Genomic DNA, 57,671 nt, shown 5'->3' on the forward strand with positions numbered 1-57,671 from the left:
TGATGATGCCCCAAGCACTGTCTAGCGCATGTATGGCGCCGATATCAGGCTTCAATAAAAGCCAGGTCAATAAAAAAGCGACGGGATAACCTGCGACAATGGTCTGACGAATATCCATTTTCTTTTGGCGTAGTATTTTTAAAAGCACTGAAACAGCGACGCTACACAGCACCGCAATGGTTAGATACATCATTAAGGCCTACCTTTTGAACCTTAGTACTGGGTATTTATTGTCCGTACACTGGTGGCGCAGCATCAAGTAAGCCGCTTTGTATTCAACTGATTTCATTAAAAAATATGATTACAACGCTCATCATTCGATCAACTAAGCCAGTTGCGGTCTAGAAGGTAGCAAAATATATTTTTGACAGCAATCTATTTATCCGTATTTCCACGCGCGTTATTGGCAATAACGTATCAACCAAAAGCACTATGCATGGGTAAATTACAATTTACTGCACGCCTGATTGCCAAGTTTTGATAAAATACCCTGCTATTTTATTAACATAAGTAACGACTCAAAACCGCTCTGTTTTGACGTATTATTGCCGCCTATGAACGCTCTCTTTCGTTTTTTTGAATCCCGTCTTCCTGCCTTCCCAGAAACGCCCATGCCATTGCCTCGTAAGGGGTTGTTGAAGTTTTTGTGGGCCTGTACTCATGGTTTGCGTGGCTGGCTGTTCTTATTTATGATCCTCTCCGCAGGTGTTGGGGTCTATGAGGCCATGTTGTTTGCATGGATTGGTAACTTGGTGGATTGGCTGGGTGCTTATACCCCGCAGACACTGTGGGCAGAAAAAAGCGACATGCTACTGCTGATGTTTGCTGTCTTAATCCTCAGCCCATTTTGGATTGCATTATCGTCATTGGTACATTTTCAAGTGATCCAAGGCGTGTTTCCGATGCAGATGCGCTGGCGTTTTCACCGCCGAATGCTTGGGCAGTCGATGCAGTTTTATCAAGATGAGTTTTCAGGACGTGTCTCAGCAAAGGTGATGCAAACAGCATTGGCCGTGCGTGATACAGTGATGACCATCACCGATATGATGATGTATGTGGTGGTGTATTTTGTCACCACGGGTGTGATTTTATTTAATCTGGACAGCTTGCTGCTCATTCCATTTGCGGTTTGGTTTGTACTGTTTGGGCTTGCCATGTGGTACTTTATCCCGCGCCTCAAACGTACGGCCATTGTACAAGCGGATGCCCGTGCGTTGATGACCGGGCGCATCACCGATGCTTATGCCAATATCATGACCGTCAAGCTGTTTAGCCACTCGCAGCGCGAGCTTGGCTATGCCAAATACGCGATGAATCAGTTTTTGGGTACGGTACACGCACAGATGCGCTGGGTCAGCTATCTTGAGGTCGTCAACCATGCCATCAGTGTGACTCTGATTGGCTCGACTGCAGCTATCGGTGTGTATTTGTGGCAACAGGGCGATGTGGGTGTTGGTGCGATTGCCGCAGCGACTGCTATGGCACTGCGCTTAAACGGTTTGACCCACTGGATTATGTGGCAGACCACCAGTTTGTTTGAGAGTATTGGTACGGTACAAGATGGTATGCGTACTCTATCAGCCCCGCAAAAAATCGTCGATAAGCCTAATGCGCAAACACTAACGGTCACTGATGGTCGTATTGTCTTCGATCATATTGATTTTGGTTACGAAGAGGATATGATCGCTGCCGATGATGAAGGCGCGCGCGTCGATGAGGCGCACACTGCAGGTACCGCACTGGCGAGCAACCGTGTGAAGCTGCTAGATGACTTTTATTTGGACATCAAACCAGGTGAAAAAATCGGTCTGGTCGGACGCTCTGGGGCAGGCAAATCAACCTTGGTGAATTTACTACTACGCTTCTTTGATGTCGATAGTGGCAAAATCTTTATTGATGGACAGGCAATTGATGAGGTCACTCAAGAGTCACTGCGCCAGCAAATTGGTATGGTGACCCAAGACACCTCATTATTGCATCGTACCATCCGTGAAAACATTGCTTATGGTCGTCCAGATGCCACCGATGCTGAAATTATTGAAGCCACTAAGCAAGCCCAAGCATGGGACTTTATCAAAGACTTAAGCGATGACAAAGGCAATACCGACCTTGATACCCAGGTCGGTGAGCGCGGCGTCAAACTCTCAGGTGGTCAGCGCCAGCGTATCGCCATCTCCCGCGTAATGCTGAAAAACGCACCAATTTTGCTGCTTGATGAAGCCACGAGTGCCCTTGACTCTGAAATCGAATTTGCCATTACTGAAAGCTTAAACGACATGATGACTGGCAAAACCGTGATTGCCATTGCCCACCGTTTATCAACCATTGCCGCCCTCGATCGACTAGTAGTGATGGACAAAGGGCGCATCATTGAACAAGGCAGTCACGAGGCGCTGCTCGCACGCGATGGCGTCTATGCTAAATTATGGCAACGTCAAAGCGGTGGTTTCTTAGGTGAAGACAACTAAGACCCATCAAAATAAATCACAAGGAAGTGTTTATTTTATGGAAGCATTTACAAAGAGCATCAATCTTGATGGTAAAAAAGCACGTTACTATCATCTTAGCCAGCTCAATCAGTCAGTTCAAACAGATAACCATCGCCGCACACCCGCGCATTTTTATGGTGGTAATAGTTTCACCGTTGGTACCTATACGCCATTGCTAAATGAGCTGGCAACTGAGTTTGATATCAGCTCCCTTGCCCTGCGTGGCTATTGGTATGACAAACCGCACAGCCGTCGTCTGACGCGTGAGCAAGATGCTGACCTGCTTATTGAGTTTTTAGAAAAAACACAAGATAAGCCTGTCGTCGGTATTGGACATTCACAAGGCGCAACCGCCACAGCCATGGCAGCAGCCAAACGTCCAGAGCTGTTTTCGCAGCTATATCTGATAGAGCCTGTCACATTCACCAAAAACCAAGCCACCTTGTATAATCTGTTACCGCGTTCTATCCTGCTGAGTCGTGAGCCTTTCAAAAGCACAGTAAATAGGCAATCTACGTGGCCGAGTGTTGATGCTTATTATGACAACTTGCGTGCGCAGCGTGCCTATAGACGAATCAGTGACGAGCATTTGCAGATATTTGCCGAACAGAGCTTGAGCAAAAATCCAAATGGAAGCTACAGCTTGATGTTTGCTCCAGAGCAAGAGCTTGCCAATTATTTTGGCGCCCCTCATATCGATGCCGCACTCAAAAAACTGCGCTGTCCTTATACGCTGATTACCGGTAAGCCTACTTTATTCATCAATGATAAAGTACGACAACAATGGCAAAAATTTGTGCCTGATAGCAGCATCATCTCCTTAATAGACTATGGTCACCTGCTGCCAATGGAAGCGCCCAAACTGTGTGCTCAGATCATTCAAGAGCACTATCAACGCAGCAAATAATGAGAGATAACTATTGATCTATGAATGACCTTTTTGCGCCCGCACCCACAGATAATATATTGCCCTATGATGGTAATGTAAACGATCTAGGCATAGTCATAAACGATGCCAATGTCCTCTATAATACATTGCTAAATGGGTTGCCTTGGCAATCTGATATAGTGACGTTATTTGGTAAAACTCATGTGACGACTCGCCAAATTGTCTGGATGGGAGACACGGATGCAGATTACCAGTATTCAGGGCACACGCGACAGACAATACCATGGTCAGATATAGTGCTCCATGTGAAACAACATGTAGAAAAAGCGTTGGCAGACATCGGTATTGCAGCACATTTCAACACCTGCTTGCTCAACTATTATCCAACTGGCACTGATGGCATGGGCTATCATGCCGATGATGAAAAAGAGCTCGGTCATCGACCAATCATTGCGTCTCTCTCCCTTGGTGCCACCCGCAAATTTGTTTTTAAGCACAAAAAAACTCAAGAAAAAGTCGCGCTTTATCTTGAGTCTGGACAATTAATTGTCATGCATGGGGACACACAGCACTTTTGGAAGCATACAATCACGAAAACAAAAAAAGTCGATACTGGACGGATTAGCCTGACATTTCGTCAAATGCTTGCAAACTAAAACTGCCATGGTCAGGTTGAGTAAACGATTACCTATGCAATGCGATCTAAAAAACGTTCACGGTAGCATTGATACGCCGCTTCACAGACATTGGCCGTATAGTTAGCATTGACGCCACCTGCCACTACTGCACCCACCGCAGGAATGATTTGCGCGGCTTTCGTTTTAACCATATTGGTGGCCACTTTGGTTGCTGTCTGACGCAGTACCCGCGACATGACCTCTTCATTAATCTGATTAAATGTCTGCGTTTCTGGATCTTTAATCATCGCACGGGTATCATCCAGTGCTGCTTTGCGCGCTTCAGTAGAGGCAGAAGTAGCCACCGCCAACAAAGACATGGCAAACAACTGCTCGCCTTTATCATTCATGTCTAGGCCACATGATCCGTTACTTTTTCGTCTGTTTTTTTATTCTCTTTAACTTTATTTTCAATGTCTTTATTCATAGTCATAGAACATTCTTTGTTATTACTTCATTTATCAGCGTGTCTCTCACTATCCTACAGCAGACAACATTAGAGAGTAGGCCTGTTGTGTTGTCAGAGACACCATTCTTGTAGAGTTTTATGAAGTACGTAAAGGATCCTATGATTTTTAAAAAACTGGTTAGCGCCCCTTATTCAGAAGCAGCAAGGACAATTTTTCCAAAGGCATCACCCTTTTGTAATTCATGATGAGCTGCAACCACTTCTGATAAAGGATAGATTTTTTGGATTTTTAAGGTTAATTGACCATCAGCGACTTGCTGTAAAACACGCGCCATATCGTCACCACTACGCTGCGCTTTATACCCTGATACTGCTAAGCTTTTTTGCTCGCCAGCTTCTTTGAGTTTATCGACCCAAATGGTTGGCAACACATTCACGCGCGCGCCCGATTTGAGCACACTCAGGGCGCGAACACCGGCTTCATCGCCAACTAAGTCAAGTAGTACGTCGGCTTGCAAGTCAGGGAACGCTTCGTCTTTGGTATAATCAATCCAGCCTGCAAGCTTGTCAGTATCGATAAGCTCACCGAGCTTGGCATATTTTTCTGGTGAGCAAATAACTGTGACCTTAATATCATCACGGCTTACTTTGTTCATTAATAGCTGTATTAATAAGTGACCGACGCCGCCTGCTGGTGCATTGATCACGACATGCTCACCCTCTTTGATATCTGCAAATTCCACAAACTGTAGCGCTGTTTGCCCAATGCACGGCAATGCCCCTGCTTGCTCTAATGTGACATTCTCTGGCACTTTGGCCAGCATTTTGGTGTCTACCGCCACGTACTGCGCATAGCAACCACCAGTAAAGGTCAAGGCGGCAACGCGATCTCCAATAGCGAACTCATCGCTGTTGCTATCAACCACTGTACCTGATACGTCAAACCCTAAAATAGCAGGCTGGTTATTGTCGAATTTTTGTTTTTGTATATTTTCTGCGCCCCAGCCTTTGCCTTGGCGGGTTTTATAATCGACAGGGTTAATACCGGCGTAGGCGACTTTGACCAATACCTGATCGTCCTGTAATTCAGGGATATCGACACCATCCTGATATATCATTACTTCTGGTTCACCGAATTCACGTATTAGTGCAGCGTGCTGGGTATTGGGGAGTTGAGGTTGCTGAGAGTTGTCATTAGTAGCTGGCGTTGCCATTGCAGAATATCCTTATATTTTGTTTATTAGTTAGTGCTTACTATTTATTTCAAGTTAGATGACTATTTCATAAGGGGCGATTTTAGTCGATAGTATTTTTGCTAAAAAGATGTTTTAGTCTCGATACATTATCAAGGCAGTGCATCCGAGCACATCACCACCAAGTATTAAGAAAGTATTAAGGCAGCATCAGTTCTGCACTAATCGGCAAATGATCCGACAATGATGACCACGGCTTTCCACTATGTACCCATGCGTCTTTGACAACCAAATTACGCAGATAGATACGATCTAAACTGAGCACTGGCAGTTTTGCTGGGAATGTCGGTAGCAATTTGCCATGACAATGTCTAAATGCTTCTATCATACCAAGCTCGGTAGCCAGTTTGTCACAAGACATTTTTTTCCAATCGTTAAAATCGCCTGCCAAGATGAGCGGTTGATCAGGTGCAATCTCATTTTTTACATAATCGCTGATGGCCTGATATTGCTTGATACGATCGCGCTCAAACAGATTTAGATGCGCGCACAGTACAACAACTGGTCTGTCCCAACCGATAGGCTGCACTTCACAATGCAGGACGCCGCGCTGCTCTAGCCTATTGACGGTAATATTGACATTGTGTTTTGGGTCTAATGGGAACCGGCTTAATACGGCATTGCCGTGATGACCATTCTCGTATTCTGAATTTTTGCCATAGCTATTTTCTAGATCTAAAAACTCGCCAAACCATTCATGCTGAGATTGATTGGGGTACTCATTATATTGCATGTTACGTTTGAGGTTTTGTCCCTGCACTTCTTGTAGACACAATATATCAGCACCTACAGTTTCTAGCGCTTGAGCAATACCTTGCATTTTCACCTGACGGTTTAGTGGTGACATGCCTTTATGAATGTTGTAGCTAGTTAAAACAAAAGAGGTGGTAGTCATAATTTGGTTAATTGTACGCTCAATATTTATGGAGTAAAAATCAATAGCTCAGCTACGATAACACCCAGAGTGATAGTAATGAAAGAAATAAAAAGAGCACTGGCTCATATCGAACCAATGCTCTCATATTACACCTATGCATTATTAATGGCTAATTCATAAATGAATATCGCACGTAGGTGTCATTGTTAGATCATCGTTAAATTAGTAACGAGTAACCAACGCGATTGGTTGATCTTCACCCATGATATCTTGTGGCATAAATACAGCTTTACCACCATTATGGATGACATGCTCGATGATTTCACCGATCGCATCATCAGTCACGCCTTCTGCGCTAGCGTCGCTTACAAGGCTTAGAGTTTGCGCTTTTTCATCAATTTTGGCAGATTGGATATAGCCACGACGTACATAAAGGGTCTCGCCAGCGCCTTGGAATGCACTACGGTATACTTCCTGCAGATCAGTCTGCAGCATATTCGCACCGCGGGCTTTATCGATTTCGCCCAAAGCAGCATGATGTAATGATTTACGGTATTCTTCTACCGCTTCTTGTACACTATCAACGATATGCTGAGCGCTGCCATCTTCTAAATTAGTAACATTTGACACGGTAGCAATGATGTTGTCTGGACGATCACAGACTTCTTTATAGTAACCGATGTTTTTGGCGTCACCAACGATCACGAGTGGCATTTTGTGCTCACCCCATAGCTCTTGTACGCTTTTATCGACTTGATTAAAGTATTCTTTTAAGTGGCTGCTTTCATTGTTTGACGAGCGATCTGACCCACCGTCACCTGTGGTATACAGCCCGTTATTTTCAACAGGAAACTGGATATTTTCCATGTTGTTTTGTATGTCGTCATCTTTATCAAACTCTCTAATGACGCGATCATTTGATGCTTCAATCAGACGAGAATTATCGCGGGTTAGGACAACCGTGTAGTAATGTACCGCACTGGCCATATCACGCACCAAATCACGAGTGGCAAAACTGTCTGAGATGACAACACGTTCGGTCGTGTCGATTGGCATACGGACAATCTGCACGTCCTCTGTACTAGCAAATATGGCCAACGTATCAAGATTATAATTATGATTTAGATCATTAGTCTTTGCATGAATATTGTCTAATATCGTGGTCGCCGTACTCTTGTCATACTCTTTGTTTAAGCGATCTTCTACAACTTTCAACTGATTTTTTAGAGCGATAGGATCTTGCTCGTTAGCTGGATGTGCTCGGTGAGTCTTAACAAAGATACTTACCGCTGGATTGGCTTTGGTTTCACGTAAGCTTTTAAGAGTCGCTTTCATATATTGCTCCTTGTTTTATTATCATTTACTTTCGAATTTATACATTCTTTTATGAGTACAATGTCAGGGCATCTTGCCTTATTTATTATTAATAGCAGCTCTAATCATTGTCGGTAAACAACGAATTCTGCTGTCAATTCATCAATATTTTTTGTCCATTGTCTATCTGTACGCCTGATCGGCGTACAATTTTTAAATTCCTTTATCTTGATGCTAACAGCTACCCCTCATTCGCTATAGGGTTAATTTGCAAGCAAATGATAGCCCTTTGTAAGTAGAGCAATCTGTATTGTTAAAGATTTCTACTATCTCAGCTTACTATATTATTTGTCGTTTCCTTTGAGCATTCACTTTTAGTTTAAGCATTCACTCTTAGTTTATAAGTACTCAGGTTGTATTTTGACTAAATGAACCCATCTTTTATATAACTAAATATAAATTTCAAATGGCGCGAATCGTAGTACATCGCAAAGTTAGCTCGTATCAAGCGCGATTTAAAAGCTATGTTTGCCCAATGTTTCTTTAATAATAATCATTAATATCGGATACCTTTATGTCTCTTCCTTCTTCAGATTTGCGCCTTGTTGATTTTACCAATGCTGCGCCAAGTACATTACAAACCCAAGTCATCAATGCTATCGACGATGCCAATAGTTTCTTAGATAACTTGACGGCGGTGGCTGACAATAGTACTGGCATTGCAAAATTAAGCGCTGAGCAAGCACTGGCAGATGTGATGCAGTTTGATCATATCAATCTAGCGCTAGATCGTAGCTGGGGAATCTTATCTCATCTCAATGGCGTAATGAGTAACGATGAGATTCGTCATGTTCACCATGAGCTGCTACCAAAACTATCTGCTTACGGTACGCGAGTGGGGCAGCATCAGCCTTTGTTTAATCGCTATCAAGCTATTGTCAATGACACAGATTTCTTTGCTACATTAGAGCCTGCTCGTGCACGTGCAATCAAACTGGCATTGCGTAGCTTTGAGTTATCAGGGGTGGCATTACCTAAGACTGAGCAAGATAAATTTGCTGCTATTCAAAGTGAGCTATCTACCTTATCTGCGACATTCTCAGATCATATCTTGGATGCAACCCAAGCCTTTGCATTGCCTCTACAACCAAATCAGCTAAAAGGTTTAACAGAGAGCGGTTTGGCGCTATTGGCAGATGCAGGTGAACAGTACAAGGCTCGTGAGCTTGCTAATGGCACCCTGAGTCAAACTGATATAGATGCGCTTCCGATGCCTTATTATGTCGCAAGCTTGAACATTCCTGTATATCTGGCAATTATGACCCACGCTGATGACCGCAGCTTACGGGAAACGCTGTATCACGCTTATGTCACGCGCGCCTCTGAATTTGATACGCATACCAATGCTAAAGGTGAGTCACTAAACAATGCCGATATCATGAGCCAAATTCTCACCTTACGTGAGCAAAAGGCCAAGTTATTAGGCTTTGATAATTATGCTGAAGTATCCCTATCGACTAAGATGGCAGACAGTGTCTTGGAAGTAGAGACATTCTTACGTGACTTGGCGGCCCAAGCGACCCCAGCCGCGCAGAAAGATTTAGCACAGTTACAGAGGTGTGCGCAGGATTATGGCATTGATGAATTGCAACCTTGGGATAGCGCCTATATCGCAGAAAAGGTAAAACAAAGTGAGTTCAGCTTATCGCAAGAGGAGATTCGTCCATATTTCCCATTACCCAAAGTGATTAATGGCTTGTTCACTATTGTTGAGCGTCTATACGGTATTAAAGTACAAGAGCAAAGCCATAAAAATGCAGAAAGTGACTCAGTGTCTCGCTGGCATGACGATGTAAGCTTTTATCAATTATTCGACGCTGATGATCGCTTGCTTGGTGGCTTCTACTTTGACTTATTTGCGCGTAGCGGTAAGCGTGGCGGTGCATGGATGAGTGGTTTCCAATCTCGCTATAGCTATGAAGAACAAAACCATCAGCAACTGCCTGTCTGCTTTATGGTTGGTAATTTCACGCCAGCACTTGATGGCAAACCTAGTCTATTGACCCATGATGAAGTATTAACCTTATTCCACGAGTTTGGTCATGGCTTACATCATCTATTGACTCAAGTAACGGTCAGCGATGTCGCTGGTGTCAATGGCGTTGAATGGGATGCGGTCGAGCTTCCTAGTCAGTTTATGGAAAACTGGGCTTGGGACGCTGAAGGTATCGCCCTTATCAGCAGCCACGTTGAGACTGGTGAGCCATTACCTAAAGACAAACTTGATGCACTACTGGCAGTCAAAAATTTCCAAAGCGGCATGCAAACGCTGCGTCAGATTGAGTTTGCTCTATTTGATTTACTCATTCATGCTCATACGCCAGCACTGAGTTACGATGGCATTTTAGAAACGCTCGATACTGTTCGTCATGATATCTCCGTTATGCAAACGCCTGACTATAACCGTTTTGCTAATGGTTTCAGTCATATTTTCGCGGGTGGTTATGCTGCAGGTTATTACTCGTATAAATGGGCGGAACTGCTATCAGCTGATGCGTTTAGCAAGTTTGAAGAAGACGGTATTTTCAACCCAGCGACAGGCAAAGCGTTCCGTGAATCTATCTTATCTGTTGGCGGCAGTTTCCCAGCGAAAACCAATTTTGAAAACTTCCGTGGTCGTAGCGCCAGTATCGACGCCTTGCTACGTCATAATGGTTTCACTGATGCTAAAAAAATTGATGCGGCAAACACTCAAACGACTCGCGAGGTCATTTAAATGCGTTACCAGTCATCTAGTCCCAAGCGCCGATTTTTAGCAGGGGTACGTTGCCCGAAATGTCAGGAAATGGATGCTGTGGTGCAAGTCAATATCGTCACCCCTGCCCCAGATGAGTATATTAAATGTACTCAATGTGGACATACAGAGCACCGTCCCGATCCTGATGCCATCAGTGCAAAGAACCATTTAGAAGATCAAATGGCTCGTGATGCGATGATAACTGGCACTAGCGGCACTGTAAAATTCAAGCCTTAGTTATCTAGTTTTCATACTGAAAAACAGATTGAATCTTTTATTATTTAATGGTCTATTAAGCCTATCTATCAATAGATAGGCTTTTTATTTTGAGTTTGCTATAGTATGGCTACTTATATTCTTGACTTGAATCGATCACAATATGAAACCAGACGACATCCGGCCTTCATCAATCCACGCTTCTAAGAAAAAACAGACTAAATCACGTCAGAAAATTTTGGCAATACTTATCTCAGTATTGCTACTTATCGTCATTGTCTACCTTATTGTAGGAAGGTCTGGCACTCAGCCCATACTCCCTATAGATAACGCTACTTCAGCACCAGTAACTGAGCAAACGCAGACAGAATCAGTCACAGACAGCACTTCAGAAGTATCAGATAACTCTGTGATTAACGGCGGTGTGCTCATGGATGAAAACTCTGGTGCAGCCAATAATGACAGTACTGCGATACCAAATCCTACTGCTATATTAGATGCGCCGCTACCAGAAAATGACAGCTTGGCGAAAGAAGAGATTGATCGTTTAGAAGATGAGCGTCAGCGACTAGCCGAACAAGAAAAGTTAGCAGCTGAACAAGTGGCTATGAATAAGCAATTGACTGATATGAAGGCAGAACAAATTGCGCTACTCGAACAGCAAATTGCTCAGTTAGAAGCAAACGACTCTAATAAAGCGATGGTTCAATAACTGTATACTTGATTTGGTTATAGAGAGGCTTACGATGGCGATTTTACAACTCACACATGCCTCTATTTTAAATAGCAATGCACAGTTGCTTGTTTTACCTGTCAACAATGCTGGTGTCGTTTTAGATCCTGTACTCACGCGAGCCAAAACATTGTTTCCTGATAACCATCATCGTTATCATAGCGCGTGCCGTGATGGCAGTCTGAGTGTTGGCAGCTGCTTACTGTATAAGCGCACACGTGAGCAATCTGGTCTTGGCATCAGTAGTAACGGCAATCAACCAAGTTATATCGCCAACCTTGCTGTATCAAACCACCCATACCATCCTGCGCGGTCGCGTTGGCTCATCGCGGCTTTGATCGACCTACAGCAGAAATTAATTCCGCTCATACGCTACCAAGGGATACGCAGAGTTGCGCTACTCGCTCGTCCGCTTATCTCCGATAATCCACGCGATCCTATATCTAATAAAAATGGGAGTATAAATTCGCTGCCTTTAGATTGGCAGACTGATACGTTGCCATTATTGACCACGTATTTACAAGACCTACCAAAACTGCGTATCGATATACATATGCCCAAAAGCATTGATTTATAAATGGCTCTCTAGTCAGTCATCATTTTTTTGCGCCCATAAAAAACCGCCTTGGGCACTCATAAGAGCATCCCAAGGCGGTTTTTATGAATCAAACTACATCAAATACTGAGCCTTAGTTCTGCTCAACACCTTTCATAGTTAGTTTGATACGGCCGCGGTTATCAACGTCTTGCACAAGCACTTTAACGACCTGACCTTCTTTCAGATAATCAGATACATTTTCTACGCGCTCTTCTGCGATTTGTGAAATATGTACTAAACCATCAGTGTTTGGTAAAACATTCACAAATGCACCAAAGTCGACGATACGAGCAACCGTACCTTCATAAGTTTTGCCAACTTCAACTTCAGCAGTTATTGCTTCGATTTTACCGATAGCGGCTTTAGTCGCTGCTTTGTTTTCACCAAAGATACGAATCGTACCAGCGTCATCGATATCGATAACCGCACCAGTCTCTTCGGTTAGCTGACGGATAGTTGCGCCGCCTTTACCGATAACGTCACGAATTTTGTCTGGGTTGATTTCGATAACGGCATAGTTTGGTGCATGAGCGTTGATTTCAGTACGGCTCTCAGGCAATACTTGGTTCATTGCGTCCAAGATATGGATACGACCAGCATGGGCTTGCTTAAGCGCTTGCTCCATGATGTCAGGGGTAATACCTTCAATCTTGATATCCATCTGTAGTGCAGTGATACCGTTTTTAGAACCGGCTACTTTAAAGTCCATATCGCCTAGATGATCTTCGTCACCTAAGATATCTGACAAGACAGCAAAACGCTCGCCTTCTTTAACCAGACCCATCGCGATACCAGCAACTGGTGCTTTTAATGGTACGCCTGCATCCATCAACGCCAAGCTTGCACCGCAAACAGACGCCATAGAAGATGAACCGTTTGATTCAGTGATTTCTGATACCACACGGATGACATATGGGAAGCGTTCGCTATCTGGCAGCATCGCTTGTACACCGCGGCGTGCAAGGCGACCATGGCCGATTTCACGACGCTTTGGAATACCTTCGCGGCCTGTCTCGCCCACTGAGAAATGCGGGAAGTTGTAATGCAGCATGAAATGGTCACGAATCGTGCCACCTAATGAGTCAATCATGTTGACGTCACGGCTGTTACCAAGTGTGGTAGTCACCAATGCTTGCGTCTCACCGCGGGTAAACAGTGCTGAACCATGTGTATATGGTAATACACCAACTTGTACGTCAAGTGCACGAACCGTCTCAAGATCACGACCATCAATGCGTGGCTTACCTGACAAGATATTGTCACGAACAGTACGATATTTAAGGTCGTTGTAGATTTCTTTTAGCTCAGATACAGTATCCGCATACGTTTCTGACTCAGCATCACCAGCAAGCGTATCAATGATTGATTGTTTGATCTCATCAAGCTTCGTGTAGCGCTCTTGCTTATCAGTGATCGTGTATGCATCCGCAACTTGCTCACCGAACTGCTCTTTCATGCTGCTAGTCAGTGCTTGATCACGCTCAGGAGAAGAATACTGCTGCTTAGCAGTACCAATTTCTTCCGCCATTGACGCGATATTATCGATAACGATTTGCTGCTGCTGATGACCGTATAATACCGCACCTAGCATCTGATCTTCTGACAGCTCTGCTGCTTCAGACTCAACCATCAATACCGCTGACTTAGTACCAGCCACGACCAAATCTAGATCACTGGTTTCAAGCTGCTCAGTCGTTGGGTTTAGTACGTATTCGCCGTTAATAAAACCAACACGAGCGGCAGCGACAGGGCCATTGAATGGCGCATCAGAGATAGCCAATGCGGCTGAAGCACCGATTAATGCAGCGATGTCTGCAGACTGCGTTTTATCTGATGATACAACGGTGGCAGTAATTTGAATCTCGTTTACATAACCTTCAGGAAATAACGGACGAATCGGACGGTCGATTAAGCGAGAGGTCAGCGTTTCAAACTCGCTCGCACGGCCTTCACGTTTGCCGTAAGCACCTGGGATTTTACCCGCTGCATACATTTTTTCTTGATAGTTTACGGTCAATGGAAAGAAGTTTTGACCTTCTTTGGCTTCTGATTTTACGACTGCTGCGACAAGTACGGTCACGCCACCCATATGTACTAATACAGAGTTTGCTTGACGGGCAATACGTCCTGTCTCGATAACGACCTGCTGGTCGCCGTACTGAAATTCACGCTTAATGGTATTAAACATTGTCATATAATCTTCCTAATGTTGACTGACAAAAGTGATATCAGCTTTAAAAAACCTGATATCTGTCATTAAAATTCTGTGTATATGGTCATTAACTGACAACTTTTCTTCTCGAAATCATCTCAATCAATGCCAATAACTTTACCTAATTATTTCATATATCTTTTCGTGCTAGACATCGTACTATTATGTATATTTGGTCGTTCAATTTTGGCTTTACTATAAATACTATCAAACAGACATTAAGTCAAAAGACTTCGGCGCTAAAGACCGTCTAGGCTATGTCTACGCTCTTAAGAATCAGCTATTTACGCAGTAAGCTAAGAGACAAGTACTTTATCAGTAGTCGCTATATATTCAGTAGATATACTCTCGAACTCACAAGGCATTATTTTACAGTGATTTATAGCCATTGACCAATTAATTGCAGAACAGAGCCGTTATCGATAGAAAATACTGATTTTAACGCCCAATCAGCATCATTATCACTATTTTTGGTCGCTTATGTTTGTCAACCTTGATGTGATTTAGACAAATGGTGCTATCTAAACATAGCTTTCAAAATGAATAAGCATAAAAAAACGGCGTGAAACTATTCCACACCGTTTTTAGAAAAATCTATTTTATCGATAACAACAAACAAGTTCCAAGCGGTTAGCAAAAATTTTAAGATTCTGCTATATAATGGCGTCCTTTGTTTTACCACCCACTCGTATTATTGTCGTTAGATTAGCGACGTAGACCTAACTGGCTGATAAGAGTGGTGTAGCGTCCAAGATCTTTACCTTTTAGGTAATCAAGCAATTTGCGACGCGTGTTAACCATACGGATAAGACCGCGACGGCTATGATGGTCAGCTTTATGTTCTTTGAAATGATTCTGCAAATCGTTGATACGAGCGCTCAACAAAGCTACTTGAACTTCTGGGGAGCCAGTGTCGTTTTCGCCACGTTGGTATTGAGCGATGATTTGTTCACGATCGGTATTAGTTAGCATAAATATCTCCGGCAATGCTAAAAACTTTAAAAACGGACTACAATTTGAGTCAGATTAAAAGCAGTAGAATAGTAAATAAAATAACTTGCGCGCCATTCAGGACAACCCTGCATTACTAGAGTTGACCTAGTGTACGACAAATTCAGTTAAAGATAACGACCATTTAACACGTTTGAACGTATGCATTATATTTGTCAACATCAACACCTAGTTAAGGTGTGGATCTAACCAACATACATTATTCAAAACCTGATTTAAATGTGAGGGCAATTATAACAAAAAACTGCTGAACTATCAGCAGTTTTTCATAAAACTTGTAAATTCGGATCTGGCATTAATGGGAGGACAATTTATCAACAGATGACAATGTTTGCTTATTTGTTAACATCATCTTGTGTTGCATTGCCACCTAGCTCGTCATCGTCAAGTGGTGACGCTGTGGTGACTTCTGCCAAACTATCAGGAGTAGCATCCTCACTAGGATCAATGTCTTCTGATAATTGCTGAATTTCTTTTTCTTGCGCATCCATATTATCTGTTGAGTTACTCATGTTAGCTCCTACATTATTATTTTTCAACATATCTATTTTACAGTTACCAATACTAAGATAATTATTGCTACTAAGCTAAAGCCAAATGCAGTTGTACCATTCTAGATTAAATGACACACAAAGATATTATTTGTCTTCTTTAGCATTTTCTACATTACTAGCAATGCGGTCTGCTGCTGCTTTGCTGTTTTCAGTATGGTTATCTTCAGTTTGACTCTTAAGAGCGGCCGTTGCCGATTCAGCACGTTGTTGCTCAAGTTCAGTATCATTTGGGTTAGAATTAGACATAATATTTTCCTTAATTGTAATTATAAATAGTTGAGAATTTTTAATTTTTCATCTTTCAATAAATGAAGCAAAATTTAAGACAATGCTTTGTCGATAGCATCGACAAAATTACTGATATCATCTGGATTACGTGAAGTAATTAAATTGCCATCGACTTGTACAGTCTTATCGACGTACGTCGCACCAGCATTTTCTAGATCGGTTTGCAGCGTATGATAGGCTGTTAGTGTTTTGCCTTTAGCAATGCCCGTGTTGATAAGTGCCCAAGGAGCGTGGCATATCACAGCTAATGGTTTACCTGCATCATTGATAGCATTGATAATGTCATGGGCTTCTTTATTACCGCGAATGGTATCCGCATTGACCGTACCACCTGGTAATACCAATGCATCATAATCGGAAACATTTGCATCTTTTACGAAGATATCAGCAGTAAAGGTATCACCTTTATTTACATCTTGCTGCATAGCTTGCACTTCTTTATCTTCATTAGTAGTAATCAGAAGGGTCTTGTAACCTTTGTCTTTCAGCTGGTTATTAACGTCTTCGTATTCTGCTTGCTCAAAATTATTATGTAGTAAAAAAGCGATCGTTTTCATAATATTTCCTTTTCTGTCTATACTTATTTATGTTTATTTACATTCGAGTTTTTATAATCGAATTTATTATTGCGCGATAATTTTTGTTGTTTATTATGATTTGATAAATGATTTTTGCATTAATAATAGTCATCCTCTGATATATTTTTTCTTATTAAAGAATGTCCTTTCTACATGCTTTTTATTTTTATTTTTTATTGTTATATTATTTTTCCAGTTTATTTTTGATCCAGTCTTCCCTAGCTGGTGTATCTACTGTACAAAAAAAACAGGTTTCACCATAGGTGAAACCTGCAATAAAATGTGACGGTATGTGATTAGTGTAAACTATTAGTAAATTGAATAGGCCACAGTTAACAGACTAGCTATAGTAATCACTCTATTATCAGCGCTGAATCAACTTTTTAGGCTGTAATCGACCATTAAGGCTAACGGCCCCTAATCCAAGAAATGCTCCTTGCTCATTTAGCAAGCGTATATCAACAGCTAACTCGTGCTGTAAAGGCTGCAAGATGTCAATGCTGTCTTCAGTACCGATATCAGAACCAGCAATATTGGTTTCTGCTTCACTGGCATGGGATATTTGATGGGCAGCATTGCTTGCAACATAATCTCTAAGCTTACCTATCAAGCTATCGGATACGTTTAAGCGCTGTCCCATATGTACGCGCGCGCACTGTTCTTCGGTCAGTACCAACTCAGCATCGATATCAATACACGCATCGACAGGCAGTAACTGAGAGTGTCGGCTATCTAAGTCTTTGTCTTCTAAAGCCGATAGTGCAATAGAATCATCAATACTAAAATTACCGACTTGCGTGCGACGCAATGCCGTTAAATGTCCAAGCGTACCCAATGTTTTCGCAATATCCTCTGCTAATACGCGTACGTAAGTCCCTTTGGTACAAGTGACTGTCAAACAAATCTGTATATCATCAATCGCATGCAGCTCAATCGCCTTAATAATGATATCTCTCGGTGGCCTATCGATTTCAATACCAGCGCGGGCATACTCATACAGTTTTTTGCCATCTTTTTTTAATGCTGAATACATCGGTGGTATCTGCTGCTGAGGGCCCAGAAATTGCTGTGCGATAGTAGCCAATGAAACATCATCAAATGTTGGAATAGATGATTGTGCCACCACTTGACCGTCTGCATCACCTGTATCGGTTTGACTACCAAGTAAAATCGTTGCTTGATAAGACTTGTCAGCATCCAGTTGATAATGACTAAACTTGGTCGCCTCACCCAAGCAAATGGGTAACAAGCCCGTTGCCATCGGATCAAGCGTACCAGTATGACCAGCCTTTTTGCTATCGTGTATCGGTGACTTAAACAAATACTTCACTTTCGACACAACTTGCTGTGAAGTCATACCTTTGGGTTTGTCCACCAAGATAACCCCTGAAACTTTTATTTTTTCAGGTGCTTTGCTGGCTTTTTTATCAGGTTGCTTATCAGGTTGCTTAGACGCTATAGACATAATAATAACTTACTCGTCATTCTCGTTTTGCTCAGTTTTGGTGACGGCTTTACTGATCAAGTCCATCATGTAGTTACCACGAGCAGTCACTTCATCATAGTGAAAGCGTAGACGCGGCGTAGTACGTGTTTTTAGGCTATGGCTCAGCTCAGTACGCAAAAATCCTGCTGCTTTATTCAGTACTTTGACGCTTTCTTCGTGATTGGTCTTAGTCATGGCATCATTGAGCTCAGGCTCCATGATAGTGACATAGATATCTGCATAGCCTAAATCTGGGCTCACTTTGACACTGGAGATTGTGACAAAACCTGTCAGACGAGGATCATTGACTTCATCACGAATAAGAACAGCAAGCTCACGCTGGATCTGATCGGATAAGCGTTGTAGACGTTGGTTCATGTTGTTACCTTACTTTAATGGGCTTATTGTTATTAATATATAGAACTGTTTGCTAAAAAATGTAGTAATGATATTTGCTAAAAAAGGCCTAGCAGGGTGTACCTGATAGGCCTAAGTACAGCTGAATATCGACAGAGTATCTAGCATGCTCAGCACATTTGGCATATTGCATTGCTACATACTCTGTTATCGAACAGCGGCTTTAGATAGTACGGGCGAACTCTTGAATTTCAAAGACTTCGATCTTATCGCCAGCTTCGACATCATAGCCACGAACGGCCAGACCACATTCCATACCAGTACGTACTTCATTGACGTCTTCTTTATAACGACGTAATGATTGCAATTGACCAGTAAAGATAACTTGGTCATCACGTAATACGCGGATAGGTTTGTTGCGATAGATTGTACCTTCAACCACCATACAACCAGCAGCCGCACCAAACTTACTAGAGCGGAATACTTCACGAACTTCTGCAACACCAAGAATTTTCTCACGATGTTCAGGAGCAAGCATACCACTCATTGCAGATTTCACATCATCAATCAAACCATAGATGACACTATAGTAACGAATATCCATGTTAGCTGTATCTGCTTTACGGCGTGCGGTGGCATCTGCACGGACGTTAAAGCCTAACAATACCGCTTCGCTAGATTCTGCAAGTGTTACGTCAGACTCAGAGATAGGACCAACACCTGAACTGATAACTCTGACTTTTACTTCATCAGTAGACAATTCATTTAGGGCAGCTAGTAGTGCTTCAAGTGAACCACGTACGTCTGTCTTCAATACAATGTTCAAGAATGACACATCGCCTTGACCCATCTGATCGAACATGCTTTCTAAACGCATGGCATTTTGACGCTCAAGTTGACGCTCACGCTCACGGTTGGTTCTAAAGGCCGCAACTTCACGGGCTTTCTTCTCGTCCGTTACTACTAAGAATTCACTACCAGCCGCAGGTGTTTCAGGTAGACCTAAAATCTCTACAGGAATAGAAGGGCCAGCTGATTTAACACGTTGACCATTCTCATCCGTTAGTGCACGTACTTTACCGTAGTGCTCACCAGCTAGAACCAAGTCGCCTTGTTTCAACGTGCCTTTCTTAACTAGAACACTAACCACGGGACCACGACCTTTTTCGAGTCTTGATTCAATAACCACACCTTGTGCAGCACCGTCTAGTGGCGCCTCTAACTCCATTAACTCAGCTTGCAAGCTAATAAACTCTAGTAAGTCGTCGATACCTTCGCCTGTCTTGGCTGAAATACGTGCCATTGGTGTGTCGCCGCCCCATTCTTCTGAGATGACTTCTTTCGTTGTCAATTCATTGAGAACACGGTCAGGATCAGCACTTGGCTTATCCATTTTATTAATAGCAACAATGATTGGCGTACCAGCAGCGCGCGCATGGTCGATGGCTTCTGCTGTTTGCGGCATCATACCGTCGTCAGCGGCCACGACCAAGACGACGATATCTGTCGCTTGCGCGCCGCGCGAACGCATGGCACTAAATGCTGCGTGACCTGGGGTGTCAAGGAAAGTAATCACACCGCGGTCAGTCTTAACATGATAAGCACCGATGTGCTGAGTGATACCGCCCGCTTCGCCAGTCGCTACTTTGGTCTCGCGAATCTTATCGAGCAATGAGGTCTTACCATGGTCAACGTGACCCATGATAGTGACGACAGGTGGACGGGTTTGCACGTTACTGCTGCGCTCATCGACAGCATCTTGTAGATCGTCTTCGACCTTGGTATCACTGACAAGGACAGGGTTGTGACCCATCTCTTCAACGATCAGACTTGCTGTCGCTTGATCGATGGTGTCTGATTCGCGAGCGATTTCACCCATTTTCATCAGTAACTTAATGACTTCACGAGCCTTGACTGCCATACGCTGTGCCAGATCAGCAACTGAAATTTGCTCACTAATCTCAACATCATAGACGATTTTTTCGACAGGTTTTTCAAACTTATGTTGTGATGCTTGTGTTGAACGCAAACCGTTTTTACGGTTTTTGATTTCACGCTCATCTTGATTTTTACGACGACGACCACGAGCACCCGTGCTGTTTGCACCGCGTTTGATTTCGCGACGTTCTTTTTCGAATGACTCTTCTAATGCATCACCGACCAGACCTTCAGCCAATGGTTCATCTTTACGTACTTCAGTAATAGGCTCACGATCAGTATATTTACCAGCCATTTTACGCATTTGCTCAAGCGTACGCTTTTGCGCTTCTTCTGCTTGAGTACGGCGAGTTTCTAATTCGATTTCACGTAAACGCGCTTCTTCTTTCTCACGAGTTTCGCGAGCTTTACGCTCAGCAGCGGTTTCCACTTTAGGCTTAGTAGCAGCAACCTTTTTCTTCGGCTGCTCTTTAGGCTTGACTTCAACGGTGGCTTTGCTCGCTTTACCGCCTTTTTTAACGACAACTGAGGTGGAGATATCATCGTTTTTGTCGTCTGATTTTTTGCTAGAACCTAAGCTTGCACGCATTGCAGCTAAAGTTGCCGCTTGGCGCTCTTCTGCTTTTTTCTTGGTCGCAGCACGTTCTTCTGCTTCTTTAGCAGCACGCTCTTGAGATTCAATGAGAGCCTGCTCTCGCGCGGCTAATTCTTCAGCTATTTTCTTTGGATCCGGCTTCTCAAATACTTTCTTTTTGCGTACTTCAACATTAACGCTCTTAGATTTACCCGAAGAGCCAGTCACACGAGCGGTACTCGTTGTCTTAGATTTGAGACTAATACGACGCTTTTCGTTTTGACCATGACTTTGTTTTAAATACGTCACCAACTTCTCTTGCTCAAACTCGGTGACTAGGTCATCCTCTGCGCGAGCAGGCAGGCCAGCATCTACCAGTTGCTGCTTTACAGCACTTGTAGTTTTGCCTACCATTTCTGCCAGTTCTTTGACGGTCTTATCTGCCATTTATTATCACCTACTGTCTATTATTTGCTATATGTTCAATTCAGTTGTTGGCTACAAATGATTGGGTTAAGGCCAGTATTTACAGTATGTAGACACTAGCACTTTATTCTCAATAGCATATCACCAAAAGACAGCGATATGCAGTTACCGCTTATTCATCGAACCAAGATTCCCGAGCTTTCATGATGAGTTTTCCTGCAGTTTCGGAGTCTAATCCTTCGATATCTTCTAGATCGAAGACGGCTTGTTCTGCCAAATCATCCACGGTAATAATGTCTTTTTGTGCCATTTTATAGGCCCAGCTGACTGTCATACCTTCAAGCTCTTGGAGCTCTTGACTTGGCTCTTTCATGTTCTGTTGTTTGACCAGCTCATCAGCAATGACGACGTCTTTAGCACGTTCTTGAATCATGTCGATTGCTTCATCGTCTAACCCTTCAATGTCATAGAAGGTATCGACTGGCACATAGGCCACTTCTTCGATACTGGTAAAACCAATATCAACCAGCGCCTGCGCTAGATCTTGATCAACTTCTAGGCGCTCATAAAATAATTCAATGAATGCTTTTGATTCGTTTTCTTGACGCTGTTTGTACTCTTCTTCGAGCATCATATTCAGCTTATAGCCAGTCAACTCAGAGGCCAAGCGTACGTTTTGGCCTTGTGAGCCAATCGCGCGTGCCAGTTGATCGTTGGTGCTAAAGATAATATCTGCTGTTTGAGTGTCTTCATCTAAGATGATGCTGCTGACATCAGCTGGTTCTAAAGAGCTGATGATGAACTGAGCTGGATCATCTGACCATACCACAACATCGATACGCTCACCATCTAGCTCTTGCTGTACTGCTTGGATACGTGTACCACGCATACCAATACAGGCACCGACTGGATCAATCCGATGATCGTTGGTCTTCACGGCTATTTTAGCACGGGTGCCCGGCAAGCGAGCGACGTTACGGATTTCGATAATTTGTTCTGCAATCTCAGGTACTTCTTTTTGCATCAATGCTGATAGCATTTCAGGATGCGTGCGAGATAACAATAGTTGTGCACCGCGGTTTTCGCGGTTTACATGATATAAGATGGCGTTGATACGCGATTTGGCACGTAGCTGCTCACGTGGCAACATTTGATCGCGTGACAAGTAGCCTTCAGCATTGTCGCCTAAGTCGATGATATAGCCATCACGTGTCTGTTTCTTGACTTCGCCATACATCATTTCACCAACACGCGGCTCAAAAGCGTCTGCCACAAGTGCGCGCTCAGCTTCACGGATTTTTTGGATGATGACCTGCTTTGCTTGAGTGGCTGCAATACGACCAAATTCAATCGATTCGATTTGCTCTTCTTTGATATCACCAATTGACCATTCTTCTTGATCAAGATCTGTGATAGCAAGCTGACAAGCAGGCATTTCATGGTCTTCATCTGCAACCACGGTCCAATAACGATAAGTGTCATAATCGCCAGTTGCACGGTCAATAGCTACTCGCACAGCCACTTCTGGCTGATCGGTATATACTTTTTTCTTGGTCGATACCACCAAAGCGTCTTCTATGGCTTCAAAGATGTCTTCAGGATTTAAGCCCTTTTCATTACTGACAGTTTCTACTACCGTTAAGATTTCACGACTCATGCTATACCTGTCCTATCATTTTTTAATTGACTTAAATTTTATAATTTAGGTGTTGCTATTATATAGTTACTATAAGCCACATAAGCTATTTGAAGATGACACTGCTGATCTATGAGCAGCTGCCTAATAATATGTCGTTAGGCATCTTCGTAAACTAAGTTGGCTTTATCAATATTACTTAATGCAATCTCAAACTGCTCACCATCGCTTGACGTCAGTTTTAAAACTTTATCATCGATACTATCTAATGTACCTGTTGCTTTACGACGTTTTTGATCACCTGTGCCGATAGCTTGAATCAAACGTAAGCTTACTGTTTGACCCACATAGGCATGCATCTGCTCATCTGAGAAAAATGCACGGTCAAAACCAGGTGAAGACACTTCTAAAATATATTCACCAGCGATAGGATCATGAACTTCTAAGATACCGCTTACTTGATGGTTCACTGCGGCACAGTCTTCGATAGTAACGTGCTTATCTTGGGCTTGGTCTTCTGGCAATGCCTCAATATAAATACGCAATAAAGAGCGACGGCCTTGTGGCGCAAATTCTATACCCCATAGCGACACATCGCAAGCGGCCACAGCAGGGGCAATAATATTAGTCAGTTCTGCAACTTTAGTCGAAAGCTTCATAATCTCTTTGTATTTTCCTATTTGCTTATCTATCGTACTTAGTAAACCGTATCAAAGCTTTGCTCTTTTCGTACTTATATATAGTAAGAATTACGGTCATTATATAATGGTAAACCACAAACATATAACAGGTATTGTGCGTTTATATAGGGGCGAGCCTAAAAAACATCAAGCTCAGCCAAACAATGCTTTTATTAGTTATAAAGCACTACTATCGATAAAAGCGTGAGGAATAAAAGATAGTGTTGCTTAAGGAGCATCGTGCCAGTGGCGGCCGATGATGACCAGTGACGAGTAATATCGTACTCTATAGACCTAGAGCTTAGCATAAGTAGGATAGATACCGCGATAACACTGACCTTCAGATACAAAAAAACCCACAAACATTATGGTGGGTTAATCGGTACTGACAAATTTAGTGTACAAAACATCAGTATAAAAAGTGGTAGCGGGGGCTGGATTTGAACCAACGACCTTCGGGTTATGAGCCCGACGAGCTACCAGACTGCTCCACCCCGCATCAATCTAGAACGCATATTATAGGGAGATAATGTAGAAGTGTCAACACTTTATTTAAAATAATTATAAATCAAGTGATTACTACTAAAAATCCAACCTGACGCTATGCTGCGTCTGTGAAACTTGGTGCGATTGGGGGGACTTGAACCCCCACGGCTTGCGCCACCACCCCCTCAAGATGGCGTGTCTACCAATTCCACCACAATCGCATTTTACTACTCTGTTTTCTAACTTCCTATCTACTATATATAATGCGTAAGGTAGGCGTTAATAGATAAGGACTTGCGAAAACAGAAAAGCATTGTAAATGTAACCTACCAAAATAGCAAGCACTGACTACTCAAAAGCCACTTATTCAGGATTTTGTGTCAATGGACGCGGCGTTTGTGGTGCTGACACTGGCGCGTCTAGACGAAACTGGTCTTCGGCCTGCTTACGCGCATGCACCGCCAGCGTCATACTGGTAATAAAGAATATGACCGTTAGTACTGCAGTCGCACGCGTCAAAAAGTTGGCAGTTCCCGCTGCACCAAATACGGTACCTGATGAACCGGCACCAAAAGAAGCCCCAGCATCTGCCCCTTTACCATGCTGTATCAAAATCAAGCCGATCATGGCAATGGCCACGATAATATGCAGGGCTAATATAAACGTAAACATGGTGGCCTCTTTTGCCGCGTAATGACGACTGATAACGGAAAATAAAACGTAAGGTTAATAAAAATAATGACTAGCATCTCATGATACCAAATCGATTATATAAATAAGGCGCATTGTACACGATTGCAAGGGTACTGTTAAACCTACTTTTACCAACTGGTAAAACCACACTGTCTATCAGCTATGATACTGATATCTGAGCGTTATTTATTTAATTAAGCATTCGCTTGACTAAAAGCATCAGCAATCGCTAAGAAGCTATCTGCTTTCAATGAGGCACCGCCAACCAATGCGCCATCAATCATAGAGTCAGAAGCAAAGCTATCAGCATTATCAGCATTAACGCTACCGCCATACAGTACGGTAATCGCACCTGCTATGTCAGCAAAGCCCGCAACGGTTTGCTTGATATGTTGATGAGTCTTACTCACTTCTGCCACAGTCGGTACTTTACCTGTACCAATTGCCCAGACAGGTTCGTAAGCGACGAGTAGCTTCTCAGATAACGATGCTGCTAAATCTGGTTGCTGAACAAGCATATCTTTAATCACTGAAAGTTGTTCATTGATAACGTCAAGTGTTTGACCATTATCATACTGTTCTTGCGTTTCGCCGATACAGAACACCACACCAAGATTTTGAGAAAACGCATGAGACAGTTTATTTATTAGACAGTCATGAGATTCTTTATGATACTGGCGACGCTCAGAGTGACCAAGTAACGTCCAAGTAGCTCCTGTATCTGCGACTTGCTGTGCTGAGCAGTCTCCGGTGTAAGCGCCTGTGCTTGCACTATGAGCGCTCACGTCTTGAGCGGCGCTGATTATTGAAGTATTTGCTAAGCGTGCACTGACTGCGGCCAAATGAATACAGCTTGGTGCTACCATCAATTTGCATTGACTATTAGAGGTTGGCATTTTAGCTTGATTTTTAGCATCAACCTTAGTCAGCAGGTCATTTAACAGCGCATCAACATCATGGCTAGTTGCCGGATTCTGCTTCCAATTACCGATCACCCAAGCTTGCATACTTATTTACCTTGTCTCATGTATTCGCGCCAATTCGGCTCATATGCGCGCCAGTATAACAAATAATTCGTAAGTGCTATAGTAGTGTGCTGCCAGAAGCAGCGGTGCTTTTCAATACCTATGTTCAAAAATGACAACTAAAAACAGAGATTTTGATGTATTGATTGTTTAATCATTTGTAGAAAGCCTTTAAACTAAAATAAAGTAAAGTCGTATATTGTGTCTAACAGAAATTAAAAATTATTAAATGCTCTCTAAGTTATTACGAAAGAAGTAGAAATAACTTGCTGAATCAAAATACGCATCCATTACCGCAAATATATTAAAGCATATATAGTAGTCTGTATTCTAAAGCAGTGTGCAAACCCTTTATCAAGGAGAGGTCATAATGTCTATTACAACCAGTAAATATGGTGGTCTGGCGCAGCAGCTCATCAGTGATGGTGTCGTTAGCGAAGCAAATATGAAAACGGCACAGATTGAGTCGCAGGAGCAGAAAATCGGATTGGTGTCGTACCTTGTAGACAATAAACTGGCTGATTCTTATCACCTTGCTCAAATGTTATCACAAGCCTTTGGCGATCCCTTGTTCGATCTCGATGCGCTCAGCACTGATGTTATTCCAAAGGACTTAGTCGATGAAAAAATCGTCCGTAAGTTTAATGCATTGCCATTATTCAAGCGCGGCCAACGCTTATTTGTAGCGCTCAGTGATCCAACTCGTGTTGATGCTATTGATGCTATTGCCTTTAATTCTCGCTTGTCTATTGAAACGATTGTTGTTGAAGAAAACAAGCTAAAAAAGCGTATCGAAAGCGTTTACGCTGATACGATGCAGAGCTTTGATAGCTTTTCAGATAGTGATCTAAATGTTGGTTTTGAAGAAGGGGATGACGATCAGGACGAAGGGGCAACCAAACTTAATGATGGGGTCGATGAGGCACCTGTTGTAAAATTTGTCAATAAAATGTTGGTCGATGCTATTCGCATGGGTGCTTCTGATTTGCACTTTGAACCCTATGAAAAATCGTTCCGTGTGCGTTTTCGTGTTGATGGCGTGATGCAAAAGATGGCCAGTCCGCCAGTGCAGCTCGCTAGCAAAATTGCGGCTCGTCTAAAAGTCATGTCACAGATGGATATCTCAGAGCGCAGAATACCACAAGATGGTCGTATCAAGCTCAAAATCTCTAAAACGAAAGCCATTGATTTCCGGGTAAACTCATTACCAACTTTGTTCGGTGAAAAAATCGTTTTGCGTATCCTAGATCCTTCATCAGCCATGCTTGGTATTGATGCGCTAGGGTATGAACCTGATCAGCAGGAGATGTTTTTAGAAGCGCTGCACAAACCACAAGGTATGCTACTGATTACTGGCCCTACTGGTTCTGGTAAGACAGTCTCTCTTTACACAGGTATCAATATCTTAAACACTGGTGCCACCAATATTTCAACCGCCGAAGACCCTGTGGAGATTAACCTTGAAGGTATCAATCAGGTCAATGTCAACGCTAAGGTCGGCCTAACCTTTGCTAATGCGCTCAAGTCTTTTTTGCGTCAAGATCCTGATATTGTCATGGTTGGTGAGATTCGTGACTTGGAGACTGCCGAGATCGCTATTAAAGCGGCACAAACAGGGCATATGGTACTCTCCACCCTACATACCAATTCAGCACCCGAGACATTAACGCGTTTGCGTAATATGGGTGTGGCTTCTTTTAACATTGCAACGTCAGTCAACTTAGTCATTGCGCAACGTTTGGCACGGCGACTGTGCAAGAACTGTAAAAAACCGATCAATATCCCTCGTCAAAGTTTGCTAGAGATTGGTTTTACTGATGCAGATTTGGATCATCCAGACAACGTGATTTATGAGCCAGTGGGCTGCAATGAATGCCGTGAAGGTTATAAAGGCCGTGTAGGTATTTATGAGGTGATGAAGGTCAGCCCCGACATCTCACGTATCATTATGGAAGATGGCAATGCCATAGATATCAAAGATGCGGCGCTCAAAAATGGTTTTCGAGATCTACGCCGTTCTGGGGTTTTAAAAGTTCTGCAAGGTGTCACTAGTATTCAAGAAATGATGCGCGTTACTTCTGAATAAGTAGCATAAGCATTAAGTCGTATATGCAGCTATTAATCTTCTAGTATTTTTCTTTCTAAAGGCTCCTAACGTAGAAATACTATCTAATAGATATACTTAAAAATAAAACAGATAGGCACTGGTTTTTTGCGCTAAAATAAAGTATACCAGCCAACAATTTTGTCTGGTATTCTGCTTTATGTTTGCAATATCTATATTAGACAATTTCGAGGGTAGTAATATGGCAAAAGCTAAGACTGACATGCTGTTGGACTTTGTCTATGATGGCGTAAACCGGCGCGGGCAAAAGGTGAAAGGCGAAACCACTAGTCATAGCTTAGAGTTAGCCAAAGCAACTTTACGCAAGCAAGGGATCACGGTTAAAGGTATCAAGAAGAAACCAAAACCGCTCTACACCTTCAAAAAACCAATTAAAGCCATTGATATTGCGATTTTTGCGCGACAATTGGCAACGATGATGAAAGCAGGTGTCCCGCTGACTCAATCTTTTGAAATTGTAGCAGATTCGCTTGATAATCCGAGTATGAAAGACTTGGTGCTACAAATTAAAGCTGATATCGAAGCAGGTGGCACCTTTGCTTCCGCCCTACGTAAACACCCTCGTTACTTTGATGATCTATTCTGCTCACTCGTCGAATCTGGTGAACAATCGGGTGCGCTAGAGACCATGCTTGAGCGTGTAGCGACTTACAAAGAAAAAAGCGAACTACTAAAAGCGAAGATTAAGAAAGCAATAAAATATCCGATTGCTGTCATCGTAGTTGCCATTATCGTTACTATGATTCTACTAATAAAAGTCGTGCCTGTATTTTCAGACCTATTTGAGTCATTTGGCGCAGAGCTACCTGCTTTTACTCAAATGGTAGTGGGTATGTCTGAGTGGATGAAAGCATGGTGGTTTATTTTAATTATTTTTATCGGTGGGGCTATTATCGGATTTTCAGAAGCCAAAAAACGCTCTAAAAAATTCCGTGACTTTTTAGACCGTGCAGTATTAAAAGCACCAATTTTTGGCAATATTGCTTATCAAGCAATTATTGCGCGTTTTGCTCGTACGCTATCTACGACTTTTGCCGCTGGTGTACCTCTCATTGATGCGCTAGATTCTACTGCTGGTGCGACCAATAATGTCGTGTTTTATAATGCCACTCAACAGGTCAAAAATGACGTTTCTACTGGTCAGCAACTACAGTTCTCCATACGTTCAACCAATTTATTCCCAAGTCTCGTTATTCAAATGGTGGGTATCGGCGAAGAGTCTGGTAGCTTGGAAGAAATGCTAGATAAAGTCGCTGTCTACTACGAAAACGAAGTCGACAATGCCGTTGATGGTTTGACCAGCTTAATGGAACCTATGATCATGGCTGTACTGGGTGTATTAGTTGGTGGTCTGGTCATTGCGATGTACTTACCAATCTTCCAAATGGGCTCAGTCGTAGGATAATGGTTTAATGCAATTCATACAGTTACTACAAGAAAATATAGCTCTAGCCTTGGTCGTATTTGGTTTGTTAGGTCTTTGTGTTGGCAGTTTTTTAAATGTCGTGATTCATCGTATCCCACTTATGATGATTTACGGTTGGCGACAAGAATGTAGCCAATTTATGAGCGAACAGGCAGATATGCCACGCGAGCATACGTTACCTATAGCGAATGTCGTGGCTACTGACCAACCCATTACTTTGAGTCGACCTGCCTCACGCTGCCCCCATTGCGCTCATAAGATCAGATGGTATGAAAACATACCCTTAATCAGCTGGCTGGCACTAAAAGGGCGCTGCTCAAACTGCAAAGCTGCGATTGGTTTGCGTTATCCTGTAGTTGAGTTAGTAACCGCTTTACTATCGGTGCTCGTGATCTACAAATTCGGCGTCAATGCAACTGGATTGTCAGCGCTCGTTTTAGTGTGGACACTAGTGGCTCTAACCGGTATTGATTTTGATACGCAGCTACTACCCGATCGCCTGACTTTTCCACTAGCAGGTCTAGGATTGGCCGTCAACTCACAAGGCTGGTTTGTCTCACCAACGCAGTCGATATGGGGTTTACTCTTCGGATTTTTATCACTCTGGATCGTCGTTAAAGTATTCTACTTAATCACTAAGAAACATGGGATGGGACAAGGTGATTTTAAATTACTAGCAGTATTAGGTGCTTGGCTCGGGCCCATGATGTTGCCATTAATTATTTTATTATCATCCTTGCTTGGATCGATCGTCGGAATAATTTTGATGAAAAAACAAGGTGAGAGCAGGCCTTTTGCCTTTGGTCCTTACATTGCTGTCGCAGGCATTGTTGCTTTATTATACGGCTCAGATATCGTCAGCTGGTATCTTGGTATGTATACTTACTGAGTCTTGATAGTAAAATTTTCCCCTAATCTACAGTCACGATTATTGATAAGCAATTTCTTCATTAGTCACTGCTTTTACTACCTCTGTCAAATAAGCCATCATTATGTCAAATAAAGCCGCACAATCTTATTCGCGTCAACCACAGAATCTACAGACAAAAAACAAGACGCTCGTCGTTGGTTTAACAGGCGGGATCGGTAGTGGCAAATCCGCTGCTAGTGCTTGGTTTTCTGAGCAAGGGATCGATATTATCGATGCCGATGTGATCGCTCATGAGATCGTTACTAAAGGCAGCGATACTCTGCGCAAAATCCAAAAAAGATTCGGTGATTGGGTGTTAAATGGTGATGGGTCAATGGATAGGGCCGCTGTACGTACGCATGTATTTGCAAACCCTGAAGCGCTTATTGAGCTTGAGGCGATCACGCATCCAGCGATACGTGAGACAGCGAAAGCACAGTTAGAGTCTAGTACCTCACCTTATGTGGTATTGTCCGCACCTCTACTCATTGAGGGAGCAGAAGCGGGTCTTGCCAATTTATGCCAACGTATCCTTGTGATGGATGCCACCGAAGACACGCAGCTTGCGCGTGCCAGTCAGCGTGATGATCAAAGTATTCAAAAAATCAAAGCCATTATGACCAACCAGCTTAGTCGTGAAGAGCGCAATCGTCATGCAGACGATATCATACTTAACGAGAGCGACCTTGCCTCTCTATACTTACAGCTAGAACCCCTACACCAAGAGTACCTTACGCTTGCCCAGCAGCTAAAGTTCGCTGGCGATTAACCTCATACAGTGCCATACCAGTAGCGACGCTTACGTTTAAGCTTTGTAGGTTGCCATGCTCGTTTCCTGACATCGGAATATAAACCAGCTCATCGCAGCTCTCCATTGTCAGGCGGCGCATCCCCTCTCCTTCTGACCCCATAATGATGGCGATTTTGCCAGTCAGATCAGCGGCATGGATAGGCTTCGCATCGGCATTGAGCGCCGTACCAAACACAAATACTCCTGCGTTTTTGATGTGCGAAAGTGTACGTGCCAAATTGGTGACACTAATAATCGGCATCATCTCTGCGGCCCCAACAGATACTTTAGCGACTGTGGGCGTCAGGCTTGCTGCATGGTGCTTCGGACAAACCACGGCGTCCACACCCATTGCTACGGCTGTGCGCAAGCAAGCGCCAAAGTTATGTGCGTCTGTGATTTGATCTAGCACTAACAATAAGCACTGTTCGCGACCAATAATGGTATCAAGCAGACCTTCATCAGCAAAACCTAGCGGACGAGCATTGAGTACCACGCCTTGATGCTGCGGGCTACCACATAGCTGTCTCAGCTTATCTTTTTGGGTCGGCTGGATACTGATACCATTAGCTTCCGCCTCAGCCATAATGGCTTGTACATGGCTGTCACTCTCGCGTCCCTGTTGCACAAACAAGCTAAGACCATCCAAAGGGCGGTGTTTAAGTAACGCATCAATGGCATGAATGCCGTAAAAATAAATGGGTTTTGCCATAACAGGCCTATTAAGTATTAGGTGGATATCGCGCTAAGCGATGGAATAAGAAGAATGTCATTGGCATTGAGCACTGCAACTCGTTGGCAATGAGGGAGCGATTAAGTCAGCACTAAAAACAGAAATAAACAATACCAATCTGATATTGTTTATTGTTTGGTCATTAATATTTGATGGCGTTAGCTGTTCACTGATGGTACTAGCTTAATTGCAGCCAATGTTAACTTAATCGCATTGTTGATAATATCAACCTTCTAAATGGCAGACATACTGGACGATTTCTTCGGTACGTAGATTGAAACCGCTATTGCCTTCGACAACAAACGATTGACCAGCACGGTAGTAGCTAAACTCGTCATCACCATTAATTTTCACTTCACACTCGCCGCCCGTGATTTCGATACGCTCGGATGTATTGGTGCTAAAGTGATAATGCTCAACCAAGTTATCACAAGGTAAGATCACACCCAAGGTTTTGTGACGACCGTCTTCAAACATAATGGTATGGCTGGAACAGCGACCATCATAAGATACTGTCGCTTGGGCATTAACTGTTACGTTAGTAAATTGCGCCGCTGTCATAGTGGCTTCCTTATCAAATAATTATGGTAAAACTAAAAAATAAGTAACTGGTTACCGCTAGAGCCGCGTTATCAACGCACCTCTCTGCACTGAGTGCGGTATCCTTCTCTACTAGATATCTGCGTGCTAAGAGTAGCCACAGGTTCTATGAAAACGCTTTGGAATAATGACTGATTGGCATACTCTTCTCACTATACGCCTGTAATTTTACAAAATCATGACTCGTTATCATGCACCGTATGTCATCAATATAACAAGAAGAGTTTATCATTATGTGAGATTATGCTACCACATTATCTCTATAAAGTTTGTTAAAGCGACTAGGAAAATACTGTTTGATGTTAAGCTTAGATAGACTTATTTATCTGCTTTTATGCCATTAACACATCATTATACTGGGTCTATTTTTATGAATTTTGTCCGAAATCGCGCTTAGTATATAGACATAATTTTGCTATAATCAACCCTCTTAATGATTGATATTACAGCGATTACTCATTGCCAGTTTTTGATAATTTTGTGGTAATCTTCCAATCACAAATTCGATTATACACTCCCTTAATGTTTGTATTTGAGCACATTTAGCACCATACTGTTTGCCTACAATATTTATCTATTTAGTGTCGTTAAATAGATAAATTCATTGCTTTATTTATCTTATTTTATAGATGGCTTCTTAAGATTTATATGAAGTTCATTGTCTGTCATGAGAGGCGTTGATGCTAGTATCATTAACTTTACATCAGTTTGCGTTGATCGCTCAGCATGAGCTGAGTGTCGCTGAAGGCTTCAATGTCATCACTGGTGAAACAGGGGCTGGTAAGTCGTTGTTGCTGGATGCACTATCCTTGTGTGTGGGCGCGCGCGCAGACAGCGCGATGGTCAGACATGGCGCAGACAACGCAGACATTTATGCTCAGTTTGATGTACACAACAACAGCGTCATTGCCGAATGGTTTGCCAAGAATGATCGGGCGCTAGACGAGCCTGAAGTACTTATTCGGCGGCAGCTGAGCAATACTGGTCGCTCAAAAGCATGGTTGAATGGTTCGCCTGCCAGTTTGGCTGAGCTAAAAAGCTTGGGCGCATTACTGGTCAATATTCATAGCCAACATGCTCAGCAAGCCTTACTCAAGCCGCAGTTTGTGGTGAATTGGCTCGATGAGATGGCACAAATAACGCCACTCACGCGTCAGACAGCCAGTAGCTATCAGCAGTATCAGCAGCTAAAGCGTCGCGCTGATGATATTGCAAGTCGCGAGGCTCAGCGTCAAGACCGTATTCAACTTTTACAAAGCCAACTGGCAGACATCACCCCTCTATTGGCTGTGGACTATGCAGAAGTTGAATCTGAGCACGAGGAGCTCTCTAATATTGAAGCCTTAATGCAAGAGGCCAGCCATGGCTTGCATCTGCTCGACAATGATACCGATGAGCCAGATGTAATGACCTTGCTCGGGCAAGTAATCAAACTTTGCGATCATCAAGTTGGTGTCAGCCAAACCTTTGAGCAAGCATCTGAGCAGCTGCATTTGGCGCAGCAACAAGTCACCGAGGTGACGGCGCTACTATCAGATTATGCCGAGCAGCAACTACCTGACCCTGAGCGCTTACAAGCATTAGACAATCTCATCAGTTTAGGTCATCGCTTATCACGTAAGTACAACTTGCCAGCGAGCGATTTGATTGATGAAGCAAAAGTTTGGCAAGAGCAATTAGAGCAGTTAGAAAACGAGCCGAGCAGTGATGCGATGGCCGCGCAAATTGAGCAAGCTTGGCAGGATTATCTAGCACTGGCCACACAGCTAAATCAAGAGCGTACAAAAGCGGCACCAACCATTAGTAAACAGCTTATAGAACAACTACAACCGCTTGCCTTACCCAATGCGCGCTGCGAGTTCGTTTTTACCAAAAAGACAGAGCCTAGCCAGTACAATGCACATGGCTGCTACGATATTGATTTATTGTTCAGTGCCAATGTCGGTATGCCCATGCAGCCACTGCATAAAATCGCCTCAGGTGGTGAGCTGTCACGAATGGCGCTGGTCATGCAAGTTCTGCAAGCAACCAACGCTGATAATAACGCGGCCAAGCCCATGCTCGTATTCGATGAGGTCGATGTCGGCATCAGTGGCGGTACCGCTCAAGTCGTTGGGGAGCTGCTACGGGCGCTTGGACAAACGCAGCAGCTGCTCGCCATCACGCACCAAGCACAAGTCGCGGCGCAAGCGCACCAACATATCTTGGTACAAAAGCACCATCAAGAACAGACCGAAAGTGAGCTGATAATACTGACAGACAGCGCGCAAGTAGATGAGCTGGCGCGTATGTCTGGTGGCGTTACGATCACTGATGTGACTCGCGATCATGCTCGTAGCTTGCTGTCTGATGTCAAATGACACATTAATTGTCGTTAAATCATCCAGCACGATTCATCAAAAAAAGTACTTGTTAAATCTTTGTGGCTATCAATAGCAGTTGGCGTGAATCTTGCTTTTCTATTGGTTATCACCATATAGTGGTCTTTCACCCTTATTATTCGGTTGCGTTTGTTTCTATGTCTAAAACCAATTTGACCCATCATTTCTTAATTGCGGCACCAGAGCTGTCAGACCCAAGGTTTGAGCAGGCGCTCATTTATATTTGTCGCCATGATAATCACGGTGCACTAGGTCTAATGGTCAATCGTCCGTTAGAGCAGGCGCGAGTGGGTAAACTGCTAGAAGATTTGGATATTGAGGTGACTGATCCACAAGTGATGGAAGATGTGGCTTTAGAAGGTGGCCCTATGTATCCTGAGGTGGGCTTTGTGCTGCATACAGGTCAGCCTGAATGGGCGTCCTCTTTTGCGATTTCAGAGAATGTCTGCATCACCACCAGCCAAGATATTCTAAAGCGTATCGCGGCAGGTCAAGGCGTCGGTCACTATCAACTGTGCTTGGGTCATGCCAGCTGGGGCAAAAAACAGTTAGACCAAGAACTGGGTAACGGTGATTGGCTCGTTTGCCCTGCCGATCTGACTTTATTGTTTGATACGCCGTTCGAAGAGCGCTGGCAAATCGCCGCAGACAAAATCGGCGTCAACTTTGACTATCTTAGCAGTGACATCGGTCATGCTTAATAGCACATGTTCTATGAATTGTGCTCTATGAATACAGATAAAGAAATAAAGGATAGCCGTCACTATGGTGGATAGCACAGAAGCTACAGATCATGATCTTGATATAAATGGCATTGGCAGTAATGAGTCTAACATCAACGGTCTTAGCGACTCTGAGCCAGAGATAAAGCCGCATCTTATTTTGGCGCTAGATTATGGCGTCAAAAAAATGGGCATGGCGCTCGGTAATAGCTTGACCCAAACCGCACGCGCTTTTGATATCTTGGCGATGAGTAATGGTCAGCCCGACTGGGACAATCTCATCGGTATTATAAAAATCTGGGGCGTGGCACAGGTGGTGGTCGGCCTGCCACTTAATATGGATGGTAGCAGTTCCATGCTCTCAAAACGCGCACATAAATTTGCGCGGCGTCTGGCTCATAGAATTATGGAGCAGCATCTGCCAGTGACCGTATCATTATGTGATGAGCGTTTAACCTCTATCGAAGCAAGAGAAGTCGCATGGGACAACGGCTGGATCAAGCATGAACGTGATCCGATTGATGATATCTCTGCTTGTATCCTGATGTCGACTTACTTTGCGGATCCAAATAGTAGTATCGCTATTGATGCGGTCAAAGCAGACTAATTAGGCAAGATAGGTAGAAGACACTGTTATTTCTGTCGCACCATTTTGCTACATCGTACCTACCCACAGATAAATGACTGATTACTATGACCACTGCCCTAGACCAAGACTTGCACACTAAGTCGCAACATGGTTTTGCTCCGCTTGCTATTGCTCGTATTAGAGGCGCGCAGCGTGCAAATCAGATAGCGATCTATCTCATTTATGCGGCCATTTTGGCCTTTATAGTATTTGGTACCATTGCTAGCATTAAGATGTTCCATGACAATCAACTATTGTATCAACTGTTTTATAACCTGCCCTATGCCTTGGTTGCATTGACCATTCCCATTACGCTTTATGATGCTTTTGTGGTTTATCGTTATCGCTTAAACCAACCCNGCCTTGGTTGCATTGACCATTCCCATTACGCTTTATGATGCTTTTGTGGTTTATCGTTATCGCTTAAACCAACCCTCGATGATTGCCATGAGTATTGGCGTATCGACCATCATATTGATCGGTGGCTTATTATTTGCTGATACGGCATGGTTAGGACTGTCCTGTTGGCTTGGTGTGGCGTTTTTATTCAAAGTCAGTTTCAAGCGCTTTTTTAACTTCTTAGAAGTGGCAAATACTGACAAAGAGACAGCAGCCGTAGACGATCTAGACAGTACATCCCAGTAAGCTATTAAACAAACGATCCATTTTTTAACCTATCTACTTAATTTTACGATACAAATATGACTACTTCTATACCAGATACGACCATCGACCATCATCTAGATACGCAAGGGCTGATCTGTCCTGAGCCTGTGATGATGCTGCACCGAGTCATCCGAAAAGCAGATAGCGGTGAGGTGATTGAGATACTGGCCACTGACCCTGCTACCACTCGCGACATTCCAAATTTCTGTCGTCATCTGGGTCATGAGCTGATGACTCAAGAAACACTGGCAGAAAACATCAGCCTAGATACTGACCCTGATGAAATCACTATTGATGGCGATGACACCACGCCAGCAAGCGCGACGCTGTATCGTTATGTGGTGAAGAAAAAAAGTGGTTAACTTATATCTGACCTATATCCGAGCATCCTATGAGTCGTGACCGCGCTGTACAGCAAAGGCAACCCAAAGCGCTGGCAGTCGATGATGAACCGTCTTATATGACTGAGTTTCGTCAAGCCATGCTAGCACGTGGTTTGGCGACGCGTACCCGTAATGCTTATGTGCGCGACTTGCGTTCTTGTGAGTTGACCAACCCACTCGCCCTGACCCGCTGGCAGCCTGATGATGTGCTACACTGCCTTTCGCTGCTTGCCCAAGATGGTAAAACCCCACGCACCCAAGCGCGTATGCTCTCAAGTCTGCGTCAGTTCTATTTATGGATGATAGCGAGCAATCTGCGCGAAGACAATCCCTGCGAGCGTATCAAAAGCCCAAAGCTCGGACGCCCGTTACCAAAGGATTTGGCCGAGACTGATGTCGATAATCTCCTTGCCGCACCTGATACCAGTACGGCGCTTGGACTGCGTGACAAAGCGATGCTAGAAGTGCTCTATGCCTGCGGTTTGCGCGTCAGTGAGCTGATTAATCTGTCACTTGAGCAAGTGAACCTAAACGCAGGCTGGCTACAAATCACAGGTAAAGGCAATAAAACCCGACTGGTGCCACTCGGTGAATACGCAGCGGACGCACTGGAAGATTATCTGTCTCATGGGCGCGGTGATCTGATTGCCCGTCTAAAATCTGGCAATTGCCAAGCAGTGTTTTTGACCGCGCAAGGCGGCTATATGACGCGGCAAAACTTTTGGTATCTTATCAAGCGTTACGCCAAAGTAGCCAGTATCGACAAAGAACTCTCACCGCATACGCTGCGCCATGCCTTTGCCACCCATTTGCTCAACCACGGTGCCGACTTGCGCAGCGTACAGCTATTGCTTGGACACAGTGACTTGTCCACGACGCAAATCTATACCCATGTGGCGACAGCAAGATTGCAGCAGCTACATACCGCGCACCATCCACGTGGTTAGCGCGAGCGCTTAATTTATATATTGACTCATCAGCAAAGGATCATACCGTGCCGCAATCTCAGCCATCATCCAAGCCCACTCTCACCAACGCACAAGCATTTGCGCTAAAAAAACTGACCGTGATGGGTTATTTAGAAGGCACGTCTTTTCTGCTGCTACTGGGTATCGCCATGCCTCTCAAATATATGCTGGATATGCCTGAAATGGTAGGCTACGTCGGGCCTGTGCACGGAGTGTTGTTCATCGCTTATATTGTGGTGCTCTTTATCACGGCGCATAAAATCAAAATGCCGCTGTGGGCGCTCCCTGCTGGTGTGCTTGGTTCATTTTTGCCCTTTGGGCCGTTTGTGTTTGATCATGTGTTAAAGAAGCGTTTGAGTAAGTAGTTATATAGAGCAAACCGTCAAGTAGGATCATCAACAAACGATTTTTAGGAGAAGAGCTATGCCAATATTTGATATTGATTACATACTTGCATTAGGTCGTAATGATAAATGTTGGTGTGGCTCAGGTTTAAAATTTAAGCGTTGCCATATAGATCGTGAACGAGAAAAGCCTATGTCTAAAAGCGAAGTCATAGTATTTGAACGAGAAATATTTAAAAAAGAGGTATGCTATGCATCTAAAGAACTGTTTTTAGAATGCAATAATATTATAAAAGCTCATACTGTTTCCAAATCTAGTGGATTATCTGATATTGCCGATAGTACTAACCATGTTTTAGGCTTGAAACAAAATCTAGTAAACTTCCAGAAGAGTAAAGGAAAATTTAGGTTTGAAAGAATTGGTATTAATAACGCTTCTACCTTTAAAGGATTTTGCGCAAAACATGACAAACTACTATTTTCTTGTTTTGAAGATAAACCATTTGTAGGAACACGGGAGCAATGTACGGCTTTAACTTATAGATCTGTAGCAAAGGAAATTTATGCTAAGGAAAATGCTGTAGAAGCCGCGAAATTTATGAGCAGAAACGTGGATAGAGGATTGCCACTTATTTTGCAGATAGATAAACAGGAAAAAATTTATCCTTACAGGCTAGGTTCAGAAATGGCACTTCATGAACTATATACACTTAAGAATAGTTTAGACTCTAAATTATCAAATAATAGTGATAACCTTTATAGCTTTTTAGTCATAGAATCCACAAGCCCTCTACCAATTGTAGTGTCATCTATAACTAACCCTACGCATGATTTCAAAGACAAACATCTTCAAGACTTGGCAGATTTAGAGTCAATACCTGACTATCTAATTTTTAACGCATTTACGAGCCATGGTAAGGGCTTTATAGTTTTCAGTTGGTCAAAAGAGGCAGAAGTGATAGATGAATTCATAAACTCTTTACTAGAGATAGATAAAAAAGAGATGTTCAGCTACTTAGTCAACTTCTTCTTTAGCTCTGCTGAAAATACGTTTATCTCTCCTGACTGGTGGAATAGTTTAAACACAGAACAGCAACACAAAATAGAGACTTTTTTCAAAGTAGGTGCAAACTATACTGCGGAAAGACCGAAAAAATTACTTGCTGATAACAGCATCACATTTGCAGGTTGGGAAGTAAAAAACCTCTACAGAGTCATTTAATAATTTGTGGTTTCTGTAAGAGTGCAAACCTACCCTTTTCTCGTTACAATACCAATCATACGATGCGTACTGTCCTAATTGGACAACGCACCCCCTTCTACCTATCTGTTATTTGAGAATCTCATGAGCCACCCACTAAATCATAAGCCACCTGCCGACCTCCTCAAAAACGCTGAACACTGGCGCGAAGACATTCATTTTCAGCAAGACGTGCTGGGTAAGCCGTTTGATTTTGCAACCACGTGGGGTATTTTTTCACCGCAAAAGCTCGATGATGGTAGCCTGATGCTGCTTGATTATGTAGATTTCCAAGAAGATGATGATTCAATCGATTTGGGCTGTGGCTATGGTGTGCTCGGTATGACCGCCGCGCGCGAATGTCCAAACGGTCAGCACACACTAATCGATAAAGATTTTATGGCGGTAGAATATGCACGTCTGAACTGCGAAAAAAATGGTCTAAAAAATGTCGATGTGCATTTATCGAATGGCTTTAATCATGTGACAGCGGACAAAGACTTTAGCCTTGTGATGTCGAACTTGCCTGCCAAAGTCGGTAAAGAGCAGCATTATCTGTATTTCCTCGATGCTTATGCCCGCATGCGTCAAGGTGGGCGTTTTTATGTGGTGACGATCAATGGTTTGCGCCAGTTTATGAAGCGCTCGTTTACCGAAGTTTTCGGTAATAGCGAAAAGATCAAACAAGGCAAAACCTATACGATTACCATGGCGACCAAAGATTAGTCTTCAACATCCAACCATAAAAGATCGTCATAAAAAAGCACGCTAAAATAGATTTAGCGTGCTTTTTGTTTTGTATGACCAACTGTCTTTCTACATCTGGCGTTTTATCAAATAACCACCCAATAGCGCACTACCGATAATCGGTAATAACACCATCAGCATGGGCGAAAATCCTGTAGCAAGCGATATAAATCCGACCAAGTCCTGAATATAGCTAAAGAGCAAGCCAAACAGCAAAGCCACCACGATGCGCAAGCCCAAACTGTGCGTCCGTAGCGAGCCAAAGACGAATGAGCAAGCAACAATGACCAGTGACAATATTGATAAAGGTGATAATAGCTTTTGCCAAAACGCCACTTCATGATCCAAGGAGCGCTTGCCCTGCTCTTGCATAAACTGACGATGCTCGTATAGTTGCGTCAGAGACAAATCCTCTGCCTTGCGCGTGAGTAGATACACCGACTCTGGAGCGAATGGTAAGCTGAGCGTATCTGATGGTGAAACGGCTTGGCTACTCTCAAAGCCCTGATTAATGCTAAGCTCGACCATATCGTTCAGCTGCCATTCGTAGCGATACTGCTCGCTTGGCTTGTCACTGGTCACATCGATAGGCTCACGCCCCGTATATTTTCCGCCATTAGCATGTACAGCGGTTTGCAGATTACCGTTGTTATCTAAATGCCAACGTTTTACCTCGCCGATATTACCGGCAACATCGGCATAATCGATATATAAAATATCACTGCCATCAGGTGTGGCGCTGCCATCTTGTGCATTTTCAAAGCGTGGCTGCACGGTCCAATAGCCGCGCACCGAAGTGACTAGCGATGTGTTGTCCTCATCGTTTATTTGCTTTGCCAATTGATTGGAATGCGGTAGCACGAACTGATTAATCGCCAATGCCAGTAGCACAAAAATGAAGGCAGGTTGTAACACCCAGCCGACGATACGATAGATGCTGACCCCAGCCGCACGCATGACGACCAGCTCACTTTTATTAGCAAGTAAGCCCAATCCTATGACGGCACCGAGTAGCGCACCCGTTGGGATGAATTGCTCTAAGAAATAGGGTGATCGATAAAAGATATATTTAAGTGCCTGCCCCATCGTATAACGGTCATCTAACGAATCGAGCTCTGATAAGTAAGAAAAGACCAGCTGTAACGCCCATAAACCAACGACGGCCGCGATAATAGCAAGTAAGGCGTTGAGTTTGACATAACGGCTGAGGACTTTTAAATTGGCAGGTTTTTTGGCCAGCTGACCAGCCCCTGCAGACTTAGCAAATAAAGAGCGCATTAAGACTGCCCTCCTTGTGAGCTATTGTGTTGATTGTCCAGACTGCTGATAGGCGTGGCGACGGTTAATCTGTTTTCTTGTTTACGAAAGCGCAGACGATGTTGCACACGGCTACCCCAATTCAAATAAAGCGCTAGTGCCATAAAGCCTAATACCAGCCATGCATATGCCCATACGCTAATACTGCCTTTGCTCACTGCGTTCTTAAGCGAGATGATGCCTAGCGCACAGCTGACAAATAATAAAATCGAGGGAAATAGACGCAGCCAACGCCCTTGACGTGGACGCACTTGCGCAAGCGGAACGGCCAGCATCGGTGCGATAATCATCAGCCATGGTAATGCCAATCGATAGCCAAGCTCGCCTTGAGCAGCACGCAGCGCGTTATTTGTACTGGTTTGTGCATCACCCGTTGCCGCCTGCCATAGAGGTCCAATTGCTTGGGTCTCGATATTGTCTTCAGTGATGACCTCTTGTGAGGATTCGGTGAGGGTGATGCGATAACGGTCAAAGGCGACTTGATTGTATTTCAAGCTGCCTGCACCCACTTCGTAACGACGACCTTGAAACAAATCCAACTGGGTCACACCACTATTGCCCGTATTGACCTGTTCAGCACGCTTGGCGAGCGTGATGGTGTCTTTACTGATGTCTTTTGCATCTCTATTTATAATATCTTTTGGCATATCAGAGATGCCCATTTGATCAGCGGTTTCTTGATCAATCGTATTATTCATATCAGCGCTTTTGCCAGCATTACCCTTTGGCGTCGGTTCAGATTGGATCAATATCACATCTTGCAGTTTTTTCTTATCATCACTCAGGCTACCCACATATAGATGGTAGTTACCGCTGCTAATAAACTCATTCGGACGAATCAGATCAAACGCACTGGTCAATGCTTGCTGCTGCCACACCGCCTCGGATGAGCGTACGCCCCATGGTTTGCCTACAATAGATAGCGCCGCCTCACCAACAAACAACGCTAATATCAATGGTGTCATCAGGCGCGCCAGCCTACCGCGAGACACGCCGCTGGCATTGATGACAGCCATTTCTTGATCGACATATAAACGACCAAACACCAGCATCAACGCGATAAAAAAGGCTAGCGGTAATATCAATTCTAGAAAATACGGCAGGTTGTACCCGATGATCGTAAACAGCAGGCTAATATCCAAACGGCCTTCAGCAGCAATGCCAAAATAACGTATCAAACGACCGCCAAGCATCATTACTACCAAAAACCCCAGCACCAAAGCAGTGGTCGAGGCAACTTGTCGAGTCATATAGCGGCGTAATATCACAATGGGTACTCTTAAACAGTTGGTATGCGCATGATGGATTGGGGGATCTATCGTCATATTTGAGCACAATAACAATGCATCATGGGCATCATGGGCATCATAGGCATCATATACGTTCAAATAATACTGACAATTACTGAGTGACTGATTAGTCCTACTCAACAAACACAAGCGACAAATATAACCGCTAATCCTAGCATGTTTTGCCTAAAAATGGCTGTGAAATGTGTTTGCAAACATTACGTACACCTTACTGATAGCGCATTACTATTGGTAGACGATAAACATATCAAATATCGGATAAATCGTTAATGAAATCTTATATGGAATTGGTTTAACAGGGTTTTCTCCAATACGTTTTTTATTTATTTAGTTTGGAAAGGTTTGTTTATCATTCGTATCATCGAATCTCTATCTCTGTTATTAATTGCTAAACTGACTGACGGATAAAAATATTTTTTTATGTCATCTAATGTAATGGAGAATACCAATGACTAATACCACATCTACGCCCGCAACCCTACTTGAACTTGCTGGTGGTGAGTTCGATACACTTGATTGGACAAATTGCGCTATCGTATTTATCGATTATCAAAACGAATACGTCGATGGCGCGATGCCACTGGGCCAAGCGGGCGCTAAGGCCATCGACAACGCACGACTATTGCTGGATAAAGCCCGCAAGCAAGATGTCCCCATCTTTCACATCACCCATCACGGTGCAGAAAATGGCAATGTCTTTGATCCCTTATCATCTAACGTCGAGATAGTCGAGCAACTACAGCCGCATGATGGTGAAACCGTGATTGTCAAAAACCATCCCAATGCGTTTTATGATACGCAGCTACAATCACTACTCTCGTCTGCAAACAAACAACAAATTATTTTTGCAGGTTTCATGAGCCACATGTGCGTAAGTTCCAGTGTGAGAGCTGCTTTTGATCTGGGTTTTGACAATTTTGTCTGTCACGACGCCTGTGCCACTCGCGATCTCCCAAGTGCTACTAGAAAAACCATCAGTGCTGAGGTCATGCATGACACCGCGATGGCAGCGCTACAAGACAGGTTTAGTGCGTTAGTAACGACTGATGAGTTTGTGAAAGGTTAGCGTGAATCCCTAACCACTGATCAAGTAAAACGGTTCCGACATTTTACCTAAACGGTGCAAACTGCGCACCATCATCGCAATATGCTACACTATCGTGATTGCTCTACAAGCCAAATAATCCAATAATCTAACAGGCACCAGCAATTGCATCATTTTCATAACTCTAATAAGGATAACTATATGAATATCAAATTATCTCAGCACCTGCCAAAGACGCATACGCAAAAAATCCTCAAAAAAGAAGCCAAAAGTAAAGACGACGCTTGTCTGGTGGTCTTGGTCGATGACAAAAAAAACATCCTTGCCAACTCCATGCTGACAGACTATACCGCTCGTATTGAGCAATTGATTGAAGTCTCTCATTTTAAGGGCACAGCCTGTGAGACCGTTGCTGATTATGCATTGGCAGGGGATAAAAAAACCACCAAACAAAACCCTGTACAGCTATTGTTGGTTGGTGTCGGTAACACGGACAAATTCAGCAATACCGTACTGCAAAAAATTGCCAAGACCATCTTTAGCAGCACGCAAAAGCGTGTATCGTCTATTACCGTTGCCTTAGGTGATGCGCTAGAAGAAAGCCATTTTGGTCAATTTGCCCTAAACCTATTGGCAGCCAGCTATCGCTTTGACAAATATAAATCTGAGCAAGCAACGCCTGTATTGACTGACATTTATCTGTTAGCTGATAACTCACTACAGCCTGCACTCGCATTTGCTGAGGCAGTATTCGCCGGTCAAAGCCTCACTCGTGACGTCGCCAATGAGCCGGGCAATATCTGCTTCCCTGCATATATGGCAGAGCAAGCACAAGAACTTGCAAAAACCTATCCTGACCTATTGACTGTCAAGGTACTCGGTGAAGACGAGATGTCAGCGCTGGGTATGAACTGTTTCTTATCAGTGGCGCAAGGCTCTACCAAAGAAGGTCAGCTTGTCATCATGGAGTACCGCGGTAAATCCTCATTTAGTGCAAACGCTGGCACCACCGAGCAAACGATTAGCAATGCAAAAGTGACTGGTCTAAAAAAAGCGCTCACTGATAAACTACCAACCAAAAAATCCGCTAAGAAAGCCGACAAAGCTAGCGACAATAATGCACAAGTTAAAAATGATGATGCGCCTATCGTCCTGGTCGGTAAAGGCGTGACCTTTGATTCAGGCGGTATCTCAATCAAGCCAGGCGCGGCAATGGATGAGATGAAGTTTGACATGGGTGGTTCAGCCTCAGTACTTGGTACTATCAAAGCTTTATGTGAAGCACGTCTACCAATCAACGTGGTCGGTGCGCTCGCCTGTGCTGAGAACATGCCATCAGGTGATGCCACGCGCCCAGGCGATATTGTCAAAGCCATGAATGGTAAATCTGTTGAAATTCTGAACACCGATGCCGAAGGTCGCTTGGTACTGGCTGATACTTTATGCTATGTACAGCGCTATAACCCAAAAGCCATCATCGATGTCGCCACATTGACGGGTGCCTGCGTGGTTGCATTAGGCCATGTGCGTTCGGCAGTCTTTAGTAACGATGAAGATGTATTGTTTGATCTCGAGAATGCGAGCAACTTATCAGGTGATCTTATCTGGCACATGCCACTAGACGACGAGTATCAAGCACTGATTGACTCGCCAATTGCTGATATCCAAAACATCGGTGGTAAAGGTGCGGGCGCAGTGACTGCCGCTTGCTTCTTGTCTCGCTTCATTGAAGAAGGTCAGGCATGGGCGCATTTAGACATTGCTGGTACCGCATGGAACTCAGGCAAAGACAAAGCCGCGACTGGTCGTCCAGTACCGCTATTTATGCAGTACCTAAAAAACAGCGCGGATATGGCTTAATCGAGCAATGACAGCCGATTGATTAAATATTTTATAAAAAACACTTTATGAAAACCATTCTATGAAGATCAGTTTTTATGTATTAAGTGAGAGTAAAGCCCAAGATTTCTTGGGCTTTATTTGTCAGTTGACTCAGACAGCACTGAACAAAAGCACGCAGTCCTTGCTGATTTTGATCGAAGATGAAACGTTGCTAGCAGAGCTAGATAGAGCACTTTGGGCACAAGATGCCACGAGCTTTATCCCGCATCACTGCTTGTCAGATATTGAGTCTACAGGTTCTGACTCTAACGCTCATCATTCTACCGCCCCCGTGCTACTTGGCAATCATATGCCAGCAGACTTTAATGGTATCGTGCTCAATACAACGACACGTCCGGTGACTGGCTTTATGGCTACGACCAATAACGCCAAGCCCTCTCGCGTCCTTGAGCTAATCCGACCTGATGCTACCAGTACCCAAGAAGGTCGCCACAAATATAAAGCCTATCAGCAATTAGGCTATGAGTTGACCCACTTTAGGGTATAGTGCGACCATTTATTTCTCTCTTTACTTTGTCACTAACCCCTTCACTGTCTTACTAAAAAGCACACTCCCTATCTTAGGCATCACTGGGTATGTCGCTATTTCTAATGTCCGACTGACCAAGCATTTGCGCTAATGAATATTCGTCCATACTTGCTCCACATTTGAGCACACTCGTTATATTTTGCCTGTTACCTTTCACTTTAGACGTCGCCTCCACTGCTATGAGTGGTATGCGAATATGCCAAAAAATGCTACCATCCCTCGATAAATTTTTGCTCAAACAATTCATTTACTTTTGACAGATGTCGAGGATGTACAAATGCGTTCATTGATTGCGATGTATCAGCGTATTGGGCTGGTGCCGCTCATTATTATTGGTTTGGTATTAGGGGTGCTGATCGGTTGGCTAGCACCAAGTATCGGTATCGCCATAGGGCTACTTGGTACATTGTTTGTTGGTGCACTAAAAGCCGTGGCGCCTATACTGGTGTTCATTTTGGTCATGGCGGCGATTAGCCAGCATCGCAGTGGCAATGAAGTCTATGTCAAGCCTGTGCTGATCATGTATATGTTTGGCACTTTTTTGGCTGCCTTAACTGCCGTTGGTGCCAGCTTTTTGTTCCCCACTGATCTGGTATTGGTCAACGCCGATATCGCGCAAGTTCCCCCCGCCGACCTAAAAGAAGTATTGACCAACCTATTGATGAATTTGGTTGCCAATCCGGTCAATGCCATTGCAGAAGCCAATTATATCGGTATCTTGGCATGGGCCATCATCATTGGTTTTGCGCTACGCCAAGCCAGCGACACAGCCCGCAATGTCGTTGGTGACTTTGCCGATGCCATCTCGCAAGTGGTCAAGTGGATTATTGCCCTAGCGCCTTTTGGTATTTTGGGTCTGGTTGCCAGTACGGTCGCTGAAACTGGTTTTGCCTCGCTAGCAGGCTATGCCCGTATTTTGATGGTACTGATCAGCTGTATGCTGTTTATCGCTTTGGTCGCAAACCCTATTATCGTGCTTGTTAAGACGGGCAAAAACCCTTATCCACTTGTGTTCAGATGTCTACGCGAATCAGGAATTACAGCCTTCTTTACGCGCAGTTCGGCTGCCAATATTCCTGTGAATATGAACCTAGCGCGTAAGCTTGGATTGCACGAAGATACTTACTCAGTGACCATCCCGCTAGGAGCAACTATCAACATGGCGGGTGCGGCGATTACCATCAACGTGTTAACCCTTGCTGCCGCTCACACCTTGGGCATTGAGGTGTCTTTTGCTTCAGCGCTCCTATTGAGTTTGGTGGCGACGATTAGTGCTTGCGGTGCTTCTGGTGTTGCTGGTGGTTCGTTGCTGCTCATTCCTTTGGCAGCAAGCTTGTTTAGCATCCCGAACGACATCGCCATGCAAGTGGTTGCCATTGGGTTTATCATCGGTGTGATTCAGGATTCGGCAGAGACGGCTCTGAACTCGTCAACTGATGTATTATTTACCGCAGCAGCTGATCCTACTTATTCACGTTAATTTTTAGCAAAGCATTTTCTGTCGATAAAAAAAGGCCTAATAAAGGCCTTTTTTTATGCGGTATTTTTAGGTCTTAACTACTTTATACTGTCGATCTCAACCTCTATGATAGGCGTTTGGCGCTCAGACTGACGTTTGAATTGACGCAGCTGCTCAACCTCATCTAACAGCTCAAGTATCAACCCAATGGCAGGCACGCTGGCATCAAAATCACGGCTGAGTCGTGAGGCACGGCGCACGGTTGTCAGCTGATAGCCAGTGAATTGCTCACGTTCTGGCACATCGTATTCAATAATACTTTCTGCAATCAATTCGATGACCCATTGGCGCTCTTGGCCACAAGCAGAGACAAGCTCATCTAAGCTCATAATGATATCGGTAAATTCAGGCGAGTGTTTCATAGCTATTATCCTCGTTTTCTCTTTATTTCATCCTTGGTGCATTCATCTCTATGGCTAACTATAATGATGAATGTCGACCATCAAGCGCATGGATTAACGGTTGATAGTGGTGTCGGCAAAGGCTTGCTTGAGCTGCTCATAAGCCTGTCTTGCCGCATCGCTACTGACATCAGGGTTAATGATATTTAAGGTCAAGTATAAATCGCCCGCTTGCTTGGCAGGGATACCTTTGCCCTTTAGACGCAGATTGCTACCAGACTTACTGTTTTTGGGTATGGTCACACCAAGCGTGCCAGCTGGCGTGCTGACATTAATTTTTTCACCCAATGCGGCTTCCCATGGTGCGATATTGACAGTCTGGTAAACGTCTGCACCTTCTATACGGATATTGTCATCATGGCGGATTTTTACTTTTAAGAACAAATCGCCATTTTTGCCATTACTACTGCCAGCAGCACCTTGCCCGCTCAAGCGAATTTGCTTGCCATCGGTAATGCCTTTTGGAATTTTAATTTTGAGCGTTTTGTTGTCGTAGCTCACCTCGCCATTAGGCTGACGCACAGGAACGTTTAACTTGATGCTGTAATCGTCCCCTTGATAGACTGAAGACAGATCGACTGTAATCTCGGCATGCTGGTCCTGACCTTTACTATCTTGCGTCCCAAAACCGCCACCGAAAGGGTCAAACCCTTGGCTTTGAGAGCGACCACCGGCCTGACCACTGGCTGAACCACGCGCCCCGCGACCAAACGCTGAAAAAATATCATCGAAACGAAAGCCGCCATCGCCAAATGCTTCGCCATCGCCGAACTGGCCTTTGATATCCTCCCAGCGAAAACCGCCTTGCGACGCTCCCGCCTGACCGCCAAAACCACCAAACCCGCCTGCACCACCTTGTCCAGCGAACGGGTTGTCCAACATCGCATCGTATTCGGCACGCTTATCTTTATCTCTAATGGTTTCATAAGCGTTATTAATCTCAGCAATCTTACTATCCGCGTCTGGATCATCACTGACATCAGGATGGAATTGACGCACAAGCTTACGGTATTTTTTTTTGATCTCGGCGTCTGTGGCGTCTTTTTTGACCCCTAAAATGTCATAGTAATTTTTTTCTGCCATGTTATTTTCCTCAACATAAAAACATATCAGTCATACCGAAATGCCAACTGTAGAATGGATCATATCGATCAATATTAGTGTTCGGTATAGTCATTTTTTATAGTCCATACTTTATGATAGCAATAATCAAAATAAACACCGTTATAAAAATATTACCAGTAATTTTACCAATTCATTGCAGCATCTCTGTCATCACTGATGACCAATACTCACCACAAAAAAAAGAGCAAACAGTGACTGTTTGCTCTTTTTTTAACGGCTCTAAGATACAACGCTCCACATCGATCAATTAATGGTCAAAATAAATGATGTGAGGTATTGATAGCGTCTCTTATCGACAGAAAACTTTAGCCGTACGAGGAGTATAAATGCCAAAAGTGACCAAACCTAGTGCGATGTCTTTGGCTTCTTGTACTGTTTGAACTTTGGCAACATTTTGTGCGCTGCCGCATACTTCAGCAGCGTTTACAGTCTGTTCTTGCCCAATACCGCCAATAAAGAAGGTCTGTGACTTAGTATATTCTGGAGTGGTATTTTGAGTTGGTTGAATAAGACCTGTTTGGGTTGCACAACCTGATACCAATAATACTGAACCCATCACTGCCATTGTTAGTAGTTTTTTCATATTCATTATTCCTTACTTGCAGTAAACACGGACTTGGCGTGGGGTATAGATACCTGAGGATATAAAACCTAGCGCAATATTGATAAAGTTGCTTTGCGTTTGGATACTAGCCACATTCTCTTTGCCTTGGCAAACTTCGGCCGCATCAATGTCTTGCTCTTGACCCAAACCGCTGACAAAGAAAGTCTGCATTTTATCAGCATCAGCCTTCGTAGCGGCTGTCGGTGCAGTCGATGAAGACACAAGATAGTTTTGCGTCGCACATCCTGATGTCAAAACAGCGAGCAATGCCACAGCAACAACTTTTTTCATACGTGACTCCATTAGTTAATATTTGTTGGGTCGAAAATTCTAAACTTAAAGTCTCTTTTATGCAACTGTTTTGTAAGAAAACTTATAGAAATATATCTCTATAGTAAATATTGTTCTAGATGACTCCCTAGAATGCTTTATATCACTGACTTTTATTGATGTAATGAAAATTGAAAAATATAAGATAAAGACAAAAATAAAGCCGCCTAATGATTACTAAAAGTGATTAGACCGTATTTTTTACTCAATGATTGTTGTTTATATTTACTGAAATATTCCAACCTCTGTTTTTTAACAGCCATGCACCTCCATGTTTTTCTCGATGACTCGCCATACGATATGACCAATTTTCTCAAACAGCCTAAAGCAATCAACAATTTTGGTTTTTACAGTCTAGTAATAAAATAGAAAGCTTTTATTACAATAAAACAGACTGTTTTCGGTAGGCTTTTTGCGGTCAAAACTTACTATATCGATAGTATTCGTATTTATATATCACTTATTTGCATTTTGTTATCCGTTTTCTGCTCTCTTGTTGACTTCTTAATAAGAATTATTCTCTATAAGCCTATGCTCGGTACTCATCCTTCCATTATTTTTAGTCAAAAATGATATTTTTCCCTTAAAAAACAAGTATTTGACCTCGTGAGTTTTTTACACGGCTGTAATAGTTTGACAATCTATATCTTGTAAAATCCCCTCCTTATTCATACTCATAGGGGTATGACAACATAGGCAAGCATCGCTGTCTATTTCATAAATTGCTTATAGGTCATGAATGTCATATTTAATTAAGTCTTTGGTTGTCACGTTATCACTATTACTGAGTACCACAGTTTTTGCGGCCAATACCAGTTATTACGGCAGCAAGTTTCATGGTAAACGCACTGCAAGTGGTAGTATCTTTAACATGAACTCACTAACCGCTGCCCATCGCACGTTACCGTTTGGCACAAAAGTTCAAGTGACCAACCAAAAAACAAAAAAAAGTGTCGTGGTCAAAATCACAGACCGAGGCCCCTATATTCGAGGCCGTATTCTTGATTTATCGAAAGCTGCTGCTAGTCAAATCGATTGCCAGCTCTGTACGACCACAATGAAAGTATTGTCTTACGGTGATGGTAAATACCGTAAAGAATAATGTTGCAAAAAACGATGTAAAAAAAGGGAGGGCTGATGCCCTCCCTTTTTTATGTTTGATTACTTACGACGAAAATCGCTTAACAGCCAAATCTCATATAACTTGCTACTAAAACTCCGCTTCCATTTCTTCTAACGTCGTCATCGATAGCAATAAATTTTCTTCCTCATCGCTATGCTCCTGCTTTAGCGCGGTTTGCTCATTGAGTAAGACCAGTAAGTCCGCCTTACGGCTTTCTTCGTACAACTTGGTATCAGCTAGCTTTTCCTCAAGCGTTGCAAGCTGCCCTTCAATCTTGGCAAGTGCTTTTTCAGTCTCTTCAATCTCTCGGCGGATAGGTGCAGTGCGCTTACGCTGTTCAGCGGCTAATTTGCGTTGTTCTTCTTTACTAAGCGCTGGGGTCGCAGTGTTACTTTTTGATGAATTATCAGGTGCTGTATTGCTCACTTGATTGGTCACTTGGCTATTGCCTGTTTCACGTGAAACGAATTTTTTGCTCTCTTTTTTACTTTTCTTCTTGCTGGTACTTTTGTCTGATGCGTTTTCTTGCTTACGCTTTTCTGCCAGCCATTTGCCGTAGTCACTGATGTCACCATCAAACTCATCGATTTGACCATCATGAACCAGATACAGCTCATCACAGACATTGGCAATTAGCTCACGATCATGCGACACCAATACCACCGCGCCCTGAAACCCTTGCAAGGCAATGGTCAATGCTTGGCGCATTTGTAAGTCCAAATGGTTGGTTGGCTCATCGAGGACAAGGACATTTGGACGTTGCCAGACGATCAACGCTAAGGTCAAGCGCGCACGCTCACCACCAGAAAACAGCTCACTAGGGGTGTCAATACGATCTCCGCGAAAATCAAAGCTGCCCAAAAATGAGCGTAACACGGCATCAGAGGTCTTGCCTGCTAGGCGGCGAAGCATTTCTATCGGCGTGGCTTTGGCATCCAAGATATCCATTTGATGCTGGTTAAAGTAGCCAAGCTTAAGGGTATCGGACACGCGGTAAGTACCTGACAAAATTTTCAGCTCGCCGACCAATGCCTTAATAAGTGTGGATTTACCTGCGCCATTCATGCCCAATAGGCCAATACGCGTATCCGGCGTCACTTGCACATTGGCATCACGCAGTAGCGGCGTCTCGCTATAGCCAATATCTGCATGGGTCAGCTCAATCAGCGGTGAGCTCATGTTTGCCGGTTCATAAAAGCGAAAAGAGAATGGGTTGTCAGCCATCATTGGTGAGAGCTCCGACATGCGCTCTAACTGCTTGATACGGCTTTGGGCTTGCTTGGCTTTACTGGCTTTGGCACGGAAACGACGAATGAAATCATCCAGATGTGCCTTGGTCGCTTCTTGCTTCTCAAACGCTTGCTGCTGCTGCGTCATGCGCTCGTGACGGGTGCGAATGAACTGTTGATAATTACCCGTATAAAGGGTTATTTTTTGTTGTTCGACGTGCAAGATATGACCGACGGTAGCATCCAAAAACGCTTGGTCATGCGAGATGACGATGACCAGTCCAGTATAAGCATTGATCCAAGTCTCAAGCCAGAGAATGGCGTCTAAGTCTAAATGGTTGGTCGGCTCATCGAGTAGCATCAGATCAGCGCGGCTCATCAAGGTTTTGGCAAGATTCAAACGCATGCGCCAGCCACCTGAAAACCCTGAGACAGGCAGCTCGTGCTGACTGGTGTTAAACCCAAGGCCTGCCATGATTTGTGCCGCTTTGGTCGGCGTACGGTAGCCATCGATTTCATCGAACTGCTGATGCAACACCCCAATTTGCTCATCACTGACGCTACTTAAGTCATTGAGCGCTGCATTGATCTCATACCATTGCTCATCACCGCTCAACACGTAATCAATTGCCGTCTGATCACTGGCTCCAACTTCCTGCGCCATATGCGCGACATGCCAGCTATCAGGAATACTGACCTCACCTTTATCGAGCGTGACCTCGGTATCGCCCTTGCCCATTTGCGTCAACAATAAGGCAAATAAAGTCGATTTGCCGGTGCCGTTGTTGCCTGTTAAGCCAACTTTATGACCTGGATGTAGCTGAAAGCTTGCACCTGCAAACAATTCACGACCATCACGGCGAACACCAACGTCTTTAAATTCGATCATATAATTTCTTCATCTCAGCAATAATATAAATATAGGGCAATAAGAAACACACATAGGGTATGCCAACTGGCGGCTATTATTTCAAACGCTTGCCACATAGGCAAACAATTAAATAACTATTTCAAAACGAAGTGTTTTAAAATTAAGTATTTATGCCAATGACCCTAGATTATATAATCCTTGTCAGCCTATCGATACGAATGACTATCATAAGACCTTTGGCAGCCATATACTCTCGCACAAATAATGAGTATAGCCTTGATAGCTATAAAAGTTTTGATTCATCAGTTCTGGTGAGGACGATGACTCTTGACAAGCGAATGAATACCCCCATTATGATATACTGCTAAAGATAAGTGCTCATCATCAATAAAGTGTTGTGATAGCACAAACACCGTATTGATATTGCACAAACAGCTTATAATGCATCAATAGCTTTGCCATAACGACAGCACCCAATTAAATCAAACGCCGTGCGTATCTTTATTTGCAATCATTTTGTTGCAAACCCAAACAGGACGACGACCGCATTTGATCCTAGCAACTGAGGTAGATATGAACGAATCAGCCAACCAATTTAATCCAAGCTCAAATCAGCCAGTAGATCCTACGGTATTAAGCCTAACCGACAGTGCGGCACAAAAAGTACGCCGTCTGCGCGAAGAAGAAGGTGATAGCGAACTGATGCTACGCGTCTATGTGACGGGCGGCGGCTGTTCAGGTTTTTCTTATGGCTTTAACTTTGCCAACGACTTAAATGAAGACGATGCCAATTTTGATAATGGTGATGTAACCTTGGTTGTTGACTCGCTAAGCTATCAATATTTGCAAGGCTCTACCGTTGACTACACTGAAGGGTTAGAAGGCGCCCGTTTTGTCGTGACCAACCCCAATGCCACCACCACTTGCGGCTGTGGCTCGTCATTTTCTATTTAAAATGACGACAACGCCATGACTGTATGGATGATGCCATGGTGCGTTGGCACTGTGTTTGATGGCTTATAGCATGACTGTCAAAGCATCTATCTCTTGGGTAGATGCTTTTTTTGGCCAACGAATTTGACTTAAAATATTAAGTCAAATCTAGATTATTCGGCTCGCCCAAAGCTTATCGTATTTGTAATTGTTCGTGGTTTTAACCACGGCTTTGAGCTAAACTGACGGGATTATTGACCGAACATTTAACCCTTTTATGGACAAACGCCCATCGTGCTTTGATCCGCCATAATGAATAACAATAGATGACTATTATGAGTAATTTTGCGAGTAGCTTTGTTAATTTTGACATTCCCAATTGGTTTGACAGCCAGCATTTAACGGGTATGCTCCGCGGTATCGAAAAAGAAGGGCTGCGCGTGAGGCCTGATGGTTTTTTGGCACAGACGCCGCATCCAGCCAAACTCGGATCAAAATTGACCCATCCTTTTATTACTACCGATTATTCAGAAAGCCTACTTGAGCTTATCACCGAACCAAAAGCTTCGCCAAAAGAGACACTCAATATGCTGCGTCAATTGCATGTATTGGTGTATCATGGCATGCCTGACGGCGAGCTGATGTGGCCACTATCTATGCCTTGTATGTTGTCTTCTAAAGATGAAGATATTCCACTGGCTGATTATGGTAGCTCTAATACAGGTAAGCTAAAAACCCTTTATCGCAGTGGTTTGGGTATCCGCTATGGTCGCCGCATGCAGACCATCGCAGGGTTACATTACAATCTATCTTTTGGTGACACGCTCTTTGAAACGTGGCAAGCGCAAACCCCAACGGCACAAGAGCAGACGCTAACAGAATTCAAAAACGAGAAATACCTAGGGCTTATTCGCAACTTTAAGCGACTGACCAGCATTGTGTTGTATTTACTGGGTGCAAGTCCAAGCGTATGTCCTTGTTTTGTTGCTGGGCGTGAGCATGACTTAGAGCTATTGAACGACTCAACCTACTATAAACCGACTGCCACCAGTCTGCGTATGGGTAAGCTTGGCTACACCAATAGCGTGCAAGAGCAGCTAGATATTCGTTATAACTATTTGCCAGAGTATGTCGCGGGACTACGCCGCGCGATCCAAACACCGCATGAGAGCTTTGCCAAGCTTGGTCTGGAAGATGAAGATGGCAACCCGATTCAGATCAATAATCATATTCTGCAAATAGAAAATGAATACTATAGCCCTATCCGTCCTAAGCAAATTGCGATGAGTGGTGAGACACCAACCGAAGCGCTTGAGCGTCGCGGTATTGCTTATGTTGAGTTTCGTGCTATTGATCTCGATCCTTATAGCGATGTTGGTATTCGTCTCTCTAGTGCTTGCTTTTTAGAAGTGATGGCGCTCTACTGTCTATTCAGCGATTCACCTGATTTGCTGCCTGAAGAAGAAGAAGCACTCGCTATTAATCTAGAGCGTGTGGTCAACGAAGGTCGCCGTGAAGGTTTACACATCATCAATAACGGTCAAGAGCAATCGCTTGAGGGCTGGATGCTGATGCATCTGGAGCGTATGCAGCCACTTGCTGCATTGCTCGATGCTCATTATGGTGGCAATGACTACCGTGCTGCAGTGGCATTGATGCAAGGCAAAGCCGGACATTCTGAGTCGACGATCTCCGCCCAAGTAAACTCTGATAGCAAGCGCTTAGGCAGCTTGTGGCAGCTTGGTTTTACGCTGGCAAAGCAGCATCGCGAGTCTTTGCTTCAACAAACGCTCAGCCCCAACACTCAAGCCAAATATGAAGTATTGGCAGAAAAGTCTATCTTGCAGCAAGCCGATATTGAAAAGTCTGAGACAGAAGACTTTATGGACTTTTTGCAGCAGTATCGCTAGACCTGATTGCCTCCTAACCTCTGTATAGATGAAACCATAAGAGTAACGCACCATGCGACAGCTAACCACTTACCGTAATTTGCAAGTATTTTTAGTGTTAATGGCCGTAATAGGCATGAGCTTTGCGCTGTTTTATTTACAGCGTCACCTAGGACTTTTGCCCTGCCCGCTCTGTATTTTTCAGCGTATTGGTCTGATAGTGATGGGCAGTTTTGCGCTGATATCAGCATTATTCAACCCTAAATCCAAAGTCGTAAGATTGATCTTATGGCTGGGCAGTTTGGCAGGGATAGGCTGGTCTACGGCGGTTGCTATGCGCCATGTCTGGCTACAGCACCTCCCTGCTGATCAAGTACCGTCGTGCGGCCCAGGTTTGGACTACTGGCTCGATACCCTACCTATTTTGCAAGTATTCAAAGAAGTGTTTGCAGGCTCTGGCGAATGTGCTTCTATCGACTGGACCTTTGTAGGACTCAGTATCCCTGAGCTATCACTGATCCTATTTAGCGTACTTCTTGTGGCGCACGGGGTCATATTGTGGCGTATCGTGCGACCTATCACCAATCAGTCTATCGCTCGATAGTTCATTAAAATCATTTTATATTTTACCGTTATCACTTCTTTCTAAACAGACATTCATACTCTGCTATGCAATGTCTGTTTT

At 43.7% G+C, this 57,671-nt stretch carries 54 protein-coding genes and 2 tRNA genes (1 of these 56 cut by a window edge); 28 read left to right on the forward strand and 28 right to left on the reverse strand.

The features are described 5' to 3' along the window. Positions 1-193: the 5' portion of an EamA/RhaT family transporter gene (locus AC58CZ_RS09145; RefSeq protein WP_494224248.1), read on the reverse strand. Its footprint begins 656 nt before the window's first position; 193 of the gene's 849 nt are visible here — the first part of the coding sequence; its start codon is at positions 191-193; its stop codon lies beyond the left edge, outside the window. A gap of 361 nt (positions 194-554) precedes the next feature. Here AC58CZ_RS09145 and AC58CZ_RS09150 point away from each other — a divergent pair, with 361 nt between their 5' ends. Genes AC58CZ_RS09150 through AC58CZ_RS09160 form a run of 3 tightly spaced genes read left to right on the forward strand, consistent with a single transcriptional unit; the run spans position 555 to position 4,034 of the window. After that, on the forward strand, positions 555-2,468 hold the full coding sequence (locus tag AC58CZ_RS09150) for an ATP-binding cassette domain-containing protein (protein WP_494224247.1): 1,914 nt from the start codon (positions 555-557) through the stop codon (positions 2,466-2,468). A 37-nt stretch (positions 2,469-2,505) separates the two neighbouring features. Then, a complete protein-coding gene (locus AC58CZ_RS09155; protein WP_494224246.1) occupies positions 2,506-3,396 on the forward strand; it encodes an alpha/beta fold hydrolase in 891 nt (296 codons plus the stop codon). A 20-nt stretch (positions 3,397-3,416) separates the two neighbouring features. Continuing rightward, positions 3,417-4,034, forward strand: a complete 618-nt coding sequence (locus AC58CZ_RS09160) for an alpha-ketoglutarate-dependent dioxygenase AlkB (protein ID WP_494224245.1) — start codon at positions 3,417-3,419, stop codon at positions 4,032-4,034. 32 nt (positions 4,035-4,066) lie between these two features. Here the strand turns inward: AC58CZ_RS09160 and AC58CZ_RS09165 are convergent, their stop codons facing one another. The 4 genes from AC58CZ_RS09165 to AC58CZ_RS09180 all read right to left on the reverse strand — a co-directional run bounded on the left by AC58CZ_RS09165 (position 4,067) and on the right by AC58CZ_RS09180 (position 7,929). Beyond that, on the reverse strand, positions 4,067-4,405 hold the full coding sequence (locus AC58CZ_RS09165) for an EcsC family protein (RefSeq protein WP_494224244.1): 339 nt from the start codon (positions 4,403-4,405) through the stop codon (positions 4,067-4,069). Between the two features lie 247 nt (positions 4,406-4,652). Next, complete coding sequence (locus AC58CZ_RS09170) at positions 4,653-5,678, reverse strand: zinc-binding dehydrogenase (protein WP_494224243.1); 1,026 nt, start codon at positions 5,676-5,678, stop codon at positions 4,653-4,655. 178 nt (positions 5,679-5,856) lie between these two features. Continuing rightward, entirely contained in the window at positions 5,857-6,612 is a 756-nt protein-coding gene (locus tag AC58CZ_RS09175) for an endonuclease/exonuclease/phosphatase family protein (protein ID WP_494224242.1), read from the reverse strand. A 204-nt stretch (positions 6,613-6,816) separates the two neighbouring features. Next, on the reverse strand, positions 6,817-7,929 hold the full coding sequence (locus tag AC58CZ_RS09180) for an AOC03_06830 family ribosome hibernation factor (protein WP_494224241.1): 1,113 nt from the start codon (positions 7,927-7,929) through the stop codon (positions 6,817-6,819). 553 nt (positions 7,930-8,482) lie between these two features. Here AC58CZ_RS09180 and AC58CZ_RS09185 point away from each other — a divergent pair. The 4 genes from AC58CZ_RS09185 (at position 8,483) to AC58CZ_RS09200 (ending at position 12,231) form a co-directional block, all read left to right on the forward strand. After that, complete coding sequence (locus tag AC58CZ_RS09185; protein ID WP_494224240.1) at positions 8,483-10,684, forward strand: M3 family metallopeptidase; 2,202 nt, start codon at positions 8,483-8,485, stop codon at positions 10,682-10,684. Continuing rightward, positions 10,685-10,942 (forward strand): YheV family putative metal-binding protein, encoded by a 258-nt coding sequence (locus AC58CZ_RS09190; protein WP_494224239.1) that lies wholly within the window; start codon positions 10,685-10,687, stop codon positions 10,940-10,942. A 142-nt stretch (positions 10,943-11,084) separates the two neighbouring features. Continuing rightward, positions 11,085-11,633, forward strand: coding sequence for a hypothetical protein (locus tag AC58CZ_RS09195; protein ID WP_494224238.1), 549 nt, complete (start codon positions 11,085-11,087; stop codon positions 11,631-11,633). Between the two features lie 34 nt (positions 11,634-11,667). Then, the gene (locus AC58CZ_RS09200) at positions 11,668-12,231 is read left to right on the forward strand and encodes a hypothetical protein (protein WP_494224237.1); all 564 of its coding nucleotides are present in this window, start codon (positions 11,668-11,670) and stop codon (positions 12,229-12,231) included. A 112-nt stretch (positions 12,232-12,343) separates the two neighbouring features. Here the strand turns inward: AC58CZ_RS09200 and pnp are convergent, their stop codons facing one another. From pnp to tpiA, 14 genes are all read right to left on the reverse strand, one after another. Then, entirely contained in the window at positions 12,344-14,440 is a 2,097-nt protein-coding gene (gene pnp / locus AC58CZ_RS09205) for a polyribonucleotide nucleotidyltransferase (protein WP_494224320.1), read from the reverse strand. A 729-nt stretch (positions 14,441-15,169) separates the two neighbouring features. Continuing rightward, complete coding sequence (gene rpsO / locus AC58CZ_RS09210) at positions 15,170-15,436, reverse strand: 30S ribosomal protein S15 (protein ID WP_058023603.1); 267 nt, start codon at positions 15,434-15,436, stop codon at positions 15,170-15,172. Between the two features lie 374 nt (positions 15,437-15,810). After that, the gene (locus tag AC58CZ_RS09215) at positions 15,811-15,987 is read right to left on the reverse strand and encodes a hypothetical protein (RefSeq protein WP_167337585.1); all 177 of its coding nucleotides are present in this window, start codon (positions 15,985-15,987) and stop codon (positions 15,811-15,813) included. Positions 15,988-16,113: 126 nt separating this feature from the next. Continuing rightward, a complete protein-coding gene (locus tag AC58CZ_RS09220) occupies positions 16,114-16,275 on the reverse strand; it encodes a hypothetical protein (RefSeq protein WP_494224236.1) in 162 nt (53 codons plus the stop codon). 74 nt (positions 16,276-16,349) lie between these two features. Then, positions 16,350-16,874: a type 1 glutamine amidotransferase domain-containing protein gene (locus tag AC58CZ_RS09225; RefSeq protein ID WP_025652582.1), complete on the reverse strand. Its 525-nt coding sequence runs from the start codon at positions 16,872-16,874 to the stop codon at positions 16,350-16,352. A gap of 385 nt (positions 16,875-17,259) precedes the next feature. Next, positions 17,260-18,360: a tRNA pseudouridine(55) synthase TruB gene (gene truB, locus AC58CZ_RS09230; protein ID WP_494224235.1), complete on the reverse strand. Its 1,101-nt coding sequence runs from the start codon at positions 18,358-18,360 to the stop codon at positions 17,260-17,262. A 9-nt stretch (positions 18,361-18,369) separates the two neighbouring features. Next, on the reverse strand, positions 18,370-18,759 hold the full coding sequence (locus tag AC58CZ_RS09235) for a ribosome-binding factor A (protein ID WP_058023606.1): 390 nt from the start codon (positions 18,757-18,759) through the stop codon (positions 18,370-18,372). Between the two features lie 202 nt (positions 18,760-18,961). Further along, entirely contained in the window at positions 18,962-21,697 is a 2,736-nt protein-coding gene (infB, locus tag AC58CZ_RS09240) for a translation initiation factor IF-2 (protein WP_494224234.1), read from the reverse strand. Positions 21,698-21,848: 151 nt separating this feature from the next. After that, on the reverse strand, positions 21,849-23,333 hold the full coding sequence (nusA, locus tag AC58CZ_RS09245; RefSeq protein WP_494224233.1) for a transcription termination factor NusA: 1,485 nt from the start codon (positions 23,331-23,333) through the stop codon (positions 21,849-21,851). A gap of 137 nt (positions 23,334-23,470) precedes the next feature. Beyond that, positions 23,471-23,971 (reverse strand): ribosome maturation factor RimP, encoded by a 501-nt coding sequence (gene rimP / locus AC58CZ_RS09250; RefSeq protein ID WP_093069703.1) that lies wholly within the window; start codon positions 23,969-23,971, stop codon positions 23,471-23,473. Between the two features lie 443 nt (positions 23,972-24,414). Continuing rightward, positions 24,415-24,491, reverse strand: a tRNA-Met gene (locus AC58CZ_RS09255). A gap of 123 nt (positions 24,492-24,614) precedes the next feature. Further along, positions 24,615-24,699 (reverse strand) — tRNA-Leu (locus tag AC58CZ_RS09260). 142 nt (positions 24,700-24,841) lie between these two features. Then, the gene (secG, locus tag AC58CZ_RS09265; protein ID WP_021814138.1) at positions 24,842-25,150 is read right to left on the reverse strand and encodes a preprotein translocase subunit SecG; all 309 of its coding nucleotides are present in this window, start codon (positions 25,148-25,150) and stop codon (positions 24,842-24,844) included. Between the two features lie 215 nt (positions 25,151-25,365). Then, entirely contained in the window at positions 25,366-26,178 is an 813-nt protein-coding gene (gene tpiA, locus AC58CZ_RS09270; protein ID WP_494224232.1) for a triose-phosphate isomerase, read from the reverse strand. Positions 26,179-26,566: 388 nt separating this feature from the next. Between tpiA and pilB the strand changes: the two genes are divergently transcribed. The 4 genes from pilB to coaE all read left to right on the forward strand — a co-directional run bounded on the left by pilB (position 26,567) and on the right by coaE (position 31,426). Next, positions 26,567-28,282 carry a type IV-A pilus assembly ATPase PilB gene (gene pilB, locus AC58CZ_RS09275; protein WP_494224231.1) on the forward strand — a complete coding sequence of 572 codons (1,716 nt, stop codon included), beginning with the start codon at positions 26,567-26,569 and terminating at the stop codon, positions 28,280-28,282. A 220-nt stretch (positions 28,283-28,502) separates the two neighbouring features. After that, a complete protein-coding gene (locus tag AC58CZ_RS09280) occupies positions 28,503-29,726 on the forward strand; it encodes a type II secretion system F family protein (protein ID WP_494224230.1) in 1,224 nt (407 codons plus the stop codon). Positions 29,727-29,733: 7 nt separating this feature from the next. Next, on the forward strand, positions 29,734-30,636 hold the full coding sequence (locus AC58CZ_RS09285) for a prepilin peptidase (RefSeq protein ID WP_071002608.1): 903 nt from the start codon (positions 29,734-29,736) through the stop codon (positions 30,634-30,636). Positions 30,637-30,739: 103 nt separating this feature from the next. Beyond that, on the forward strand, positions 30,740-31,426 hold the full coding sequence (gene coaE, locus AC58CZ_RS09290; protein WP_075105862.1) for a dephospho-CoA kinase: 687 nt from the start codon (positions 30,740-30,742) through the stop codon (positions 31,424-31,426). On the opposite strand, the gene rlmB is transcribed toward coaE, so the two are convergent. Both rlmB and ppnP read right to left on the reverse strand, forming a co-directional pair. Beyond that, positions 31,389-32,159: a 23S rRNA (guanosine(2251)-2'-O)-methyltransferase RlmB gene (rlmB, locus tag AC58CZ_RS09295; RefSeq protein WP_494224229.1), complete on the reverse strand. Its 771-nt coding sequence runs from the start codon at positions 32,157-32,159 to the stop codon at positions 31,389-31,391. The two genes, coaE and rlmB, sit on opposite strands and share 38 nt — an antisense overlap. 246 nt (positions 32,160-32,405) lie before the next feature. Further along, entirely contained in the window at positions 32,406-32,741 is a 336-nt protein-coding gene (ppnP, locus tag AC58CZ_RS09300; RefSeq protein ID WP_058023616.1) for a pyrimidine/purine nucleoside phosphorylase, read from the reverse strand. Positions 32,742-33,460: 719 nt separating this feature from the next. Here ppnP and recN point away from each other — a divergent pair. The 9 genes from recN to AC58CZ_RS09345 all read left to right on the forward strand — a co-directional run bounded on the left by recN (position 33,461) and on the right by AC58CZ_RS09345 (position 40,838). Next, positions 33,461-35,140 carry a DNA repair protein RecN gene (gene recN / locus AC58CZ_RS09305; RefSeq protein WP_494224228.1) on the forward strand — a complete coding sequence of 560 codons (1,680 nt, stop codon included), beginning with the start codon at positions 33,461-33,463 and terminating at the stop codon, positions 35,138-35,140. 158 nt (positions 35,141-35,298) lie between these two features. Continuing rightward, complete coding sequence (locus AC58CZ_RS09310) at positions 35,299-35,862, forward strand: YqgE/AlgH family protein (protein WP_058023618.1); 564 nt, start codon at positions 35,299-35,301, stop codon at positions 35,860-35,862. A gap of 64 nt (positions 35,863-35,926) precedes the next feature. Beyond that, positions 35,927-36,490, forward strand: coding sequence for a Holliday junction resolvase RuvX (gene ruvX, locus AC58CZ_RS09315; protein ID WP_494224227.1), 564 nt, complete (start codon positions 35,927-35,929; stop codon positions 36,488-36,490). Between the two features lie 426 nt (positions 36,491-36,916). Then, the gene (locus AC58CZ_RS09320) at positions 36,917-37,156 is read left to right on the forward strand and encodes a hypothetical protein (RefSeq protein WP_497413146.1); all 240 of its coding nucleotides are present in this window, start codon (positions 36,917-36,919) and stop codon (positions 37,154-37,156) included. A gap of 56 nt (positions 37,157-37,212) precedes the next feature. Next, entirely contained in the window at positions 37,213-37,539 is a 327-nt protein-coding gene (gene tusA, locus AC58CZ_RS09325) for a sulfurtransferase TusA (RefSeq protein WP_494224225.1), read from the forward strand. A gap of 29 nt (positions 37,540-37,568) precedes the next feature. Then, positions 37,569-38,507 (forward strand): site-specific tyrosine recombinase XerD, encoded by a 939-nt coding sequence (gene xerD / locus AC58CZ_RS09330; RefSeq protein WP_494224224.1) that lies wholly within the window; start codon positions 37,569-37,571, stop codon positions 38,505-38,507. 47 nt (positions 38,508-38,554) lie between these two features. Then, positions 38,555-38,893: a DUF3817 domain-containing protein gene (locus AC58CZ_RS09335; protein WP_494224223.1), complete on the forward strand. Its 339-nt coding sequence runs from the start codon at positions 38,555-38,557 to the stop codon at positions 38,891-38,893. A gap of 58 nt (positions 38,894-38,951) precedes the next feature. Then, a complete protein-coding gene (locus AC58CZ_RS09340) occupies positions 38,952-40,094 on the forward strand; it encodes an SEC-C metal-binding domain-containing protein (RefSeq protein WP_494224222.1) in 1,143 nt (380 codons plus the stop codon). A gap of 123 nt (positions 40,095-40,217) precedes the next feature. Next, entirely contained in the window at positions 40,218-40,838 is a 621-nt protein-coding gene (locus AC58CZ_RS09345; RefSeq protein ID WP_494224221.1) for a methyltransferase, read from the forward strand. A 90-nt stretch (positions 40,839-40,928) separates the two neighbouring features. Here AC58CZ_RS09345 and lptG read toward each other — a convergent pair whose 3' ends face one another. Together lptG and AC58CZ_RS09355 are read right to left on the reverse strand one after the other, a co-directional pair. Then, positions 40,929-42,137 (reverse strand): LPS export ABC transporter permease LptG, encoded by a 1,209-nt coding sequence (lptG, locus tag AC58CZ_RS09350; RefSeq protein ID WP_494224220.1) that lies wholly within the window; start codon positions 42,135-42,137, stop codon positions 40,929-40,931. Continuing rightward, complete coding sequence (locus AC58CZ_RS09355) at positions 42,137-43,426, reverse strand: LptF/LptG family permease (protein WP_494224319.1); 1,290 nt, start codon at positions 43,424-43,426, stop codon at positions 42,137-42,139. Before AC58CZ_RS09355 ends, lptG begins: the two co-directional genes overlap by 1 nt. 508 nt (positions 43,427-43,934) lie before the next feature. Between AC58CZ_RS09355 and AC58CZ_RS09360 the strand changes: the two genes are divergently transcribed. From AC58CZ_RS09360 to sstT, 4 genes are all read left to right on the forward strand, one after another. Beyond that, positions 43,935-44,552, forward strand: coding sequence for an isochorismatase family protein (locus tag AC58CZ_RS09360; protein WP_494224219.1), 618 nt, complete (start codon positions 43,935-43,937; stop codon positions 44,550-44,552). Between the two features lie 180 nt (positions 44,553-44,732). Next, on the forward strand, positions 44,733-46,391 hold the full coding sequence (locus AC58CZ_RS09365; protein ID WP_494224218.1) for a leucyl aminopeptidase: 1,659 nt from the start codon (positions 44,733-44,735) through the stop codon (positions 46,389-46,391). 61 nt (positions 46,392-46,452) lie between these two features. After that, positions 46,453-46,920 (forward strand): DNA polymerase III subunit chi, encoded by a 468-nt coding sequence (locus AC58CZ_RS09370; RefSeq protein ID WP_494224217.1) that lies wholly within the window; start codon positions 46,453-46,455, stop codon positions 46,918-46,920. 319 nt (positions 46,921-47,239) lie between these two features. Then, a complete protein-coding gene (sstT, locus tag AC58CZ_RS09375) occupies positions 47,240-48,442 on the forward strand; it encodes a serine/threonine transporter SstT (protein WP_075105878.1) in 1,203 nt (400 codons plus the stop codon). Positions 48,443-48,519: 77 nt separating this feature from the next. On the opposite strand, the gene AC58CZ_RS09380 is transcribed toward sstT, so the two are convergent. The 4 genes from AC58CZ_RS09380 to AC58CZ_RS09395 all read right to left on the reverse strand — a co-directional run bounded on the left by AC58CZ_RS09380 (position 48,520) and on the right by AC58CZ_RS09395 (position 50,902). Continuing rightward, positions 48,520-48,843, reverse strand: coding sequence for a chaperone modulator CbpM (locus AC58CZ_RS09380; protein WP_494224216.1), 324 nt, complete (start codon positions 48,841-48,843; stop codon positions 48,520-48,522). Between the two features lie 93 nt (positions 48,844-48,936). After that, a complete protein-coding gene (locus AC58CZ_RS09385) occupies positions 48,937-49,965 on the reverse strand; it encodes a DnaJ C-terminal domain-containing protein (RefSeq protein ID WP_494224215.1) in 1,029 nt (342 codons plus the stop codon). A gap of 331 nt (positions 49,966-50,296) precedes the next feature. Beyond that, positions 50,297-50,590 (reverse strand): Bor/Iss family lipoprotein, encoded by a 294-nt coding sequence (locus AC58CZ_RS09390; RefSeq protein ID WP_494224214.1) that lies wholly within the window; start codon positions 50,588-50,590, stop codon positions 50,297-50,299. A 12-nt stretch (positions 50,591-50,602) separates the two neighbouring features. After that, on the reverse strand, positions 50,603-50,902 hold the full coding sequence (locus AC58CZ_RS09395; protein ID WP_058024719.1) for a Bor family protein: 300 nt from the start codon (positions 50,900-50,902) through the stop codon (positions 50,603-50,605). Positions 50,903-51,680: 778 nt separating this feature from the next. On the opposite strand from AC58CZ_RS09395, the gene AC58CZ_RS09400 reads away from it, so the two are divergent. After that, a complete protein-coding gene (locus AC58CZ_RS09400) occupies positions 51,681-52,043 on the forward strand; it encodes a septal ring lytic transglycosylase RlpA family protein (protein WP_058024720.1) in 363 nt (120 codons plus the stop codon). Positions 52,044-52,151: 108 nt separating this feature from the next. Here the strand turns inward: AC58CZ_RS09400 and AC58CZ_RS09405 are convergent, their stop codons facing one another. Further along, positions 52,152-54,182 (reverse strand): ATP-binding cassette domain-containing protein, encoded by a 2,031-nt coding sequence (locus tag AC58CZ_RS09405; RefSeq protein WP_494224213.1) that lies wholly within the window; start codon positions 54,180-54,182, stop codon positions 52,152-52,154. 555 nt (positions 54,183-54,737) lie between these two features. Between AC58CZ_RS09405 and erpA the strand changes: the two genes are divergently transcribed. The 3 genes from erpA (at position 54,738) to AC58CZ_RS09420 (ending at position 57,590) form a co-directional block, all read left to right on the forward strand. After that, positions 54,738-55,118 (forward strand): iron-sulfur cluster insertion protein ErpA, encoded by a 381-nt coding sequence (gene erpA, locus AC58CZ_RS09410; RefSeq protein WP_058024722.1) that lies wholly within the window; start codon positions 54,738-54,740, stop codon positions 55,116-55,118. A gap of 314 nt (positions 55,119-55,432) precedes the next feature. Further along, positions 55,433-57,007: a glutamate--cysteine ligase gene (gene gshA / locus AC58CZ_RS09415; RefSeq protein ID WP_494224212.1), complete on the forward strand. Its 1,575-nt coding sequence runs from the start codon at positions 55,433-55,435 to the stop codon at positions 57,005-57,007. A gap of 52 nt (positions 57,008-57,059) precedes the next feature. Beyond that, the gene (locus AC58CZ_RS09420; protein ID WP_494224211.1) at positions 57,060-57,590 is read left to right on the forward strand and encodes a disulfide bond formation protein B; all 531 of its coding nucleotides are present in this window, start codon (positions 57,060-57,062) and stop codon (positions 57,588-57,590) included. Positions 57,591-57,671: the final 81 nt, after the last annotated feature.

The organism is Psychrobacter sp. CR212, from assembly GCF_059693765.1.

Bases quoted from the DNA above. Each gene is read 5' to 3' on its own strand.
- AC58CZ_RS09340 (WP_494224222.1), top strand. From the start codon at position 38,952: ATGCCAATATTTGATATTGATTACATACTTGCATTAGGTCGTAATGAT.
- secG (WP_021814138.1), bottom strand. From the start codon at position 25,150: ATGTTTACGTTTATATTAGCCCTGCATATTATCGTGGCCATTGCCATG.
- AC58CZ_RS09385 (WP_494224215.1), bottom strand. From the start codon at position 49,965: ATGGCAGAAAAAAATTACTATGACATTTTAGGGGTCAAAAAAGACGCC.
- gshA (WP_494224212.1), top strand. From the start codon at position 55,433: ATGAGTAATTTTGCGAGTAGCTTTGTTAATTTTGACATTCCCAATTGG.
- AC58CZ_RS09355 (WP_494224319.1), bottom strand. From the start codon at position 43,426: ATGACTCGACAAGTTGCCTCGACCACTGCTTTGGTGCTGGGGTTTTTG.
- xerD (WP_494224224.1), top strand. From the start codon at position 37,569: ATGAGTCGTGACCGCGCTGTACAGCAAAGGCAACCCAAAGCGCTGGCA.
- tusA (WP_494224225.1), top strand. From the start codon at position 37,213: ATGACTACTTCTATACCAGATACGACCATCGACCATCATCTAGATACG.
- nusA (WP_494224233.1), bottom strand. From the start codon at position 23,333: ATGAGTCGTGAAATCTTAACGGTAGTAGAAACTGTCAGTAATGAAAAG.
- AC58CZ_RS09190 (WP_494224239.1), top strand. From the start codon at position 10,685: ATGCGTTACCAGTCATCTAGTCCCAAGCGCCGATTTTTAGCAGGGGTA.
- erpA (WP_058024722.1), top strand. From the start codon at position 54,738: ATGAACGAATCAGCCAACCAATTTAATCCAAGCTCAAATCAGCCAGTA.
- AC58CZ_RS09360 (WP_494224219.1), top strand. From the start codon at position 43,935: ATGACTAATACCACATCTACGCCCGCAACCCTACTTGAACTTGCTGGT.
- AC58CZ_RS09365 (WP_494224218.1), top strand. From the start codon at position 44,733: ATGAATATCAAATTATCTCAGCACCTGCCAAAGACGCATACGCAAAAA.
- AC58CZ_RS09390 (WP_494224214.1), bottom strand. From the start codon at position 50,590: ATGAAAAAACTACTAACAATGGCAGTGATGGGTTCAGTATTATTGGTA.
- AC58CZ_RS09165 (WP_494224244.1), bottom strand. From the start codon at position 4,405: ATGAATGATAAAGGCGAGCAGTTGTTTGCCATGTCTTTGTTGGCGGTG.
- rlmB (WP_494224229.1), bottom strand. From the start codon at position 32,159: ATGGCAAAACCCATTTATTTTTACGGCATTCATGCCATTGATGCGTTA.
- sstT (WP_075105878.1), top strand. From the start codon at position 47,240: ATGCGTTCATTGATTGCGATGTATCAGCGTATTGGGCTGGTGCCGCTC.
- rpsO (WP_058023603.1), bottom strand. From the start codon at position 15,436: ATGCTAACTAATACCGATCGTGAACAAATCATCGCTCAATACCAACGT.
- coaE (WP_075105862.1), top strand. From the start codon at position 30,740: ATGTCAAATAAAGCCGCACAATCTTATTCGCGTCAACCACAGAATCTA.
- AC58CZ_RS09155 (WP_494224246.1), top strand. From the start codon at position 2,506: ATGGAAGCATTTACAAAGAGCATCAATCTTGATGGTAAAAAAGCACGT.
- rimP (WP_093069703.1), bottom strand. From the start codon at position 23,971: ATGAAGCTTTCGACTAAAGTTGCAGAACTGACTAATATTATTGCCCCT.
- ppnP (WP_058023616.1), bottom strand. From the start codon at position 32,741: ATGACAGCGGCGCAATTTACTAACGTAACAGTTAATGCCCAAGCGACA.
- AC58CZ_RS09215 (WP_167337585.1), bottom strand. From the start codon at position 15,987: ATGAGTAACTCAACAGATAATATGGATGCGCAAGAAAAAGAAATTCAG.
- ruvX (WP_494224227.1), top strand. From the start codon at position 35,927: ATGGTGGATAGCACAGAAGCTACAGATCATGATCTTGATATAAATGGC.
- truB (WP_494224235.1), bottom strand. From the start codon at position 18,360: ATGTCTATAGCGTCTAAGCAACCTGATAAGCAACCTGATAAAAAAGCC.
- AC58CZ_RS09420 (WP_494224211.1), top strand. From the start codon at position 57,060: ATGCGACAGCTAACCACTTACCGTAATTTGCAAGTATTTTTAGTGTTA.
- AC58CZ_RS09285 (WP_071002608.1), top strand. From the start codon at position 29,734: ATGCAATTCATACAGTTACTACAAGAAAATATAGCTCTAGCCTTGGTC.
- recN (WP_494224228.1), top strand. From the start codon at position 33,461: ATGCTAGTATCATTAACTTTACATCAGTTTGCGTTGATCGCTCAGCAT.
- pilB (WP_494224231.1), top strand. From the start codon at position 26,567: ATGTCTATTACAACCAGTAAATATGGTGGTCTGGCGCAGCAGCTCATC.
- AC58CZ_RS09235 (WP_058023606.1), bottom strand. From the start codon at position 18,759: ATGAACCAACGTCTACAACGCTTATCCGATCAGATCCAGCGTGAGCTT.
- AC58CZ_RS09195 (WP_494224238.1), top strand. From the start codon at position 11,085: ATGAAACCAGACGACATCCGGCCTTCATCAATCCACGCTTCTAAGAAA.
- AC58CZ_RS09185 (WP_494224240.1), top strand. From the start codon at position 8,483: ATGTCTCTTCCTTCTTCAGATTTGCGCCTTGTTGATTTTACCAATGCT.
- infB (WP_494224234.1), bottom strand. From the start codon at position 21,697: ATGGCAGATAAGACCGTCAAAGAACTGGCAGAAATGGTAGGCAAAACT.
- AC58CZ_RS09370 (WP_494224217.1), top strand. From the start codon at position 46,453: ATGAAGATCAGTTTTTATGTATTAAGTGAGAGTAAAGCCCAAGATTTC.
- AC58CZ_RS09280 (WP_494224230.1), top strand. From the start codon at position 28,503: ATGGCAAAAGCTAAGACTGACATGCTGTTGGACTTTGTCTATGATGGC.
- AC58CZ_RS09405 (WP_494224213.1), bottom strand. From the start codon at position 54,182: ATGATCGAATTTAAAGACGTTGGTGTTCGCCGTGATGGTCGTGAATTG.
- AC58CZ_RS09175 (WP_494224242.1), bottom strand. From the start codon at position 6,612: ATGACTACCACCTCTTTTGTTTTAACTAGCTACAACATTCATAAAGGC.
- AC58CZ_RS09225 (WP_025652582.1), bottom strand. From the start codon at position 16,874: ATGAAAACGATCGCTTTTTTACTACATAATAATTTTGAGCAAGCAGAA.
- AC58CZ_RS09345 (WP_494224221.1), top strand. From the start codon at position 40,218: ATGAGCCACCCACTAAATCATAAGCCACCTGCCGACCTCCTCAAAAAC.
- AC58CZ_RS09170 (WP_494224243.1), bottom strand. From the start codon at position 5,678: ATGGCAACGCCAGCTACTAATGACAACTCTCAGCAACCTCAACTCCCC.
- tpiA (WP_494224232.1), bottom strand. From the start codon at position 26,178: ATGCAAGCTTGGGTGATCGGTAATTGGAAGCAGAATCCGGCAACTAGC.
- AC58CZ_RS09150 (WP_494224247.1), top strand. From the start codon at position 555: ATGAACGCTCTCTTTCGTTTTTTTGAATCCCGTCTTCCTGCCTTCCCA.
- AC58CZ_RS09400 (WP_058024720.1), top strand. From the start codon at position 51,681: ATGTCATATTTAATTAAGTCTTTGGTTGTCACGTTATCACTATTACTG.
- AC58CZ_RS09220 (WP_494224236.1), bottom strand. From the start codon at position 16,275: ATGTCTAATTCTAACCCAAATGATACTGAACTTGAGCAACAACGTGCT.
- AC58CZ_RS09160 (WP_494224245.1), top strand. From the start codon at position 3,417: ATGAATGACCTTTTTGCGCCCGCACCCACAGATAATATATTGCCCTAT.
- pnp (WP_494224320.1), bottom strand. From the start codon at position 14,440: ATGTTTAATACCATTAAGCGTGAATTTCAGTACGGCGACCAGCAGGTC.
- lptG (WP_494224220.1), bottom strand. From the start codon at position 42,137: ATGCGCTCTTTATTTGCTAAGTCTGCAGGGGCTGGTCAGCTGGCCAAA.
- AC58CZ_RS09200 (WP_494224237.1), top strand. From the start codon at position 11,668: ATGGCGATTTTACAACTCACACATGCCTCTATTTTAAATAGCAATGCA.
- AC58CZ_RS09180 (WP_494224241.1), bottom strand. From the start codon at position 7,929: ATGAAAGCGACTCTTAAAAGCTTACGTGAAACCAAAGCCAATCCAGCG.
- AC58CZ_RS09380 (WP_494224216.1), bottom strand. From the start codon at position 48,843: ATGAAACACTCGCCTGAATTTACCGATATCATTATGAGCTTAGATGAG.
- AC58CZ_RS09395 (WP_058024719.1), bottom strand. From the start codon at position 50,902: ATGAAAAAAGTTGTTGCTGTGGCATTGCTCGCTGTTTTGACATCAGGA.
- AC58CZ_RS09310 (WP_058023618.1), top strand. From the start codon at position 35,299: ATGTCTAAAACCAATTTGACCCATCATTTCTTAATTGCGGCACCAGAG.